A 42,128-nucleotide genomic window follows, 5' to 3' on the forward strand; every position below is an offset into this window, starting at 1 on the left:
CCAAAAATGGCGCCCGCAGCCGCCAGTCCGACGCCCCAGGCAAAGCCGGTCATCAGCGCGGCGCCGGGATAGTAAGCGGGATAAGGCGGCCAGTAATACGGCGGATAGGAAGGATAGCTCCAGGCGCCATACACCACTGTCGGGTTGTAGGCAGGGACGTAGATGACTTCGGGGTTGGCCGGCTCGATCCGCACGATGGTCTGCGTCGGCGCCGGCGCCGTCGACTGCGCCGACTGTACCGGCGGCGCGGGCGCGGGTTCGACGATGACCTTCTGCTGCTCGTTCGACTTGAGATTGCCGGATTGCTGCGCGCGCGCCCGCAGCCGCTGCACGGCGTCGAGCACTTCCTTCTCCTGGCCGATGAAGGCGTCGCCCAGCTTCTGCGTCCAGTCGAGCTTGTCGCTCATGGGCTCAAGCACCTGCGGGAAAGCCACCAGCGACTTGACGCTGACATCCCAGGGCTGGCTCTCGACCGCCTTCAGCGCAGCATCGCCCTTCACCTTGGGATTCGCCTTGACCCAGCGTGCCGCCTGCACGATCTCGAGCGGATACGTGGACGCCATCAGCACCTGGGACAGCACCGAGTCGGGATAGAGCGCGATGGGCGCAACCAGCGCCTCCAGTTCTTCCGGCTTGAACGGTGCCGCCTCGGCTGGCGCGTTCTGCGCATGGACATTGAGCGCCAGCCATGCCAGGCCCGCGCACAGGCAGGCGCCGATCCGGCGCCACAGACGCATTCCCCGCCCCTCCATGGCCGTCTCCCTTGCCCCGTCGCCGGGCGCCTTTACGGGGGCTCGACTTCCGGCCTGCCGTCCGCGCGGTATCCGCGCCAGGCCGGAAAAAGGTTCAGCAATCACAATGCCTTGCCCCGACAAACTATAGATTCCGGCGACGGCTGCAGAGTTGAAAAGTTTGTGCAAGTGAATTAGGAAAAACTATCGTCGCTGTCGGGGGCGGCGACGGCTGCGAGAGGAGGCCCCGCCCTGCGGCGAAATCCGGGCGGGGCCGGGTGAGATTTACTCGGAGAAAGACCTTTGGGGGGACAGGCGCGCCCGGTGGCCCGTGCCACGCTGCCGCAGCGCGGCGTGTCGCGCACCGGTGCGGGACAGAGGCTATTGCTGGACTGACCAGGATGACTGCCTGCGCAAATCCTCCTGTCCCGGCTGGCGCGGCGGCTTGCCCAGGTCGTCATCGTGCCGGGGCGGAAGCTGCTCTTCGCTTTCTCGCGAAGGATTGGCCGGCGGCACCTCGGGTACGTTCGGCCCTTCCTCCGGCCGTGGGATCTGATGTGCCATGATGCCCTCCTTGCCAAGTACGACACCCTTGACGACGCAACCGCCATGCCAAGCCGCGCAGCGGCGTTTTGTGCGCGCCGGAGATCTTTTGCGCCGCCCCGCTGTGCACGCGCACGGCCAACCGCGCAATCTCGGCGCGCAAATCTGGCTGACTTTTGTAATGCGGCACGCGGCCGCGGCTGTAATGGGCTGCGGCGGTGCCGCGTCGCGGCATGGCGCGGAGGCGGTCGCGCCAACCGCCATCGCCGGGCACGAAAGGTGCACCGCCCTCCGGTGGCGCGCGGGGGCAGCCCTGTGCGCCCGGATACTTCAACGCGGAGGCGCACCATGGAACAGACGGAAACGACAAGCACGCCCACCAGCACATCAGGCATGCGCCAGCAGGAGACCCGCATGCCCTCGGCATCGGGTTCGAATATGAGCAGCAGCGCGCCATGGAGCAGCACGTCGGCACGATCGTCGGGATCGCAGGACCTGGCGCGCGAACTCGACCGGCTGATCGAACGCCTGCCCACGCTGTCCGGCGAGAACCTCGAACAGGCCAAGGCTGAGTTCGTCGAACTTGCCGCCAGGTCGGGCAGCGCGGCGACCGAACTCGCGGCGAAGTCCGCGGACGTGGCGCGGCGCGTGAAAGGACGCGTCCAGAGCGAGTGGGAAACCGGCCTCGAGCGCACGGAAACGTTCGTCCACGCCAACCCTGTGCGGGCGCTGGGGATTGCGCTTGGCGTCGGCGTGGTGTTGGGCGCGCGCTTGTTCGGCGGCTCGCGCCGGCACGACAGCCTCTAGACACCCTGCTGCCAATGCGGCACGCCGGGCGGCAGCCAACCAACCGCCCCGGCGTGCGCCGTTGCAAGTCCGTGCCCCCTTGCGCTTACGTGCGTCAACCAACCGACGCGAGGCTTGCCGTCATGGACGAGCACACATCCCTGCCTGTACTCTGCCGATATCAATGCGGGTGACCGGCGTCACCATGCCTCGGGGAGGGAGGGATGAACGGCTTTGACAGCAGCATCATTCACTTCCTGAACCAGTTCTCTTTCCGCTGGCCCATCTTCGACCGCGGGGTGCTGGCCTTTACGCAGTTCTACATGCTGCGGGGCCTGCCCATGGTGGCGCTGTTGTGGTGGATCTGGTTCCGCGACGGCACGGACAAGCAACGCGATCGGGAAATCGTGACCGCGACCGTGGTGTCGGGCTTCTGCGCGCTGCTGCTGGGCCGCATGCTGGCCAACTGGCTGCCGTTTCGCCTGCGGCCCATGGCCAATGCGGAGGTCGGCCTGCAATTTCTGCTGGCCTCGGACGATGGCATGCGCACTTGGAGTTCGTTCCCCAGCGACCACGCGATGCTCTGGTGTGCGGTGGCTGCCGGCGTGATGGTGGCGTCCCGGTGGCTTGGCATGCTGGCGCTGGCGTATGCCGTGCTGCTGATCTCCCTGCCCCGCGTCCTGGTCGGACTGCATTACCCGACCGACGTGATCGCCGGCGCGCTGCTCGGCGTGCTCACCACCCTTGTGCTGACCCGGCCGCCCTTGCGCGCACGGATTGCGGCGCCCTTCCTGTTCGTGTTCGACCGATACCGGGGCTTGTTCCATGTCGGCATGTTCCTGCTCAGCTTCGGGCTGATCACCAATTTCGACGAGATCCGCACCGTTGCCTCGTCGCTGATGAAGGTTACCTGAGCCCGTTACGCGGCACCGCTGTTCCGAACTGCTTGCGGTAGGCCGATGGCGACACCGCCAGCGCCTGGGTGAAGTGCTGGCGCAGCGAAACCGCCGACCCGAACCCGACCAGCTCGGCCACCAGGTCGATGCCCTTGTCGGTCGTCTCCAGCAAGCGGCGCGCGGCGGTCAGCCGGTGGTTCAGCAGCCACTGCGTCACGGTGGTCCCGGTCTTCTCCTTGAAGCGGCGCGTGAAATTGCGCCGGCTCATGCCTGCTTTCTCGGCCAGCGTGTCCAGTGTCAGCGGCTCGGACAAGTGCGCGATGGCCCAGTCCAGCGTCATGCCGAGCCGGTCGGCTCCATCCGCCTGCGGCAGCGGGTGCTCGATGTATTGCGCCTGGCCGCCGTGCCGGTGCGGGGCCACCACCATGCGCCGTGCGACGCGGTTGGCCACCTCGGCGCCATGGTCGCGCCGCACCAGGTGCAGGCAGCAATCCAGCGCGGCCGCGGTGCCGGCCGAGGTCAGGATGGCGCCATCGTCGATATAGAGCGAATCGCGGTCGAGCCGCACCCGCGGGTAGCGCTGCGCGAAGTCGTCGGCCCAGGCCCAGTGCGTGGCGGCGGTGCGGCCGTCGAGCAGGCCGGCCTCGGCCACCACGAAGGTGCCCAGGCACAAGCCGGCAATGCGCGCGCCGCGCGCGCTCGCGCACCGGAGCGCATCGAGCAGCGCTGGCGGGGCGGGCTCGGCCGGATCCCGCCACGCCGGCATGATCACGGTATCGGCCTGCGCCAGCACCGACAGGTCGTGTTCCACCTCGATGCGGAAGCCCGACATGGTGGCAATCAAGCCCGGCTTCTCGCCGCAGATCAGCAGCCGGTAGCGTGGCACGCCCAGGCGGTCGAGGTCGTCGCCAAAGACGATGCAGGGCACGGAAAGGTGGAAGGGACTGATCCCTTCGAAGGCAATCACTGCGACGGTGTGCATCGGCATCTCGCTGGGTCGGGGGCGCTGGGTCGGGGGCGCTGGGTCTGGGCGGATCGGAAGCGGGAACGGCATGGCCACGTCGGGCACCGTTTGGCCCGATTCTATCGGATGTTGTCCATCGGGCCACTTCCGGTGCCGGCGGCAGCACCGGAAACTACGCTCCATGCCGCGCCTGCGGCCAGCCGGCGGCCGCCAGCGGCGCCGCCCACTTCCTTCCCTGTCGACGAGGACCACCATGCACCATCCGACCCTACGCAAGATCGCCGGCGCGCCGGCCCGCAGCGCCATCGAAGCCGCCAGCACCGCCGTGCTGGTCATCGATTTCCAGAACGAGTATTTCAGCGGCAAGCTGCCGATTCCCGACGGCCCGGCCGCCCTTGGCAACGCGCGGCGCCTGGTCGACCACGCCGATGCCGCGGGCATGCCCGTGTTCCACATCCAGCACGTCACCCCGGCGGGCAGCCAGGTCTTCGCCGAACACGGCGCCACCGTGGCTTTCCACGGCGACCTGCAGCCGGCGCCGCACCACACCGTCGTGCAAAAGACCTCGGTCAGCGTCTTCCCGACCACCGACCTGGACCAGCGCCTCAAGGCGGCAGGCATCAAGACCCTGATCATCACCGGCCTGATGACCCACGCCTGCGTCACCGGCGCGGCGCGCGACGCGGTGCCGCTCGGCTACGGCGTGATCGTCGCGGCGGACGCCTGCGCCACGCGCGACCTCGATACCGCCGCCGGCACGGTGTCGCACCAGGACCTGCACCGCGCCGCGCTGGCCGCGCTCGACGACGCCTTCGGCGATATCCTGACCACCGAGCAGGTGCTGAAGCTGCCGCTGGCCTGAGAACGGCGGCCGCCCCCGGCCAGCGTTGCTGGTGAACCGGGTGCCCGGAGGAAATGGCCGGGTATCCGGGCGTGGCTCAGCGGCTGGCCGCGCGCAGCAAGGCATGCGCCGCCGCCACCATGGCTTCGGAGGATTCCAGCGCGCGCGCCGGATCGTCGCGCTTGCGCACGGCGGCGGCGCTGGTCGCGCGCGCCGCGCCGTCGGGGCTGGCCGAGAACTTCACCACGGTCAGCTCGCGCGCGGGGTTGATGTAGAGCTTCTGGCCGAAGCGGCCGCTGGCCTCGATGCTGCCGTCGCCGTCGTTGCGCTGGAACCAGTAGTTGCGGTAGCCGTAGCCCTCGCGCCCCGCGGTGGTATTGCCGCGCGCGAAGCGGGCCTGGTTGCTGGCCGGCTGCAGCGCAATCCGCACCGCCTGCGGCGAAATGCCGAGCGTGGCGTCGCCGCCCGCGGCGCGCCGCACGGTCTCGGCAAAGCGGGCGGCATCGCGCAGCGTCGAGTTCATGCCGCCGCTGGCCATTTCGGTGCCCTCGCGGTCTACCTGGGTGTAGGCGTCGTCCTCGGCAAAGCGCGACCACAACCGCTCGGTGACTAGTTCCGCCCAGCGCTTGCCGGTGATGCGGCGCAGCGCCCACGCCACCGCTTCCGGCGAGCCGTTCTGGTAATACCAGACCCCGCCGTGCGGGCCCTCGCCCGCGCTGCCGGTGGCGTGCACGACCTTGAGGAAGTCATAGATGGTGTCGGGCGCATCGGCCTTGCGCGGCACGATCCCCACCGCGCCGAACAGCCCCAGGTCAGGCGGCAGTGCCTGCGGATAGCCGACCGGCACCTCCATGTCCAGGTTCTGCTGCACGGTGGCTTCGCCGAACGGATTGCCCGCCAGTTCCGGCACGTATTGCGCCAGCCGCGCGTGCGGATCGAGCTTGCCCTCTTCGACCAGCATCGCCGCCAGCAGCCCGGTCACGGACTTGGTCATCGAGGCCCAGATATGCGGCTGGTGCGGGTCGAAGCCGGCAAGGTAGCGCTCGTACACGATGCGGCCCTGGTGCAGCACGATAAAGCCGTCGGTGTGCGTGTCGCGCAGGTAATCCGCCACCCGCACCGCCTGGCCCGCGACGGTAAAGCTCACCGCATCCAGCGCCGGCGCCGACTGGCCCGGCAGCGGCAGCGGCTGGCTCGCATGGCGGATGCCGACGGTGGGCGAGATCTCGCGCGCATGCCGGAACGCCCAGCGCATGTAGGGCGGGCGCAGGCCGGTGCCGCGACTGACCTGCCGCTCCGGCGGCGGCGGAAAGCCCTGCATGACCTCGCTTTCGCTCACCACCGCGGGCTGGCCCGCGGCCTGCGCCAGCGCCGCGCCGGCAGATGCCGCCATCGATGCCACCAGCGGCACCACCACCGTCCACCACGCCCGATTGCGTCGGAACTCCGTCCCGTGCGACTTCGCTTGCGCCTGCATGCTGTCTCCATGGCTGTCGAGGCGGCTGCACGCGCGGTGCGCCGCCTTCCGTGATCGGATGCGGGCCTGCCGGGGCAGGCCCGCGGGCGCCATGTTGCATGGCCTGCGGCCATGGCCACAATCCTCCGTTCGGAATAGCGCCATAACCGCTGGGAATGTCGGCGCAGGCGCAGCCTCAGACGGCCAGTCGCGGTTGCGGCCGCTCCCGCCTGACCACGCCCAGCGAGAACATCGACAGCCCGGCAATCAGTGCCGGCACGCCGATCCACGCGAACAGCGCGGGCATGCCCAGCCCCATCGACAGCATGGTGGCGCCGCCGACCGACCCCACCACCGAGCCCATCCGGCCTACGCCGTTGGCCCAGCTGACACCGGTGGCGCGGCAGTCGGTCGGGTAGAAGCTGGCCGACAGGGCATTGGCGCCCACCTGCGAGCCCGAGATGCAGAAGCCCGCGACAAAGACCGCCACGCCCGCGGCCACCGGCTCGGCGGCAACGCTGCCCACCGCGGCGATACCCAGCGCCGCCAGCGCATAGCTGGTGGCCAGCACATGGTGCGGGTTGAACCGGTCCATCAACCATCCCAGCGCGATCGCGCCGACCGTGCCGCCCACCTGGAACATGGTCGTCACCAGCGCCGCGGTGCGCAGCGAATGGCCGGTGCCGCGCAGCAGCGTCGGCAGCCAGCTCGACAGCAGGTAGATCACCAGCAGGCTCATGAAGAACGTCAGCCAGAACAGCAGCGTGCCGCGCAGCAGCTCGGGGCGGAACAGGTGCCACACCGGCGAGGTCGTGGCGCGCTGTTCGCTGACCGCGAAGGTGGCGCCGCGCAAGTCTTCGTGCGGGGCGATCTTCCGCAGCGTGGCGACGATGCTCTCGCGCGACTTGCCGGTCATCACCAGGTAGCGCACCGATTCCGGCAGCAGCCACACCAGCGCCAGCACCAGCCCCAGCGGCAGCACGCCGCCTGCCACCAGCACCGAGCGCCAGCCAAAGGCGTCGATCAGCCCGGCCGAGGCCAGCCCGCCCAGCGCCGAGCCCAGCGTGAAGCCGCAGAACATGGTCGTGACCAGGAACGAACGCCGCTTCTCCGGACAGAACTCCGAGGTCAGCGTGATGGCGTTGGGCATGGCCCCGCCCAGCCCCAGGCCGGTGACGAAGCGCAGCAGCACCAGCGTCCACAGGTCCGGCGACCACGCCGAGGCCAGGCTGGCCGCGCCGAAGCACAGCACCGACAGCACCAGCACGGCCTTGCGGCCAAAGCGGTCGGCCAGCGGACCGAACAGGAAGGCCCCGGCCATCAGCCCGCCCAGTCCGGCGCCGAACAGCGGCGCAAGCTGCGCCGGCGTCAGCTGCCATTCCGCGCGGATGGCGGGCGCGATAAAGCCGATCGCGGCGGTGTCGAAGCCGTCGACCGCGACGATCAGGAAGCACAGTACGACGATGGTCACCTGGAACGCCGACAGCGGCTGGCGGTCGATGAACGCGGTGACGTTGAGGGGTGGGCTGGCAGGCATGGTGTCTCCTCCTTGTTGCCAGATTCAGGGCGAGGGCGGGCCGGCGGCTGCGTTGGCCGCCCGGCTCGCTATCGGGTTTATCAATGCAAGCGTTTTCAGCGCGGAAAGCAGGCCGCGGTCAGCGCCCTACAGCCAGGGCGTGGGGCTCAGGCACTTGTCGGCGCGCCAGCCGTGCAGCCATTGCAGCGCGTCGTAGAACTGCGCTTGCGTACGGCCGGTCCACAGGCTGTTGCGCACCAGCCGGTCGACGCCCCTGGCGTGGTAGACGCGGCCCATGTCGCGCGCGGCATAGAGCACGCGCGCGGTGCGCGGGATGCGGGCCTGCTCGTACAACCTGAAGGCTGCGGCGTAGTCGCCGTCGGCGGCCTGCACCGCCGCGCCCAGCGTGACCGCGTCTTCCAGCGCCTGGCAGGCGCCCTGCGCCACGTACTGGGTCATCGGATGCGCGGCATCGCCGAGGATGGTGGCGCGGCCGAAGCTCCAGCGCTCGACCGGGTCGCGGTCGGCGGTGGCCCAGCGCTTCCATGAGGTCGGGCGGTCGAGCATCTGGTGCGGCAGCGGGTGGATGCCCTCGAAGTACGACAGCACCTCTGCCTTGCTGCCCTCGCGCACGCCCCAGGTTTCCTGCTCGCGGCTGTGGAAGGTCACCACCAGGTTGTACTGCTGGCCGCCGCGCAGCGGGTAGTGCACCAGGTGGCAGTGCGGGCCGGCCCACACCACGGGTGCGTTGACCCGCAGGTCCCGCGGCATGTCGGCCACGTCGACCACGGCGCGGTAGACCACGTGCCCGGTCACGCGAGCTTCATCGCCGATCAGCGCCTGGCGGATCGCGGACTTTACGCCGTCGCAGCCGATCACCGCATCGCCGCGGTAGTGCTCGCCATGCTGGTCGACCACAGTCACGCCGTGCTGGTCCTGCAGCAACTGCTCCACGCGGGTGCTGGTGCGCATCGTGATCAGCGGATGGTCTTGCACGGCCTCAAGGATGGACAGGTGGATATCGACGCGGTGGATCACGCCATAGGGATTGCCGAAGCGCTCGCGATACGCCTGCCCGACATCGACTTGCGCGATCACGCTGGTGTCGACGGCATCGCGCAGGCTGAGGAAGTCGGTAAAGACCGTGCGGCCGCGCGCGGCCTCGCCCACGCCCAGCGCGTCGAGCGCGGCAAAGGCATTGGCGGCCAGCTGGATGCCGGCGCCGATCTCGCCGATCTGCTCGGCCTGCTCCAGCAGCTCGACGCGGATGCCCTGGCGTGCCAGCGCCAGCGCCGCGGCCAGGCCGCCGATGCCGCCGCCGATGATGAGGACCTTGCCGGTCGTGTTGTGGGTATTACTCATTGCTGTCTCCTGGCCTGCGCCGCTGGCGTCAGGCGATGTAGTCCGGCTGGCGCGCGGGCGCGGCCTGGGCGAAGGCGGGATGGGCGCTGGCGTGGGCAAAGACGGCCATCGCCCGCTCGTAGCGATCCAGCTCGCAACCCATGCGCAGCGCATTGGCCACCTGCGGCACCAGCGCCACATCGGCCAGCGTCGGCGCATTGCCGAAGCACCACTTGCCATGGCCATGGCGCGCCAGCAGCCGTTCGACGCCGGCCATGCCTTCGTCGATCCAGTGGCGGTACCAGGCGTCCTTCTGCTCGGGCGTGACCTTCAGCGTGTCCTGCAGGTAGCGCAGCACGCGCAGGTTGTTGACCGGGTGGATGTCGCAGCCGACCAGCATCGACAGCTCCAGCACGCGCGCGCGCTGCCCGGGGTCGTGCGGCAGCAGGCGCGGCTCGGGATGGCGCGCGTCCAGGTAGTCGATGATCGCGAACGACTGCCCCAGCGTGAAATCGCCATCGACCAGCGCGGGCACGGAGGCGGACGGGTTGATGCCATCGACATACTCGGCGTGGCGATGCTGGCCGGTGCGGATATTGACGCCGAGGTAGTCGTACGGCAAACCCTTGAGGGCCAGCGCGATGCGCACGCGGTACGAGGTGGAGCTGTTGAAGAAACTGTAGAGCTGCATGGTTCGGCCTGCCTGTTTCAGACCACGCGCACGGTCAGTTCGCCCAGGCCGTCGACGCCGGTGACCATGGTGTCGCCGGCCTTGACCGCGCCCACGCCCTCGGGCGTGCCGGTGAAGATCACGTCGCCCGGTTCCAGGCGGAAGAACTGCGACAGGTACGCCACGGTCTCGGCCACCGACCAGATCAGGTGCGACACGTCGCTGCGCTGCCTGGTTTCGCCATTGACCGTCAGCCAGATGCTGGCCTGCTGCGGGTGGCCGATAGCGCTGGCGCGGTGGATCGGGCCGACCGGCGCAGAGGCGTCGAAGGCCTTGCCGATTTCCCACGGGCGGCCCATCTCGCGCATCTTCATCTGCAGGTCGCGGCGCGTCATGTCGAGGCCGACGGCGTAGCCCCACACGTGCTCGAGGGCCTGCGCGACGGGAATATCCGAGCCACGCTTGCCGATCACGGCGACCAGCTCGGCCTCGTAGTGATAGTTCTGCGTTTGCGCGGGGTACGGCAGCTCGAGCGTGGTGCCGGCCTGCACCGGGACGATGGCGTCGGCGGGCTTGCAGAAGAAGAACGGCGGTTCGCGCTCGGGATCGAAGCCCATTTCGCGGGCGTGAGCGGCGTAGTTGCGGCCGACGCAGTAGACGCGACGCACGGCGAACTGGTCATCGCTGCCGGCAACGGGAATGGCGACGGTGGCGGGAGGCGTGAAGACGTAGGACATGGTGAGGCTTCCAGTGATGTGGCAGGTCAGCGCCGGCCCGGCAGTGCCGGATGGCACCGGCGGGCAGCGGCGGGCAGCGGCTCGGTCGGGATTGCCGGCTCAGGTGCGCGCTTCGCGCAGCAGGTTCAGCGCGGACAGCACCGGCCGGTCGGAATAGCTGAACAGCACGGCGTCTTCCAGCGCGCCGAGCTGCACCGGCGCCCACGATGGCGCCACGAACACGTCGCGCGGCTCGAACTGGAACTGCGCATCGCCGATGCGCACCGTGCCGCGCCCTTCCACCACGCTGTACACGGTGGCGTCGGTGCTGCGGTAGGTCTTGCCCTGGAACCCCGCCGGCAGGTACTGCATGAAGGTGGCGATGGTCGGCATCGGCCAGCCGCCGGTGGCCGGGTTGACGTAGCGCAGCTTGACGCCGTCCCACGGATCGAGCTCGCCGTTGCGGTAGAGCTGGTCCAGCGCCTCGCGCGAGCGCGCGTACGGGTAGCTGAACACCGGCGAGGTGGGATCGGTCACGCGGTGCCGTACCGGCACCATGTTGTGGCCGAAGCGGGCAAAGCTGTCGCCCTCGGCGCGGGTCACGGGCTGCTGCGCTTCGGGGTAGTTCTCGGCAAAGCCGGCGTCGAACTGCTGCACCATGGGGATGTCGAGGCCGTCCAGCCACACCACCGGCTCGCCGCCCTCCTCGACCGACGGGTTGCCATGGTCATGCCAGGTCCACGAGGGCGTGATGATGAAATCGCCGGGATGCATGGTGGCACGCTCGCCGTTGACGGCGGTCCAGGCGCCCTTGCCTTCGACGATAAAGCGCAGCGCCGACTGCGTATGGCGGTGGCTGGGCGCGATCTCGCCCGGCAGGATCAGCTGCAGGCCGGCGTACAGCGTCGAGGTGATGCTGGACTTGCCGGGGATGCCGGGGTTCTCCAGCACCAGCACGCGGCGCACCGCTTCCTCGGCGCTGATGACGCCGCCGGCCCGCATCACCAGCGGGCGGATCTGCGCGTACTTCCAGATCGCGGGGACGATCCGCGGCCGCGGCTGCGGCGGCACCAGGGCGTGCAGCGACTCCCACAGCGGGGTCATGTGGCTGCGGCCGATGTCTTCGTAGTAGGCCCGGCGGGCCGGGTCTGGGGTGTGCTCGGACATGCTGTCTCCATAACTTTGTACAAGGCGTTCGGGAGCGCTTGAATGGGTGCCTGCGTCACTGCGCACGGTCTGGTTGTCGTTATACGCTCCGCCCTATAAGATCTGAAATGAAGTTTTCATCTTATCGATACGATTTACCGTATAGGTCACGCCCCATGGATTGGACCCAGAGACTGCGCCTGCGCAACCTGCAGATGCTGCTGAGCCTGGCCGAGACCGGCAACATGAGCCAGTCCGCCGCCATGCTGAACACCACCCAGCCCGGGCTTTCCAAGTGGCTGAAGGACCTCGAGGACGATATCGGCCTGCCGCTGTTCGAGCGCCAGGCGCGCGGCCTGCGGCCCACCCCCTACGGCGAGTCGCTGATCGAGCACGCGCGCCGGATCGAGGCGCAGCTCGATACCGCCCGCGACGACCTGCAGGCCATGCGCGACGGCGGCAGCGGCATCGTGGTGGTGGGCACCTCGGGGGCCTCGGCGGCGGACACCGTGCCGCTGGCCGCGCTGCAGCTGATGCAGCGCATGCCGCGCGCCAGCGTGCGGCTGCTGGAAACCACCATGGACCGGCTCATGACCCAGCTGGCGCGCAGCGAGCTGGATATCGTGGTGGGCCGCTCGGCACCGGAGCTGCAGGATGGGCAGATGCGCACCGAATCGCTCTATATGGAGCCGATCCACTTCGTCGCGCGGCCCCGGCACCCCCTGCTGCAGGGCGGCAAGGTGGCGTGGGACGACCTGTACCGCCACCGCTGGGTGGTATGGCCGCGCGGCACGCCGATCCGCAATGCGCTGGAGGGCGCGCTCGCCAGCGCCGGGCGCGCGCTGCCGGCGGACTGCGTAGAGAGCAATTCCACCGTGCTCAACCTGACCCTGTTCAACAACAGCGACATGGTCGGGCTGGCCTCGCACCGGACCGCGCGCCGGCTGGAAGAGCTGGGCGCGCTGCGCATCGTGCCGTTGCGGCTGGCCGGGTTCGGCTCGGTGTCGATGTACTGGCGCGCGGATGGCGAATCCCGCGCGGCGGTGGCGGCGATGCTGGCATGCCTGAGGCTGGCGGCCGGCGTGGCCCAGGCACCCGCTGCCACCCCGGCCTAGCGCACCGCATAATGTCGTCAACCGCCACTTCCGGTGCCTGACATGCACCTTACCGACACCCGCGTCAGCGGCCTGCTGCGCCATCCGCTGCGCTTTGCCTGGCATACGATGCGGCAGTTCCGCGCCAACCAGGGCCTGCTGTTGGCCGGCGCGGTGGCCTACTACGCGCTGCTGTCGATCGTGCCGCTGCTGATCCTGATGGTGATTGCGCTGTCGCACGTGATCGAGCCCGCGTTGCTGCTGTCGACGCTGGCGCGCTATCTCGAATGGATCGTGCCCGGCCAGTCGCGCGCCCTGGTCACCGAGCTGGCCGGTTTCCTGCGCAACCGTGGCACCATCGGCTGGGTGCTGCTGGGCACCATGCTGTTCTTCAGCTCGCTCGCGTTTACCGTGCTCGAGAACGCCATGTCGGTCATCTTCGAGCACCGCGTAGCGATCCGGCGCCGCCATTTCCTGGTTTCGGCGCTGCTGCCCTACTGCTATATCGCCGTGCTCAGCATCGGCCTGCTGCTGGTCACCGTGGTATCCGGCGCGCTGCTGGCGATCGGCGAACGGCACGTCGAGGTGCTGGGCCGCGACTGGTCGCTGGACCGCCTCTCCACCGGCCTGCTCTACCTGCTCGGCTTTGTCGGCGAGGTGCTGATGCTGACCTCGATCTACCTGGTGATGCCGGTCGGCCGGCTGTCGCTGCGCCACGCGCTCAGCGGCGCGGTGATCGCCGCGGTGCTGTGGGAAATCTCGCGCCACGTGCTGGTGTGGTACTTCACCACGCTGTCGCAGGTGGGCCGCGTCTACGGCTCGCTGACCACGGCGATCGTGGTGCTGCTCAGCCTGGAAATCGCCGCGACGCTGCTGCTGCTCGGTGCGCAGGTGATTGCGGAATTCGAGCGGGGGGCCTGGCACCGGCTGCCGGAGCGCGGTGGCCGGGCGGAGGAATTTCATACCTGAGGGCCGCAGCCGCTGCGGTATGCTCCGCCTGATCCATCGCCGCGCCATCGCCTTTTGCCCGCATGACCGAAGCCACGCCCGACCGCCCCCGCCGCATCACCATCCACGACGTTGCCCGCGCCGCCGGGGTCTCGCTGACCACGGTGTCGCATGCGCTGAACGACCGCGGCGTGCTGGACCCGGCCACGCGCGCGCGCGTCAAGCGCGTTGCCGCGGAGCTGGGCTACCGGCCCAGCGTGCGGGCGCAGCGGCTGCAGTCGGGCCGCGCCAACTGCATCGCGCTGCTGTCATCGATGCCGTTCGCGGTGGCGGGCGGCACGTCGCGGCTGGGCTTCATGATGGAGGTGGCGGCAATCGCCGCCGAGGCGGCGATGGGGCGCGGCCTGGGCGTGGTGCTGGTGCCGCCGCTGGAAGGCGCCGGCGGGCTGCTCGATACGCTCGATATCGACGGTGCCATCGTGATCGAGCCGATTGCCGGCGACCCGCATATCGCGCGGCTGCGCGAGCGGGGCGTCAGCATCGTCTCGATCGGGCGCGAGCCGCTGACCGAGACCCCGGTGCCCTGCGTCGACCTGCAGTCGGCCGAGACCGCGCGGCTGCTGCTGGCGCACCTGCACGGCCACGGGCGCCGCCAGATCGGCCTGATGATCGGCGCGGCGCCGCGGCAGTCGTATGTGGAAACGGAACGCGCCTACCGCGAGTTCACGCAGGCGCTGGGCCTGCCCTGCCATGTCGTCAAGGCGGCCGAGGAACATGGCGAAGCCGCGGGCGCGGACGCCTGCGCGCAACTGCTGGCGCGGATGCCGGGACTGGATGCGCTGTGCGCGCCGGTGGATGCCTTCGCGGTCGGCGCCATGGCGCACCTGCAAGGGCTGGGCAAGCGCGTACCCGAGGATGTGCTGGTGGTGACCCGCTACGACGGCATCCGCGCGCGCAGCGCGCAGCCGCCGCTGACCGCGGTCAACCTGCACCTGGAGCGGGTCGCGTCGCTGGCGGTGGAACTGCTGTTCGCGCACCTGTCGGGCGAGCGCGGCCACACCGTGATTGCCGGCCCCGCGCCCGAACTGGTGGTGCGGGCCTCGTCCACGCCGAAAGACTAGCCGCGCAACAGCACCACCGCGCCGGACACCAGCGCGAACACCAGCACGCCGATGCGCAGCATGCGCTGGTTGATGCGCTTGTGCACCAGGTGGCTGGCGACCATGCCGACGCCGAGCACCGGCAGCAGGGCCGCGGCGTAGAACACCTGCTCCATGCCGAGCCGGCCGCCCAGCGCCAGCACCACCAGCGAGATCACCTCGCCCACCAGGAAGCACAGCGCCACGGTGGCGCGCAGCGTCGCCACCGGTGCGTGCTGGTAGGCCAGCGCCAGCGGCGGGCCGCCGACGCCGGTGGCGGTCTCGGTGACGCCGGTGATCAGGCCGGTGGAGGCAAAGGTCAGCCGCCCCGGCGTGAACGCCGGCGCCAGCAATGACACCACCGCCGCGGCGATGGTGCTGCCGCCGACCAGCGCGTTGAGCCACGCCATCGGCATCGCCACCAGCACCCACAGGCCGCCGAAGGTGCCGGCCACCCGGCCGGCGCTGATCCAGCCGGCCCCGCGCATGTCGATGGCGTGGCGCTCGCGCCAGGCCACGTAGGCGTTGAGCGGCAGCATCGCCAGCAGCAGCGCGCCGGGCAGCATCGCCGGCGCGGCCAGCGCCAGCACCGGCACCACGATCAGCGCAAAGCCCATGCCGGTGGCGCCCTGGATCAGCGCGCCGGTAAACACCGCCACGCCCACGCTGAACAGGGTCAGGTCCATGCTCATGCCGCCTCCGTGCCGGCGTGGCGGGCGCGGTGCACGTCGGCGGCGTCATGCAGCTTGCGGATCGGCGCGCCGGCGACGGTGTGCGCTGCCATGGCATGGATGTCGCGCATCAGCGCGCGCGCGTCCCAGTCGGTGGGCCAGCCCTGCCACAGGCGCAGGCTGCCGTCGACAAAGACCGCGCGGATCTGGTCGCGGTTGGCCAGCCGCACCAGTTCCCAGGTCAGGTCCCACGACGGCGTCAGTTCCGGCACGTCGAGGTCGACCAGCAGGAAGTCGGCGCGCTTGCCGGCGGCGATCTCGCCGGTGAGCGCGCCCAGCCCGGCCACGTCGGCCGCGTCGTGCGTGGCCATGTCGACCCAGCGCCAGCCCGCGCCGCAGGACGAATCGCCCACGCCGATGCCGAAGGCGAAGCGCTGCGCGGCCTCGGCATAGTCGAGCAGGCGGAAGCCGTCGCTGCGGGTGCCGTCGGTGCCCAGGCCCAGGCGCACGCCGAAGGTGGCCATGGTCTCGGCCGGCGCCACCGCGTTGCCCTTCCAGGCGCTGGCGACGGGGTTGTAGGCCACGGCGGCGCCGCTGTCGGCCAGCAGCCGGATTTCCTGCGGCGTCACCAGCGTGGCATGCGCCAGCAAGGCGGCCGGGCCGAGCGCGCCGATCGCGGCGAGATGCTCGATCGGCCGGCGCCCGCACGCGTTGAGCGAGCGCTCCACCGCCACCAGGTGTTCGTTGGCATGGGTCTGGAAAATGCGGCCGGACTCGGCGCACAGCTGGTAGACGTGATGCAGCATCGCGTCCGAAGCCACCTCGGGGATCGAGATCGCCAGCGACGGCGCCACCAGCGCATCGCCGGCGTAGCGGTCCAGGTGGGCGGCAGCGCGGCGCAGGATGGGCGCGGCGTCGAGCGTTTCGGCGCCGGGCTTGTCGTTGCAGATCAGGCCCAGCACGCAGCGCACGCCGGCATCGCTGACCGCGCGCGCGACCGCGTCCAGCCCGGCGTCGCTGCGCGTGCCGGCATCGACCACGGTGGTAAAGCCGCCGCGCAGCGCTTCCAGCGCCGCCAGCTTGGACGACAGGTACAGGTGCTCCGCCTTCAGGCTGCCCTCCAGCGGCACCCACACGCGCCGGAAGATTTCCGACGGCTCGCCGAACACCAGCGACTTGCCGAACGACTGGGTCAGGTGGTGATGCGTGTCGATCATGCCGGGCATCAGCAGCATGCGCGGCAGCGGCAGGGTCTCCAGCTGCGGGAAGCGCGCGGCGACGTCTTCGGCGGGGCCGACCGCGGTGAAGCGGCCGCCTTCCACCACCACCGCGTGGCCGCGTACCGCGCCCTGGCGCAGCAGGGTCCATTCCGGCAACAGGATGCGCGGGCGCTGGAAGCTGTCCGGCGCCAGCGCCGGGTTGAGGTCGCCGGGCCAGGCCGGCGTCGAGGCATAAGCTTGAGTCATGGCAATGCAGTAAGCCGGGTCAGTGCGTGGCGGCGGCATCGTCGCGCGCGATCGCGCCCGTGTCAGCCGTCGCGGTGCGCAGACCCGTATGGAAAAACAGGAAGTTGAGCAGCGCCGCGGTGAGGGCGCCCATCGCCACGCCATTGCCCACCAGGATGCGCAGGTTGGCCGGCAGGCCGCCATAGATGCCCGGCACCAGGATCGGCAGCAGGCCCACGGCCAGCGCCACCGCCACCACGTACATGTTGGCGTGGTCGCGCAGGTCCACCTTGCGCAGCATGTCGATGCCCATGGTGCCGACGATGCAGAACACCACCAGCCCGGTGCCGCCGACCACGGCCTCGGGGATCGCGCTGATCAGCGACGACACCGGCACCAGCAGCCCGAACGCCACCAGGATCGCGCCCGACATCGCCGTGACAAAGCGCGAGCGCACGCCGGTGGCACGCACGATGCCGATGTTCTCGCCGCTGGTGATGATCAGCGAGGTGCCGAACATCCCGCCCAGCAGCGAGGTCAGCGCGTCGGCGCGGATGGTGCGCGGCACGTCGCGCTGCTGGTCCACCGGCCGGCCCACGGCATCGCTGATCGCCAGGGTCTGGCCGGTGGCCTCCACCATCGAGATCACGGCGAACACCATCAGCGGGATCGCGGCCACCACGTCGAAGGTGGGCCAGCCGAATGGGAACGGCGTGGGCAACGCCAGCACCGGCGACATCGACACCTGGCCGAAGTGAAACGCACCGGCCAGCCACGCCACCAGGGCCCCGCCCAGCAGACCCAGCAGGATCGCCAGCTGCGCCAGCATGCCGCTGAGCCAGCGCGACGCCGCCACGGTGCAGGCGATGGTGGCGAAGGCCAGCAGCAGGTTGAGCGGATCGACCGCGCTGCCCGCGCCCGGGTGGCCGGCGACCAGCTTGCCCGATACCTGCGCCAGGTTGATCGCCACCAGCAGCAGCATGGTGCCAACCACCACCGGCGGGAAGTAGCGCAGGCAGCGCCGGAACACCGGCAGCACCAGGAAGTAGAACACGCCGGTCAGGATCACCGCGCCGGCGGCGGTCTGCACGTCGGTCTGCTGCGCGATCAGGATGAACAGCACGATCGGCGCGCCGCCGGGCAGCATGACGAACGGCAGGCGCGCGCCGATGCCGCGCTTGCCCAGCGACTGCAGCAGCGTACCCACGCCGCAGATTACGAAGGTGGCGCTGAGCAGCTGCACCGCCAGCGCGGGCGGGAAGTTCAGCGCCTTGCTCATCAGGAAGACCGACGCGATCGGCGACGCGGCCATGACCAGTACGTGCTGAAGGCCGAAGACAAACAGGCGCTGCCATGGCAGCCGTTCATCCACCGGCGCGGGGGCGGGGTAGGACATTGCTTTGCTCCTCGTTTGGTGTGTCGGGCGTTGTGCCGGTGGCGCTTTGGCCACTGGCTGCGTCTGTGCGCAGTTCGCTGCAGATATTATCGATTTCCGCTAACAAAAACGTTTTTGTAAGTGTAGGGAAACCCAATTTGCGATGCAAGCGGTTTTGTCGGCAAGGCAGCCGTGGTCTTCCCCTATATCGAGTAAATCGATAACGACTAGCAGCAAAACCCGTTTCACAAGTTGATGAGGCGGCGTCAAAGTACCCGCCACAGCGCCTTGCGCGCCACAACACGCCCCCGAAGGAGACGCCCCATGCGAGACAAGAACCGTCCGGCGCAATCTGCCGATCACGACCGGCCGCTATCCAGGCGACGCCGTTTGGTACAGGGTGCCGGCCTGCTGGCGCTGGGCGCGTCGCCGCTGGGCGCACTGGCCGCGCAGGCGGCGCGCGCGTCCGATGGCGTGACGCTGGCCGACGGCCCGCGCCCGCTGGTGCGCTATCCGGGCAAGCGCCCGCTGGTACGCGTCAGCACCCGGCCGCCACACCTGGAGACGCCCTTCTCCGCCTTCAATGAGGGGCCGATCACAGCCAACGACGCCTTCTTCGTGCGCTACCACCTGGCCAACCTGCCGCTGTCGGTGGATCTGGCCACCTATCGGCTGCGCGTTGGCGGCCACGTCGGCAAGCCGCTGCAACTGTCGCTCGATGAACTGAAGCGGTTGGCGGAGCCGGTCGATGTCGTCGCCGTGAACCAGTGCTCGGGCAACAGCCGCGGCTTCTCCGAGCCGCGCGTGTTCGGTGCGCAGCTGGCCAACGGCGCGATGGGCAATGCGCGCTGGACCGGCGTGCCGCTGCGCAAGGTGCTGGAGCACGCGGGCGTCAAGGCCGGGGCCAGGGTGGTGACCTTCAACGGCATGGATACGCCCGTGCTGCCGAGCACGCCGGACTTCCGCAAGTCGCTCGATATCGCCCACGCGATGAACGGCGAGCCGCTGCTGGCGTGGGGCATGAATGGCGAAGACCTGCCGCTGCTCAACGGCTACCCGCTCAAGCTGGTGGTGCCAGGCTACTTCGGCACTTACTGGATCAAGCACCTGCACGAGATCGAGGTGCTGGACCACCCGTTCGAGGGCCACGACGCGTTTTTCATGACCAAGGGCTATCGCGTGCCGGACAACGATTGCCAGTGCGTGGCCCCCGGCACGCCGGCGGCCAGGACGCGGCCGATCTCGACGCTGGCCGTGCGCAGCTTCATCACCAGCGTCGAAAGCGGCGGCAGGCTGCCGGCCGGCCGCGCCGTCGAGCTGAAGGGCATTGCCTTCGACGGCGGCTCGGGCATCCGCACGGTCGAGGTTTCCGTCGACGGCGGGCAGAACTGGCAGGCCGCCAGGCTTGGCGAAGACCTGGGCCGGTTCTCGTTCCGCGCGTGGCACTTGCCGGTCAGGTTCGCGCATAAGGGCCCGGCGGTGCTGATGGTGCGCGCCACCAGCAACAACGGCGAGACCCAGCCGGCAAAGGCCAGCTGGAACCCGGCGGGCTACCGCCGCAATGTCATCGAAGCCACGCCGGTCACCATCGCCTGAGGAACGCGCCATGAAAGCAACCATCGCTCCCGCGCTGCTGGCGCTTGCCCTGCTGGGTGCCGGCCATGCCGGCGCCGCGCCGCAGGACATCAAGCTGCCGGCGGAGAACGTCAAGCTCAGGCCGGCCAGACTCCCCGGCTATGGCATCGCCACGCAGAAATGCGCGATCTGCCATTCGGCCGACTACGTCTCCTACCAGCCGCCCGGGCTGAGCCTGGCGCAGTGGACCGCCGAGATGAAGAAGATGCAGCAGGCCTATGGCGCGCCGATCGACGATGCCGAGGTCGAGCAGCTCGGCGCCTACCTGGCGGTGGCCTATGGCTCTGCCAAGGCGAAGGATCCCGAGATCGTGGCGATCGCGCGGAAGGCGGACAAGCCCGCTGCCGCCGCGCCTGCGCCTTCGGCCGCGGCCGGCGTCGACGTGCAGGGACTGCTGGCGAAGAACGCCTGCCTGAGCTGCCACGGCGCGACGCAGAAGATCGTCGGCCCGGCCTATCACGAGGTGGCGGTCCGCTACAAGGGCGACCCGCAAGCGCAAGCCAGGCTGGAAGCCAGCATCCGCGGCGGCAGCAGCGGCAAGTGGGGCGCGGTGCCGATGCCGCCGTTCGCCGGCCTGAAGCCGGAGGAAGTGAAGGCGCTGGCGGCCTACGTTCGCCAGCAATAGGCGCAACCCCTGCCCTGACTGCAAGGCGCCCCGGCTGGTCCGGGGCGCCTTGCATGTTGGGCTTGCAAGTTCCGGCTGGCCCCTTATACTTAGCCGTATGGCTAACCATTGTGCCGAGTTTGCAGACGTGTCCCAGGCTGTCGATCTTTCCCCGCTGTCCGGCGTGTTCTACGCACTGGCGGACCCGACCCGCCGCGCCATCGTCAGCACGCTCGGGCGCGGGCCGGAAACGGTTTCGGCACTGGCGGCACCGTTCGCGATGGCGCTGCCCTCGTTCATGAAGCACCTGCAGGTGCTGGAGCGCAGCGGCCTGATCCGCTCGCGCAAGACGGGGCGCGTGCGCACCTGCGAACTGGTGCCGCAACCGCTGTCCGACGCACAGCAATGGCTGGCCGATCAGCGCGCCCTGTGGGAGGCCCGTACCGACCGCCTGGCGGCTTTTGTCGAAGCCCTTCACCAAGAGGAACAGTCCCATGACGAATGAAAACGCCGCCGGCCCGGAAAGCCAGGACCTGATCATCTCGCGCCTGCTCAAGGCCCCGCGCGCCAAGGTCTGGCGCGCCTGGAGCGATCCGCAGCTGCTCAAGCAATGGTGGTGCCCCAAGCCCTGGACCACCGAGGTCCGCGCCTTCGACATGCGCCCCGGCGGCGCCTTCCATACCTTCATGCAAGGCCCGGATGGCGGCACCAGCGACAACCCCGGCTGCTTCCTCGAGATCGTGCCGATGGAGAAGATCGTCTCCACCTCGGCGCTGGTCGCCGGCTATCGGCCCGGCACGCCGTGGCTGTCGATGACCGCGGTCATCACCATGGCCGACGAGGGCGACGGCACCCGCTACATCGCGCGCGTGATGCATCCCGACGAGGCCACGCGCAAGCAGCATGAGGAGATGGGGTTTTATGAGGGCTGGGGGACGTGCATTACGCAGCTGGAGGCGTTTGCGCAGCAGTTGAAGTGAGGAGGGTTATGCCGATGCTGTCGGCATCGCTGCGGGTGTGCTCCCCTCTCCCGCTTGCGGGAGAGCGGCGGGGGTGAGGGGTGGCGCTGGCAATAGCGACGGCCGTCGCTTCGTCGATACCTCTCCCCCTCACCCCAACCCTTTCCCGCAAGCGGGAGAGGGAGTACACAAGCGGGAGTTGGAAAGCTCGAGGCCGCGATGTCGCTGCGGGTTTTTCTGGTGCCTGCCTTTCAAAACCGGTGCCGCAACCCCACGCTCACCGACTTCGCATCATCCCCGCTGCCCGGATCGATCACGATGCTGTTGTTGCTGACGCTGCCGCCGGCGCTGTTGTGCACCAGCACCGCGCGCACGTAGGCCGTGGTGCGCTTGCTCAGATCGTGGTCCCAGCCCAGCGTGACTGCCAGCGGGCGCTGGCCGCCGCCGAGGATCTGGCGCTTGAGCGCGGCGGCCTTGAAGGTGTCGCGCGGGGTCACGGCCCAGCTGAAGGTCACGCCGTAGTGGCGGGCCGAGCGGGTCTCGGGCCGGTCGCTGCTGGCCGCGCTGAACAGCAGGCCGATCTCCACCGGCCTGAAGCGGTACGAGCCGCCGACGAAATGGTTCGACGTCAGCGTCGGCTCGACCGGCACATTGGCGCCCGAATACATCCCCTGGTAGCTGTAGAACGCATAGGCGTTGCCAGCCTCCCAGGTCGCGTTCATGCCGAAGTTAAGCCCGGAGCGCGCCGACCCCGGCACCTCGCCCGGCGCCACCGCCGCGCCGAAGCCGAAGCCGCCCCACTTGGGCGAGAAGTACTGCACCGCGTTGTCGAAGCGCGCGCCGTAGGCCACATGTCCGGTGCCTTGCGATGCGGTCGCGCTCAGCAGGTTGAACGGCGACACCGCGCCGTTCAGCAGGAACGGGTCCAGCCGCAGCAGCGCATAGAACGATGGCGTGTACTGCCGCCCCAGCCGCAGCTCGCCCCAGCCGCCTGACAGCCCCAGGTAGGCCTGCCGCCCGAACAGCCGGCTGTTGCCGAAGAACTCGGTGCCGGTGTCGATGTTGAAGCCCGACTCGACCAGGAAGTTGGCCTTGAGCCCGTCGCCGAGGTCTTCGATGCCGCGGATGCCCCAGCGCGACGCGGCCTGCTGGCCTTCGCGCATGCGCACCACGCTGTCCGAGCCCCTGGCGTATTCGATCGACGCATCGACCACGCCGAACAACTGCATGGTGCCGGCCGCGGCATTGCCCGCGGCCAGGGCCACGCCCATCGCCATCCACTGTGCTGCCTTCACGCTCTCTGTCTCCCGTCCTTGTTGTTGTGTGTCTGCCCTACTTCGCCTGCAGCCCCGCCACCTTCACCACTTCGCCCCATGCGGCCAGGTCGGCGCTGAGCAGCTTGCCGAGGTCGGCCGGGCTCGACGGCGCGGCCGGCTGCAGGTTCATCGCGGCGAATTTGGCGCGGTCGGCGGGGGTCTGCAAAATGCGGTTGACCTCGGCATTGAGCCGCTCGACGATCGGCGCGGGCACGCCCCTGGGCCCGAAGATGGCGACCCAGCTGGCCTGCTGGAACGGCACGCCCTGCTGCGACATGGTCGGCACGTCCGGCGCGGTCAGCAGGCGCTCCGGGCCGGACACCGCGATGCCGCGGATGCGGCCGGACTTCAGGTGCGGCACCGACGAGATGGCATCGGTAATGCCGATGGTGACGTGGCCCGCGGCCAGGTCGTTGCTGCACTGGGTGGCGGTCTTGTACGGGATGTGGCGCAGGCGGATGCCGACCCTGGCCTTCAGGTATTCCATCGCCAGGTGGCCGCCGGAGCCGACGCCCCACGAGCAATAGGCCAGCTCCGTCTTGCTGGCCCTGGCATAGGCGATCAGTTCCTGCAGGCTGCGCACCGGCACATCGGCGCTGACCGCCAGCAGGTTGCCGCCGGGCTGGCTGGGCCGCGCGATCGGCGTGAAGTCCCTGACCGGGTCGTACGGCAGCGACGGCGTGGTCCACGGGTTCACCGTCATGGTCGCGGCATAGGTGAACAGCAGCGTGTAGCCGTCGGGCGCGGCGCGCGCCACGGTCTCGCTGGCGATGATGCCGTTGGCGCCGGGGCGGTTGTCGACCACCACCGGCTGCTTCAGCCCCGCGCTCAGGCGCTCGGCAACCAGCCGCGCGGTCTGGTCGGTCACGGTGCCCGCGCCCGACGGCAGCACCATGCGGATCGGCTTGCTGGGGTAGGTGGCCTCGGCGTGCGCGCTGGCGGCGCCCGCCAGGATCAGCGCCGCGGCCAGGGCCGCGCGCGTGGCGCGCGCCCTGAGGGCGCCATTGTGCTGGCTGCTCATGTTGCTGTCTCCGTTGCGGCGCATGGGCCGCGCATGCCGGTACGTTGCCGGCGTGTCGTCAGCGGGCGCGCCGGCTGGCCCGGGCGCCCGCGCTGAACCGGCTCAGGCCTGCGCCTGCGCCGCGTGATCGAGTGCCGCCAGCCGCTCGTAGTGCCAGTCGGCATCGCCGAACAGGTTGGCGTGCGCCGCCAGGCGCTTGTAGCAGTGGCCGACTTCCACCTCGTCGGTCATGCCGACGGCGCCGTGCAGCTGCACCGCGTCCTCGCCCAGCGCGCGCCCGGCCTCCGAGACAAAGGCCTTGGCGTGGGAGACCGCGCGCATGCGCGCCACCGCATCGCCCTGCAGCGCGTCGGCCGCGGCTTCGGTGATCGCGCGCGCCTGCTCGACGCTGACATAGAGATCCACCAGCCGGTGCCGGATCACCTGGCTGGCGGTCAGCGGCCGGCCGAACTGCTCGCGCGTCGCCAGGTGGTCGCGCGTCAGCTCGAACGCGCGCGACATGGCGCCGACGGCTTCGGCACAGGCCATCACGGTGGCGCGGTCGATGGCCGCCTCCACCAGCGGCCAGGCACCGTCGCGCGCGCCGATGCGCGCGCTGTCCGGCACCACGGCGCGACGCAGCGTCACGCTGGCGGTCTGGCGGCCGTCGTAGGTCGGCAGCGCCTCGACGCTGACGCCGCGCGTATCGGCCGGCACCGCGAACAGGGTCAGGCCATGGCGCTCGCGGCGCTGGCCGCCGGTGCGCGCCAGCACCAGCAGCAGGCTGGCGCTGCCGCCGCCCAGCACCAGCGTCTTGCGGCCCTCCAGCGTCCATTGCCCCGGGGCGTGGGCGTGCGCGGTGGTGCTGATATCGAAGGCGTCATAGCGCCCCCGCGTTTCCCACGCGGCCAGCGCCAGCATGGCGCCGCCTTCGGCCATCGCCGCGGCGGCGGCCGCGTGCGCGGGATCGCCGCAGGCGGCCAGCAGCGGCGCGCACAGCGCGGCATTGGCCAGCCACGGCTCGGCGGGCTGCGCGCGGCCCAGTTCCTCGGCCAGCAGCGCCTGGTCGGTGGCGTCGCCGAAGCCGCCGCAGGCTTCGGGCAAACCCAGCGCGAGCCAGCCCATCTCGGCAAAGGCACGCCAGTGCGTGCGCGAGAAGCCATCGGGCCCGGCCAGCGCGGCGCGGCGCTGCTCGAAGCCGTAGCCGCGTTCGACATAGCGCCGCACGCTGTCGCGCAGCATGCGGCGATCGTCCGTTGCATCGCTCATCTGTTGGTGTCCTTATGCGGAGGTTGCAGCCACCGTGGCCGCGCTACAGGCCCAGCACCTGCTTGGCCAGCAGCTCATGCTGGATCTCGCTGGAGCCGCCGGCGATGGTGTAGCCGCGCGTGACGAAGCGGCGCGCCGACGCCGCGGCGGCGTAGGCGGAGCGCCCCGGTTCCGGCGCGGCGGGCTCGAAATGCGCGGCGCGGTCGTAGGCCAGCGTGTCCGGCCCCAGCGCGTCGACCGCCAGGTTCTCGATGTCCTGGATCAGCCGGCTGCCCAGCAGCTTGAGCATGCCGGTCTCCGGCCCCAGCGCCTGGCCCGCGCGCGCCTGCCGGCGAAAGCGCAGCACCGTGGCCGCCAGCGCCTCGAGCCGCACCTCCAGCGCGCGCAGGCGGCGCGCGAACCACGGCCGCTGCAGCAGCGGCTGGCCGCCCTCTTCCAGCTCCGCGCCGATGGCGCGCACCTTGGCCAGCCGGCGTCGGTTCTCGGCCACGCGCGCCAGGTTCAGCCGCTCGTGCTCGAGCAGCGACTTGGCGATGGCCCAGCCGGCGTTCTCGTCGCCGACGCGGTTTGCCACCGGCACCTCCACCTCGTCGAAGAACACCTGGTTGAACAGGTGCCAGCCATGGATGCCGACCAGCGGCCGCACGCTCACGCCGGGGCTGCGCATGTCGATCAGCAGGAAGCTGATGCCCTGCTGGGCGCGCGCCCCGGTATCGGTGCGCACCAGGCAGAAGATCCAGTCGGCGTACTGCGCGTACGAGGTCCAGATCTTGCTGCCGCTGACCACGTAGACCTCGCTGCCGTCGGCCCGGGTCCGGCGCACCGCGCGCGTCTTCAGCGAAGCCAGGTCCGAGCCGGCGTTGGGCTCGGAATAGCCCTGGCACCACCAGTGCTCCTGGTTCAGGATGCGCGGCAGGAAATACTGCTGCTGCGCCGGCGTGCCATAGCGGATCAGGATCGGCCCGATCATCTCGAGGCTGATGCCGCCGCTCTCGGGCGCGTGCGCGAGCACCAGTTCCTCCTGGAACACCGCGCGGCGCTCGGCGCTCCAGTCGCAGCCCTGCCAGGCCGCCGGCCAGTGCGGCACCAGCCAGCCGCGCTCGGCCAGGCGGTGCTGCCAGTCGACCAGCTCCTGCTTGCTGACTTCCAGCCCGAGCCTGACCTTCTCGCGCACGGCATGCGGCAGCGCACGCGCGACAAACGCGCGCACCTCGCCGCGGAAGGCCCGCAGCGAGGCCTCGTCATCGTTGATAAGGGAATTGGTCATGGTGTCTGTCTTCAAGCGTTGCCGGCGCGCGCAACGGATGCCGCGCGCATGCCGCCCTTGATCGCGGCCACGCCCTCGGCCGGGAAACCGCCGATGGTGGCGGCCAGCACGCGCGCGCGGTCCAGCACCTGGGCGTCGTCGACCATCTCGGTGGCGATGCCCAGGCGCAGCAGCTCGGGCGCCGGCACGCGGTCGCCCAGCAGGCACAGGCGCGCGGCCACGGCTTCGGCATGGCGCAGCGCCAGCCACTCGGCATTGCGCGGTGCGGCCATGCCCAGGCGGATCTCGCCGATCTGCAGGAAGGCGCCGGCGCCGCACACCAGCAGGTCGCCGGCCAGCGCCAGCGCCGCGCCGCCGTTGATGGCATGGCGCTCGAGCGCCACCACCCAGGCCTTGCGGCTGTGCCGCAGGCCCCGGTGCACGCGCTCCCACACCGGCGCGAACGCTGCCAGCCCGCCGGCTTCGGCCTGCAGCGCCTGCAGGTCCAGTCCGGAACAGAAGCCGCCGTCGGCGCCGCGCAGCAGCACCGCGCGCACGCTGTCGTCGGCAGCGAGGGTCGCAATCGCGTCGCCGAGCGCGCGCGCCAGCGCCATGTCGATGGCATTGCGGCGCGCGGGGCGGTTCAGCACCAGCTCGGCCCAGCCGGCGTGGCGCTGCAGCAGGACGGGAGGATGCGGCGCGCTCATGCCGCCTCTTGCTCGATGTGTTCCATGCCGACGTGGCCGGCACGCGCCATGGCGTCGACCTCCGCGGCGCCGTAGCCCAGTTCCGCCAGCACCTCGGCGGTATGCTGGCCAAGCCGCGGCACCGCGGGCAGGCCGCCGACGGGCAGGCCGGCCATGGTAAAGGGCAGCCCGGGCAGCTCCAGGCGGCCACCCTCGCCGTCGTCCACCGGCCGCAGGATGCCGCTGGCATGGACGTCGGCGCTGGCCTTGACCTGGTGATAGTCGCGCACCACGCCCACCACCACCTGGTGCCGTTCCAGCAGCGCGCGCGCGGCATCGCCGCTCAGGTGGCACAGGGCGTCGTGCAGGATGGCGAGCAGCGCGGCACGGTGCCGCACCCGCAAGGCGTTGGTGGCAAAGCGCGGATCGTGCGCCAGCGCGGGCTGGCCGATGGCCTGGCATAGCCGCGCCCAGTGTTCGTCCAGATAGGCCGACAGCACGATATGGCCGTCGGCCACCGCGATCACGTCGGCCGCCGGCGCGGCCTTGGGCTGGCTGTTGCCGCTGCGCACCGGCAGCGCGCCGGAGCACTGGTACTCGGCCCACAGCTGGGCCTGCAGCTGCACGCCCACCGACAGCAGCGAGGTCTCGATGGTCGCGCCGGCGCCGGTGCGCTCGCGCCGGAACAGCGCGGCCAGGATGGCGTTGCCGGCTGCCAGCGCGGTGGCCGCGTCGATCAGCGCGAAGCCGGCCTTGAGCGGCTGCCCGCCGGCCTCGCCGGTGACCGACATCATGCCGCTCTCCGCCTGCGCGGCAATGTCCAGCCCGGGACGCGTGCGCGACGGCCCGCGCGTGCCGAAGCCGCTGATCGAGGCATGGATCAGGCCGGGACGCGCGGCGCGCAGCGTGGCGGCGTCCAGCCCCAGCGCTTCCATCACGCCGGCGCGAGTGTTGTGCAGCACCACGTCGCTGGCCAGCGCCAGCCGCCGCGCCGCGTCCAGCCCCCCGGGCGTGCGCAGGTCCAGCGCGATGCCGCGCTTGCCGCGGTTGTAGGCCAGGAACATCGGGCTTTGCGGGCTGGTGCCGTCAAAGCGCCGCGCACTGTCGCCGCGCAGCGCCTCCACCTTGACCACGTCCGCGCCCAGGTCGGCCAGCATCATGGCCGCGCCCGGCGCCGCGATGAACTGCCCGAACTCCGCCACGCGTATGCCTGCCAGCGGCAGGTCTTGCCGGTTTGCCATGCGGTTCCACTCCCGAAGAAGCCGGCGCGGCCGGCGGTTGGCGTCGATGTGGAGCGATCATGCGTCAGCACCGCGCACAACGGCAGATGCCAAAACGGCTGCGGTGCAAACCACGGGTTAGCACCCCGGGTTATCCCGAACCTCGCGGATTGCCGCTATGCTGGGCGCCCTGGCCATCGCCTGAACGGGACCCTCCATGCGCCTGAACCAACTGCAGGACTTCATCGCCGTGGCCGAGCACGGCAGCATCCGCGCCGGCGCACGCGCCCGCGACGTGTCGGCGCCAGCACTCACCAAGAGCATCCGCCAGCTCGAGGAAGAGCTGCACGTGCCGCTGCTGACCCGTACCACCCGCGGCGTGGTGCTGTCGCGCTATGGCGAGGCCTTCCTGCGGCGCGCGCGCCTGATCGCCACCGAGGCGCGCAAGGCCAGCGACGAGATGCGCCAGATGCTGGGCGTGCGCAACGGCGTGGTGCGCGTGGGCGCCACCGGCGGTCCGGCGCACCTGCTGCTGCCGGCGGTGCTGACACGCTTCCGCGCCCAGCATCCGGACGTGCTGGTCTGCATCGACAGCGGCGTCTACCCGATGCACCTGGACGACCTGCGCGCGGGCGTGATGGACATGGCGGTCAGCCCGGTGCCGGACGAGGGCATCGAGCGCGAGTTCACGTGCGAGCCGCTCTACAACAACGATTCAGTGGTGGTGGCGCACCGCGAGCACCCGCTGCGGCATGCGCGCCGCCTGCACGAGCTGGTGGGCTCGGACTGGGTGCTGACCGGCCAGCGCATGCAGGGCCCGGGCGCCGCCATCCTCGATGCCTTTCGCGAGCACAACCTGCCGCTGCCGCGCGTGGCGGTGCGCTGCGACACCATCGGCATGATCCAGTCGCTGCTGCAGGACCGCCACCTGCTGTGCATGCTGCCGCGCCAGCTGGTGCCGGGCCAGCTTGCCGCCGCCGGGCTGGTGCCGCTGCCGATCGAAGACCGCCTGCCCAGCCACCGCGTCAGCCTGATCTATCGCGCCGATTCGCCGATGACGCCGGTCGCCGCCCAATTTGCCACGCAGCTCCGGCGCGAAGTCCACTACCTGACTCACCTGCCCGACAGCCCGCTGCGCCGCCCCACGTAGCGCTCCCGGCTGGCGCGCGTTAGCGCAGCGCGTGGCGCGCGGGAACTGCCAGCAGCGACACGGTGCTAACCAGCGGTTTACACCCGAAATTCCCGAACCGCCGCCGGGCCGCGCCGGCGCTGGCTTTGCGGCAGCCACGCCGCGGCGCGGCGGGATTTTCCCCAATCCCTGCGCGGCGCCTTCTTGCCTGACAGTGGCACCGGATATCAACCGGATAGCAGGGAGGCAAGCATGCAGGACATCGAAGACCGGCCGTCGGCACTGGTCACGGGCACGGGGATCGACAGCGCCGGCGACGGCGTCTGGCTGCTGCACGGGCAGGGCCAGAGCTTCGTTGCCGATATCGGCGACGGCCTGCTGGTGGTCGACAGCGGCCCCGGCGGGCGCGTCACGCGCGGCATGATCGAGGCGCTGCGCACCCGGACCAGCCTGCCGGTGCTGGCGATCTGCTACAGCCACGGCCACCTGGGCTACAACGCCGGCCTGCAGCAATGGCTGGACCACGCCGCCGCGCGCGGCGAGCCCGCGCCGCGCGTGCTGGCCCACGTCAACGTCCTGGCGCGCCAGGCGCGCTACCGCGAGACCGAGCGCATGCAGCAGCGCATGGCCGAGATCCAGTTCCGCCAGCCGGCCGGCGCGCTGGCGGGCAAGCTGGCCCAGGCGGCGCCCACCGAAACCTTTGCCGATGGCGTGACGCTGGGCCACGGCGAGCGCCGTGCCGAAATCCTGTGGGCGCCGTCCGAGACCGACGACGCCGTGGCGGTCTGGCTGCCCGGCCGGCGCCTGCTCTACGGCGGCCCGGCGGTGATCGACTCGATCCCCAACATCGGCACGCCATTCCGCACCATGCGCGACACCGTGCGCTGGGCCGACACGCTCGAACGCCTGGCGGCGCTGCAACCGCGGGCAGTCGTGCGCGAGTTCGGCGCCACCGTGCAGGGCGAAGCCGAATGCCAGCGCGTGCTGGGCGAAACCGCACGCGCCCTGCGCTGGCTGCGCGCCGAGGTGGTGCGGCTGATGAACGCGGGCTGCAACGAGCGCCAGATGCTGGCCGCGCTGCGCCCCCCCGCGGCGCTGTTCGACCAGCCCTGGATGCGGCCCACCTATGGCGACCCCAGCTACATCGCGCGCGACATCTACCGCTCGGAGAACGGCTGGTGGGACCGCAACGCGACCACGCTGCACCCGGCGCCGCCGCAGCAGGCCGCAGCGGAGATCGCCGCCGCCGTGGCCGACCATGGCGCGCTGCTGCGCCACGCGCAGGCGCTGGCCGAGCGCGGCGATACGCAGCTGGCCCTGCACGTGATCGACGTGCTGGCGCTGGCGCCGGATCAAACCCCGAGCGTGCGCGAGGCGCGCCGGCTCAAGGCGGCGTGGCTGCGCCAGCGCGCCACGCAGGTTCGCAGCTATGTGTCGCGCAGCCTGTACGGCGCGGCCGCCGACGCGCTGGAGAGCGAGGCGGCGGACAACTTCGGCCTGCACTAGCAAGCCTTCTGCACCCGGGAGACACCATGGAAGATGCCGTGCGAATCAGCACCCTTGCAGCGGCGGCAGCCACACCACTGACGGACCCACGCCGGCGCACGCTGCTGCGCGGGCTCATCGCACTTGGCATGGGCGCCGCGGCCAGCCCGCTGTACGCCGGCAACGGCTGGTCGGCGCGCCCGATCCGGCTGGTGGTGCCGACCCCGCCGGGCGGCGGCACCGACCTGTTCGCGCGCACGCTGGCGGCAGCGCTGGGCCGGGCACTGGACCAGACCATCGTGGTCGACAACAAGCCGGGCGCGAACGGCATCATCGGCAATGATGCCGTGGCCAAGGCCAGCCCCGACGGCCACACGCTGCTGTTCACCTATGCCGCCGCGGTGGTGATCAACCAGACCTTGCAGCCGAAGCTGCCGTATGACGGGCTGCGCGACCTGCTGCCGGTGGCGCAGGTCGGCGCGGGCGGCAATTTCCTGGTGGTGACGCCGGACTTCCCGGCGCGCACGCTGAAGGCATTCGTCGAGCAGGTGCGCAAGCGACCGGATGCCTATGACTACGGCTCATGGGGCATCGGCTCGGGCGGGCACCTGACCATGGCGGCGCTCGCCATGCAAACCGGCCTCCGGCTGCGCCACGTGCCGTACAAGGGCGTGGCGCCGATCCTGGCCGACCTGCAGGGCGGCGTGATCAAGGCGGCCTTCGTCGATACCTCGTCGTCGCTGCCGCTGATCCGCGCCGGCAAGCTGCGCGCACTGGCGGTCAGCGGCACGCGTCGCGCCCCGGCCACGCCCGAGGTGCCGACCATGACCGAGCAGGGCTATCCGTTCGACACCGACAGCTGGTATGGCCTGTTCGCGCCCGCCGGCACCAGCGCCGCGATCGTGCAGCGGCTCAATGCCGAGGTGAACCGCCTGCTGGCGGACGCGGCCATGCGCGAGCGCTTCCTGCAGCTGAATATGGGCATGGCGCCGCCAAAGACCGCGGAGCAGTTCGCGCAGACGGTGCGCGCGGATGTGGCGGTGTGGGGCAAGGTGATACGGGCAAACAACATCAGCGTCGATTGATGCCGCAGCAAGCGCGAAGGACTGCGCGCTGTAAAGGCGCTGCCTATGGGCCGCGCCCTCGCCATGGCCGTAGGCCTTCGCGGCGTGATGGTCCGACCGCGGCGGGCTGCTGCATGCGCCGTGGCTGGGCAGCGCCCTGGTCGTGCTGGCTTTCGGCCGGGCGCTCGCCGCCGTCGGTGGCCGCCGCTGGCGCGCCGCGCTGCCATGAGGCGGCGGCGCCGCCGGGCAGTCGACTTCTTCCTATATCGATGTCGGAGCCTCACCGACAGCGGCCGCCCGACCCAGCCACTAGTATCGATTCATAAAAACAGCACGCCCCACCAAGACCCGGTGCCGCAAGCGGCATCCGGGCACGGCTGCGCGCTGCATGGACTGACAGCAACAACAGGAGGAGCGCCATGGACCGCCGCCAGTTTCTCAAGTGGGGGAGTTTCCTGACCGTTACCGTTGCCACCGGCGGGCTCAGCGCCTGCGGCGGCGGCGATGACCCGGCGCCGGAACCCGATACGGGCAATCCCGAGAACTTCAATTTCCTGCACGGCGTGGCATCGGGCGATCCGCGCCCCGACAGCGTGATCGTGTGGACGCGCGTGGAAGGCAACAACGGCAAGCGGCCGGTGGTGGTGCGGCTGCAGGTGTCGACGCAGCAGGATTTCGCGCCGCCCACGCTGCTGGTCAACCAGCCGCTGATGGCCCTGCCGGACTGGGACTACACCATCCGCAACAAGGTCACGGGACTGAGCCCGGGTACGCGCTACTTCTACCGCTTCCTGCTGGGCAACCGCCCCAGCACCACGGGCCGCACGCGCACCGCCGCCGCGCCGGGCACCCCGCTGGCACAGCTGCGCTTCGCCTTTGTCAGCTGCCAGGACTGGAATGCCAATCACTGGGCCGGCATGGAAGAGCTGGTGCAGCAGGATCTGGACTTCATCGTCCATGTCGGCGACTACATCTACGAAGCCGTGCCGGGCGGCTCGCGCGCGGGCAACGTCGAGGACCGCCACACCGTGCTGCAGCTGCCCAACGGCACCGCCCTGCCGGATGGCAGCGTCTACGCCACCACGCTGGACGACTACCGCTACCTGTACCGCAACTACCGCAGCGACGCGCGCCTGCAGGCGCTGCATGCCGCGTTCCCGATGATCGCGATCTGGGACGACCACGAGTTCTCGGACAACTGCTGGCAGGATCGCCAGACCTACAACATCACCGACGACCAGACCCCGCGCACCGCGCGCCGGCGCGCCGCCAACCAGGCCTGGTTCGAGTTCATGCCGGCCGACGTGACCCTGGACCCGGACAACCCGTCGTTCCAGAACATACAGATCTACCGCGCCTTCACCTTCGGCAATCTGGCCACGCTGCTGATGACCGACGAGCGCCTGTACCGCGCCGACCACATCATTCCCGAGGCCTCGGTCGGCCGCTCGATCGGCAGCCTGTACTTCGTGCCGACGGCAACGCTGGCCGCGGCCGAGGCGCAGAAGATCGCGGCCGCCGGCAATACGCTGACACCGGTGTCGATGCTGGGCGACACCCAGCGCGCCTGGTGGCAGGACCGCATCGGCGCCGACGCCACCACCTGGAAGCTGTGGGGCAACCAGCTGTCGCTGCTGCGCATGCAGGTCGACGTGCCGCTGGCGGTGGCGCGGCTGATCGCGCGCGCGCTGGTGCTGGCCAGCAACGCGCTGGCCTCGCTCGAGACCGCAATCGCCAACGCGCTGGCCGATGACCTGCGCGCGGCGCGCATCACCGGCACCTATGCCAACCTGGCCTATACCGCGCTGCGCAACGTGCTCGCGCAGGCCGGCATCGACAGCGCCGCGTTCGACGCCAGCATCAAGCCCCTGATCGAAGCGCGGCTGCCGGCGGTGACGCTGCTCGAGCGCTTTATCCTCAATGCCGACCAGTGGGACGGCTTCAACGCCGAGCGCAAGAACCTGATGGCGTTCCTCAAGACCAACGGCATCCGCAACGTGGTGGCGCTGAGCGGCGATATCCATGCTTTCTTCGGCGGCCAGGTGATGGACGACTACGATGCCGCGGCGCCGGCGCCAGTGATGGTGGACCTGGTCACGGCCGGGCTGTCGAGCAACACGCTGCTCAGTTCCTTCCGCACCGTGGTCGACACCGACCCGGCCTTTGCCGCGCTGCGCGAACTGGTCTACAGCAACGTCGGCGGCACCCTCGTCAATACCTTCGATGCCACGCTGCGCGCCTTCAACCCATGGCTGCGGCACGCCGACACCAATGCCGAGGGCTATGCGCTGGTCACGCTGACGCCGCAGAAGCTGAGCTGCACCTTCCACACCATGAAGCCGCTTGCCGGCGGCACGGCGCCGGCGCTGCCGGCCACCGCCAGCACGCGCTTGCTGGAAGTGGCGGCGGGCACGGCCGATGTGACCGTAACCTAGTGACCGTGACCTAGTATCCGGCTTGCCGGTCCACCAGGTTCAGCAGCGCGCGCCCGTCGCGCGCGCGCCGCAGGTTGTCCAGGCATTGCCGCGCCACCAGCGGGTACGACGGGTCGGCCGCGATATGCGGCGTGGCCTCGATGCGCGGATGGTTCCAGACCGGGTCGTCCGCTGCCGGCGGTTCCTTGGCGAACACGTCCAGGGCGGCGCCGGCCAGGTGGCCGTCGTCGATCAGCGCTACCAGGTCCGGCTCGACCACATGTTCGCCGCGGCCGACATTGATCAGGTAGGCGCCCCGGGGCAGGCGCGACAAGCTGCGCCGGTCGAGCAGCCCCTCGGTGCGCGGCGTCAGCGGCAGCGTGCAGACCAGGATGTCGGTCTGCGCCAGCATGGCGTCCAGGCCGTCATCGCCGGTGAAATCCGTCACGCCCGGCAAGTGCTTGGCGGCGCGGCTCCAGCCGCTGACCGGGTAGCCGATGGCGACGAACATGCGCGCCACCTCGCTGCCGATTTCTCCCAGCCCCAGCACGCCCACGCGGCACTGCGCGGCATCGCGCCCCGCGTGGCGCTTCCATTCGCCGCGGCGCTGCTGCTCGGCGTAGAGTCCCAGCGCGCGGGTATGGCGCAGCGCCATCGCCAGCACGAAGCGGGCGATGCCGGCCTGCTGGCCGGGATCGACGATGCGCGTCACCGGGATGTGCACGGGCAGGTCGGGCGCGGCCAGCAGCTTGTCGACGCCGGCGGTGGCGGCACACACCAGTCGCAGGTTGGGATAGGCCGGCGCCACGCCGGGCTTCAGGCCCCACGCGATGATGGCCTCGACCTGTTCCGCGACGGCGGCCTCGCGGCCGTTCCACACGGTGATGTCGGGCGCTGCCTCGCGCAGCAGCGCGGTAATGGGAACCGCCATGAACGACGGCAGGTGGACGAGGATGGCCATGGTCAGTTGCGGTAATCTGGGTTGATGCGGTCGAGGCGGCGCAGCAGGCCGGGCCAGGCCAGGTTGGAGCCCTTGCCCTTGGTGGCCTGGCGCGCCTGCTGGCCCATGTTGGCGCTGGCGGCCTGCGGCACCCGCGTCAGCGGCGTGCCGCCGCTCTGCGCCAGGATCTGGATGCGGCACGCCGATTCCAGCGTGTACATGGTCAGGAATGCATCTGCCACCGTGCGCCCGCAGGTGAGCAGCCCGTGGTTGCGCATGATCATCTGCTTGCAGCGGCCCAGGTCGGCCACCAGCCGCGTCTTCTCGTCCTCGCGCAGCGCCACGCCCTCGTAGTCGTGATAGGCCAGCCCGCTCAGCGCGAACATTGCCTGCTGCGAGATCGGCAACAGCCCGTCCTGCTGCGCGGCGACGGCGACGCCGTGCGCGGTATGCGTGTGCATCACGCAGCCGACTTCGGGGCGTGCCTCGTGCACGGCGCTGTGGATGATGAAGCCGGCCGGGTTGACGTCATACGGCGTTTCCAGCACGGGCTCGCCGTGGTGGTCCACCTTGACCAGGCTCGACGCCGTGATCTCGTCGAACATCATGCCGTAGGGATTGATCAGGAACTGGTCCGGCGCATCCGGCACGCGCGCCGAGATATGCGTGAAGATCAGGTCGTCCCAGCCGAAGTGCGCCACCAGCCGGTACGCGGCCGCCAGGTCCACGCGCATCTGCCATTCGGCGTCGGAGACGCGGTCTTTTACGCGGTCTTGCGAGGTTTCGACGAGCTGGACTTGCGCCATGTGCGGCCTCCCGGGGGCGTGTGAGTGAGTCATTGAACCGCTGCATTGTCCCGGCACCCCGGACCAAAGTCTGTTAAGTGTTAGACAATCTCGGCTCCGGCAAGGAGGGTGATGTGGGACGTCAGATGAAGGCCAAGGTGGAGCATGCGTCGAAAGCGGACGAACCCGTGCGCGCGCTGCCGCGCAGCGTGCTCGCCAGCGGCTGGCTGCGCAACGCGCCGCCGCGCGTGCTGGAAGCCGTGGCGCAGGCCGCACGCCGCCAGCGCTTCGGCGACGGCGCGATGATCTTCGCGCGCGGCGATCCGCCCACGTACTTCTGCATGGTGGTGTCCGGGCGCGTGCGCATGAGCCGGGTGAGCAGCGGCGGGCGCGAGTCGGTGTACTCGGTGATCGGGCGCGGGCGCTGGTTCGGCGAGATCTCGCTGCTCGACGGCAAGCCGCGCACGCATGACGCCTTCGCCGTCGGCAACACCGAGCTGCTGGTGCTGGACCAGCGCGAGTTCCACCGCATCCTGGCCACGCACCCGGAAGGCATGCAGCTGATCGTGCAGCAGATCTGCGCGCGCCTGCGGGTGGCCTTCGACCATGCGCAAAGCGCGGCGCAGGCCCCGGTCGACGCGCGCATGGCGGCGCGCCTGCTGGAGCTGGCCGACCGCACCGACCACGTCGTGCGCATCAGCGCGGAAGAGCTGGGCGACATGGTCAGCCGCTCGCGCCAGACCGTCGCCAAGACGCTGCAGGCATGGCAGGACGCCGGTCTGATCCGCCGCGCCTACCGCCAGATCGAACTGCTGGACCCGGCCGCGCTGAAGCGCCTTGCCAGGCGATGAGATGGCGCACGGCCAGCCCCCGCGTGCGCAAATAACCTGCCTTGGCCGCGATGGCAAGACCGGTTAACGACCGTTGCAAAAACAAACAGAATGTCAGGTGCCCCGGCGCTACAGTGGTCATTCCCTGCCTGTAGGCGTCTCTAGGAGGTACACGAATGAAGCAACATCTGGCGAAATCCCTGGTCATGGCCGGCGCAATGATCGCGTCCTATCCGCTGTTCGCGCAGCAGGCCCAGCCGCTGCAGCCAAGCCAGCCGATGCCGATGACCCAGCCGATGCAGCCGATGCCGTCCACCCCGCCGACGCAATCCGCGCAGGCACTGCCCGCGGCTCCGTCCGCCCCGTCGGCCCAGATGGCGCCGGTGGGCCAGCCTGCCCCGGCCGCCGCCGGCAGCTATGCGCAAGCCCCCGTGCCGCCGGCCCAGCCCGGCATGGCGCCGGTGCCCGCCGATCCGTCGCTGGCAGGCGGCACGATGTCGGCAGCGGACCCAGCCAGCATGAGCCTGGCCCCCGATGCGCTCGGCACGCGCCTGGGCCAGCGCAGCACCTTCCTCGACGGCGCCTGAGCACCGTCCGGCGTGGGCCCGCAGCGCGCGAAAGCCCGTCGCTATTGCCAGCGCCGGCCCTCACCCCCGCCCCTCTCCCGCAAGCGGGAGAGGGGAGACAACCCACAGCGTTATCAACAGCCTCAAGCTCTCCAACCCCCGCTTGTGTACGCCCTCTCCCGCTCGCGGAAGAGGTTTGGGGTGAGGGCAGGAGCGCATCACGAAGTGACGGCCATCGCTATTGCCATCGCCCGTCCACACCCCGCCTCACCCTTCCCCTGCCGCCGCGCCCTGCTGCTGCAGCCATTCCAGGAAGGTGCGCAGGTGCAGCGGCTTGTCGGCATCACGCGGCACCAGCGCATGGTAGGTGTTGCCCGGAGCGCGGATCGCGCCGAACGGGGTGGCGATGCGCCCGCCGGCGCGGTCCGCCTCCAGCGTGGGAAAGGTGCCGATGGCAAAGCCCAGGCTGTCCGCCACCGCCTGCAGCGTGACAAAGAAATGGTCGAAGCGCAGCGTGCGCACCGGCAGCAGGGACGCATGCCCTGCCTGCTGCAGCCATGACTCCCAGCTCCCCGGCCGCGTTTCCGTATAGAGGAACACCCCCTCTACCAGGTCTTCCACCCCTTGCAACGGCACTTGCTGCAGCAGCGCCGGGCTGGCGATCACGGTCTGGTACTCGGCAAACACCGGCGCCGACTCGTACTGCTCGCCGCGCTCCAGCGTGCGCCGTATCGCCACGTCGAAGGTGCCGTTGAAGCCGGCTTCGTTGCTGAAGGCGGTCGAAACCCGCACGTCGACCTCTGGCTGCAGGCGCCGGAAATCATCCAGCCGCGGAATCAGCCAGCGCATGGCAAAGGTGGCAGGCGCGTTCACGCGCACCACCTTGCGCGTGGCGATGCGGCCATAGCGCTCGGACGCGGCGCCGATCTGGTCGAACGCCGTGCTGATCTCGCGCGCGAACGCCTGCGCGTGCACGGTCGGCACCATGCGCTGGCCCTGGCGGATAAACAGCGGCTGCCCCAGCCACTGCTCCAGGATCTCGATCTGCCGGCTGACCGCGCCATGGGTCAGGTGCAATTCGCGCGCCGCGGCCGAATAGCTGCCGGCGCGGGCGGCTACCTCGAAGATGCGCAGGGCGTTGAGCGGGGGCAGCTTGTGCGGCATTGTGAGATTTCCTGACAGGACCTGGAAAATAAACTCGATTGTGAGAGTTTATCGCCTAACTTAGCATCGGTCTCAGGCAAATCCTTTCCCCAATTCCGCCCAAAGAGACCCCATGAGCACCCAGATCCAGGCCAACGGCCATACCTACCAGTTGCCCGCCCGTCCCACCGTCATTGTCTGCATCGACGGCTGCGAGCAGGAGTACATCAACCTCGCGGTGCAGGCCGGCGCCGCGCCGTTCTTCGCCAGCCTGGCGAAACGCGGCACCGTCCTGACCGGCGATTGCGTGGTGCCGTCGTTCACCAACCCCAACAACCTGTCGATCGTGACCGGCGTGCCGCCGTCGGTGCATGGCATCTGCGGCAACTTCTTCTACGACACCGAAGCCGGTGCCGAGGTGCTGATGAACGATGCGCGCTACCTGCGCGCGCCTACCGTGCTGGCCGCTGCGGCACGAGCCGGGGCCAAGGTCGCCGTGGTCACCGCCAAGGACAAGCTGCGCGCGCTGCTGGGCCACGGCCTCCAGGGCATCTGCTTTTCCGCCGAGAAAGCCGACCAGGCCACGCTGGAGGAAAACGGCATCGACGACGTCCTGCGCAAGGTCGGCATGCCGCTGCCGTCGGTCTACAGCGCTGACCTGTCCGAATTCGTGTTTGCCGCCGGCGTGGCGTTGCTCGAAACCGAGCGGCCGGACCTGATGTACCTGTCCACCACCGACTACATCCAGCACAAGCACGCCCCGGGCACGGACGGCGCCAATGCCTTCTACGCGATGATGGACCGCTACCTGCAGCGCCTCGACGCGCTGGGGGCGGTCATCGGCGTGACCGCCGACCATGGCATGAACGCCAAGACCGATTCGCTCGGCAAGGCCAACATCCTGTTCCTGCAGCAGGTGCTGGATGAGCGCTTCGGCACCGATGCCACCCGCGTGCTGCTGCCGATCACCGACCCCTATGTCGCCCACCACGGCGCACTGGGTTCCTACGCCACCGTGTACCTGCCCGCCGGCACCGACCAGCGCGCCGTGCATGAGGCCATCGCCGCACTGCCCGGCATCGAACTGGTGCTGGACAAGCGCGCCGCCAGCGAACGCTTCGAGCTGCCGCCCGACCGCATCGGCGACCTGGTGGTGGTCAGCGAGCGCCTGACCGTGCTCGGCACCACGCCGGCGCGCCACGACCTGAGCGGCCTCGATGCGCCGCTGCGCTCGCACGGCGGCTTGTCCGAGCAGAAGGTGCCGCTGCTGTTCAACCGCAAGGTCAGCGTGCCGGCCGGCCAGCGCCTGCGCAACTTCGACATCCTGCGACTGGCGCTGAACCACGCCGACTGAAGCGGGTGCGTGCCGGCAAGGCCGGCATGCTTCATCAGCAAGGGGTGATGGCCGCCAAGACGGTCACCACCAGGGGGCGGCGCCATGCAAATCCTGCTTTCCCTGATGTCCGGGGTTGCACTGCTGATCTGGGGCGCGCATGTGACGCGCCACGGCATGCTGGAGGTATTGGGGCCGCGCTTGCGGCTGGTGCTGGCCGCGGGCACGGCCAGCCCGGCGCGCGGCTTCCTGGCGGGGCTGGGCGTGACCGCGCTGATCCAGAGCAGCAGCGCCACGGCCTTGATGACCAGCACCTTTGTGGCGGGAGGCCTGGTGTCGTTGCCGGCGGCACTGCCGATCGTGCTGGGTGCCGACGTCGGCACCAGCCTGATGGCGCGCTTGCTGTCGGTCGACATCTCCTGGCTCTCGCCGCTGCTGCTGGTCATCGGCATTGCCCTGCGTCTGTCCGGCAAGGACAGCCTGCGCGGACAGGCTGGCGACGTCATGGTGGGGCTGGGGCTGATCACGCTGGCCTTGCAACTGATCCGCCTCTACGCCGCACCGCTGCTGCAGGCTCAGATCGTGCACGCGATCTTCATTTCCCTTGGCAACGACGCCCTGCTGGCACTGGTGATCGGCGCCCTGCTGGCCCTGCTCGCATACTCCAGCCTGGCTGCGGTACTGCTGACCGCAACGCTGGCCATGGGCGGCGTCATCGGCCCGGCAACCGCCTTGCCGCTGGTGCTTGGCGCCAACCTGGGCAGCGGCCTGATTGCCTGCCTCGCCAATTCCGGCGCTGCACCGGCCGCACGGCGGGTATCACTCGCCAACCTGATGTTCCGGGTGGTGGGGATACTGGCATTCCTGCCGTTGCTGGACGCCATGCCCTGGCTGTTGGACCGCCTGGGCAGCAGCGCCGCGACCATGGCCATCGACTTTCACATGGCCTTCAACCTGGCCCTGGCGGCAACGCTGATCTGGTTTGTCAAGCCGGTGGCGTCGCTATGCAACCGATGGCTGCCCGATGCGCACGACCACGCAGCGCCCGGCGGCGCACGCTACCTGAGCCAGGGCGACCTGCGGCACCCGTGCGTCGCGTTGGGCAATGCCACGCGCGAAGTCATGCGCATCGGCGACGTGATCGAGGAAATGCTCGGTGGCATGAAGCTCTCGGTGGCGGGCAACGACCGCGCCATGAACGCCCGCTGCCGCGCGCTGGACGACCGTATCGACGACCTCTATTCGTCCGTCAAGATGTACCTGACCGGCGTCGACACCGACAGCCTCGACGACGACGATACCGCGCGCTGGGACGAAATCATGCTGGTCAATATCAACCTGGAATATGCCGGCGATATCGTCGAGCGTATCCTGGCCGACCTGGACCAGCGCAAGCTGAGCCGCAACTACCGGTTTTCGGACGAGGGCAGCGCGGAACTGCTTGCGTTGTGCGACATGCTGGTGGCCAACCTGCGTACCCGGCTGTCGCTGTTCGTCGCTGGCGACCGTACCGCTCCGGCCGTGCTGCACGAATGTGCCGCCGGATTCCAGGCCCGTGCCGAGCGCTTCACCGCGCGCCACATTGCGCGTGTGGCGCAGCGTCGCACGGCAAGCGTGGAGACCAGTGGCTTGCACCTGGATATCCTGCGCGAGCTTTCGCAGATGAACTCGCTACTGTGCGCTGCGCCCGCAGGCATGCCCGGCGCCCAGCGCAGTGCCCTCGCCGAGGACCCTCCGTTCCTGCCTGCCGAACACCCCGGCGCGCTGCATGCACCGGAACGCCTGCTTAATCCGTGACGCCGCGAGCAGCGAGACGGCTGACAGTGCCAGACTCGGGCTGCGCGCGCCGCCTCTTCAGCGTGCCTGGCCAAGCTGCGCCAGGATGGCCGGATTCTCCAGCGTCGAGGTGTCCTGCGTAATCTCTTCGCCCTTGGCCAGCGACCGCAGCAGGCGGCGCATGATCTTGCCCGAGCGCGTCTTGGGCAGGTTGTCGCCAAAGCGGATGTCCTTGGGCTTGGCGATCGGGCCGATCTCCTTGCCGACCCAGTTGCGCAGCTCGGTGGCAAGCTTGACGGCTTCGTCGCCGCTCGGGCGCGCGCGCTTGAGCACGACGAAGGCGCAGATCGCTTCGCCGGTCATGTCGTCCGGGCGGCCCACCACCGCGGCCTCCGCCACCAGCGGATTGGCCACCAGCGCCGACTCGATCTCCATCGTGCCCATGCGGTG

General features: G+C 70.0%; 40 protein-coding genes (1 of these 40 cut by a window edge). 18 read left to right on the forward strand and 22 right to left on the reverse strand.

Translation table 11 applies throughout. From position 1 onward, the window contains the following. On the reverse strand, window positions 1-737 hold the 5' portion of the coding sequence (locus tag A3AG_RS0107605) for a DUF3300 domain-containing protein (protein ID WP_018004848.1). The gene continues 709 nt to the left of window position 1, outside the view; only the first 737 of its 1,446 coding nucleotides appear in the window; its start codon is at window positions 735-737; its stop codon lies beyond the left edge, outside the window. A gap of 375 nt (window positions 738-1,112) precedes the next feature. Next, window positions 1,113-1,295, reverse strand: coding sequence for a hypothetical protein (locus A3AG_RS33935; protein WP_145987524.1), 183 nt, complete (start codon window positions 1,293-1,295; stop codon window positions 1,113-1,115). Window positions 1,296-1,622: 327 nt separating this feature from the next. Between A3AG_RS33935 and A3AG_RS0107610 the strand changes: the two genes are divergently transcribed. Together A3AG_RS0107610 and A3AG_RS0107615 are read left to right on the forward strand one after the other, a co-directional pair. Beyond that, window positions 1,623-2,081, forward strand: a complete 459-nt coding sequence (locus A3AG_RS0107610) for a glycine zipper domain-containing protein (RefSeq protein ID WP_035848131.1) — start codon at window positions 1,623-1,625, stop codon at window positions 2,079-2,081. Window positions 2,082-2,284: 203 nt separating this feature from the next. Continuing rightward, entirely contained in the window at window positions 2,285-2,974 is a 690-nt protein-coding gene (locus tag A3AG_RS0107615; RefSeq protein WP_018004850.1) for a phosphatase PAP2 family protein, read from the forward strand. Here the strand turns inward: A3AG_RS0107615 and A3AG_RS0107620 are convergent. Next, window positions 2,967-3,938, reverse strand: a complete 972-nt coding sequence (locus A3AG_RS0107620; RefSeq protein ID WP_018004851.1) for a GlxA family transcriptional regulator — start codon at window positions 3,936-3,938, stop codon at window positions 2,967-2,969. The genes A3AG_RS0107615 and A3AG_RS0107620 overlap by 8 nt on opposite strands. Window positions 3,939-4,173: 235 nt before the next feature. Here A3AG_RS0107620 and A3AG_RS0107625 point away from each other — a divergent pair, with 235 nt between their 5' ends. Further along, the gene (locus tag A3AG_RS0107625; RefSeq protein WP_018004852.1) at window positions 4,174-4,782 is read left to right on the forward strand and encodes a cysteine hydrolase family protein; all 609 of its coding nucleotides are present in this window, start codon (window positions 4,174-4,176) and stop codon (window positions 4,780-4,782) included. A gap of 76 nt (window positions 4,783-4,858) precedes the next feature. On the opposite strand, the gene A3AG_RS0107630 is transcribed toward A3AG_RS0107625, so the two are convergent. The 6 genes from A3AG_RS0107630 to gtdA all read right to left on the reverse strand — a co-directional run bounded on the left by A3AG_RS0107630 (window position 4,859) and on the right by gtdA (window position 11,627). Beyond that, window positions 4,859-6,238 carry a serine hydrolase domain-containing protein gene (locus tag A3AG_RS0107630; RefSeq protein WP_018004853.1) on the reverse strand — a complete coding sequence of 460 codons (1,380 nt, stop codon included), beginning with the start codon at window positions 6,236-6,238 and terminating at the stop codon, window positions 4,859-4,861. Between the two features lie 175 nt (window positions 6,239-6,413). Beyond that, window positions 6,414-7,754 carry an MFS transporter gene (locus A3AG_RS0107635; protein WP_018004854.1) on the reverse strand — a complete coding sequence of 447 codons (1,341 nt, stop codon included), beginning with the start codon at window positions 7,752-7,754 and terminating at the stop codon, window positions 6,414-6,416. A gap of 126 nt (window positions 7,755-7,880) precedes the next feature. Beyond that, a complete protein-coding gene (locus tag A3AG_RS0107640) occupies window positions 7,881-9,095 on the reverse strand; it encodes a 3-hydroxybenzoate 6-monooxygenase (protein WP_018004855.1) in 1,215 nt (404 codons plus the stop codon). A gap of 28 nt (window positions 9,096-9,123) precedes the next feature. Beyond that, the gene (gene maiA / locus A3AG_RS0107645) at window positions 9,124-9,765 is read right to left on the reverse strand and encodes a maleylacetoacetate isomerase (RefSeq protein WP_018004856.1); all 642 of its coding nucleotides are present in this window, start codon (window positions 9,763-9,765) and stop codon (window positions 9,124-9,126) included. A gap of 17 nt (window positions 9,766-9,782) precedes the next feature. Then, window positions 9,783-10,481 (reverse strand): fumarylacetoacetate hydrolase family protein, encoded by a 699-nt coding sequence (locus A3AG_RS0107650; protein WP_018004857.1) that lies wholly within the window; start codon window positions 10,479-10,481, stop codon window positions 9,783-9,785. A gap of 99 nt (window positions 10,482-10,580) precedes the next feature. Next, window positions 10,581-11,627, reverse strand: a complete 1,047-nt coding sequence (gene gtdA, locus A3AG_RS0107655) for a gentisate 1,2-dioxygenase (protein WP_018004858.1) — start codon at window positions 11,625-11,627, stop codon at window positions 10,581-10,583. A 155-nt stretch (window positions 11,628-11,782) separates the two neighbouring features. On the opposite strand from gtdA, the gene A3AG_RS0107660 reads away from it, so the two are divergent. From A3AG_RS0107660 to A3AG_RS0107670, 3 genes are all read left to right on the forward strand, one after another. Beyond that, a complete protein-coding gene (locus tag A3AG_RS0107660) occupies window positions 11,783-12,721 on the forward strand; it encodes a LysR family transcriptional regulator (RefSeq protein WP_018004859.1) in 939 nt (312 codons plus the stop codon). A gap of 42 nt (window positions 12,722-12,763) precedes the next feature. Then, on the forward strand, window positions 12,764-13,669 hold the full coding sequence (locus A3AG_RS0107665; RefSeq protein ID WP_018004860.1) for a YihY/virulence factor BrkB family protein: 906 nt from the start codon (window positions 12,764-12,766) through the stop codon (window positions 13,667-13,669). A gap of 62 nt (window positions 13,670-13,731) precedes the next feature. Next, on the forward strand, window positions 13,732-14,769 hold the full coding sequence (locus tag A3AG_RS0107670) for a LacI family DNA-binding transcriptional regulator (protein WP_018004861.1): 1,038 nt from the start codon (window positions 13,732-13,734) through the stop codon (window positions 14,767-14,769). On the opposite strand, the gene A3AG_RS0107675 is transcribed toward A3AG_RS0107670, so the two are convergent. Genes A3AG_RS0107675 through A3AG_RS0107685 form a run of 3 tightly spaced genes read right to left on the reverse strand, consistent with a single transcriptional unit; the run spans window position 14,766 to window position 18,299 of the window. Then, window positions 14,766-15,473, reverse strand: a complete 708-nt coding sequence (locus tag A3AG_RS0107675; protein WP_081610702.1) for a sulfite exporter TauE/SafE family protein — start codon at window positions 15,471-15,473, stop codon at window positions 14,766-14,768. The genes A3AG_RS0107670 and A3AG_RS0107675 overlap by 4 nt on opposite strands. A 2-nt stretch (window positions 15,474-15,475) precedes the next feature. After that, window positions 15,476-16,924: an amidohydrolase family protein gene (locus A3AG_RS0107680; protein ID WP_018004863.1), complete on the reverse strand. Its 1,449-nt coding sequence runs from the start codon at window positions 16,922-16,924 to the stop codon at window positions 15,476-15,478. 19 nt (window positions 16,925-16,943) lie between these two features. Beyond that, window positions 16,944-18,299 carry a uracil-xanthine permease family protein gene (locus tag A3AG_RS0107685; RefSeq protein WP_018004864.1) on the reverse strand — a complete coding sequence of 452 codons (1,356 nt, stop codon included), beginning with the start codon at window positions 18,297-18,299 and terminating at the stop codon, window positions 16,944-16,946. A 303-nt stretch (window positions 18,300-18,602) separates the two neighbouring features. On the opposite strand from A3AG_RS0107685, the gene sorA reads away from it, so the two are divergent. The 4 genes from sorA to A3AG_RS0107705 all read left to right on the forward strand — a co-directional run bounded on the left by sorA (window position 18,603) and on the right by A3AG_RS0107705 (window position 21,497). After that, complete coding sequence (sorA, locus tag A3AG_RS0107690; protein WP_018004865.1) at window positions 18,603-19,874, forward strand: SorA family sulfite dehydrogenase catalytic subunit; 1,272 nt, start codon at window positions 18,603-18,605, stop codon at window positions 19,872-19,874. Window positions 19,875-19,884: 10 nt separating this feature from the next. After that, on the forward strand, window positions 19,885-20,538 hold the full coding sequence (gene sorB, locus A3AG_RS0107695; RefSeq protein WP_018004866.1) for a SorB family sulfite dehydrogenase c-type cytochrome subunit: 654 nt from the start codon (window positions 19,885-19,887) through the stop codon (window positions 20,536-20,538). Window positions 20,539-20,635: 97 nt separating this feature from the next. Beyond that, entirely contained in the window at window positions 20,636-21,022 is a 387-nt protein-coding gene (locus tag A3AG_RS0107700) for an ArsR/SmtB family transcription factor (protein WP_018004867.1), read from the forward strand. Further along, a complete protein-coding gene (locus A3AG_RS0107705) occupies window positions 21,012-21,497 on the forward strand; it encodes an SRPBCC family protein (RefSeq protein WP_018004868.1) in 486 nt (161 codons plus the stop codon). The genes A3AG_RS0107700 and A3AG_RS0107705 overlap by 11 nt, the downstream gene beginning before the upstream one ends. Before the next feature lie 230 nt (window positions 21,498-21,727). Here the strand turns inward: A3AG_RS0107705 and A3AG_RS0107710 are convergent, their stop codons facing one another. From A3AG_RS0107710 to A3AG_RS0107735, 6 genes are all read right to left on the reverse strand, one after another. Then, window positions 21,728-22,753: a porin gene (locus tag A3AG_RS0107710; RefSeq protein ID WP_018004869.1), complete on the reverse strand. Its 1,026-nt coding sequence runs from the start codon at window positions 22,751-22,753 to the stop codon at window positions 21,728-21,730. Between the two features lie 55 nt (window positions 22,754-22,808). Further along, window positions 22,809-23,813 (reverse strand): Bug family tripartite tricarboxylate transporter substrate binding protein, encoded by a 1,005-nt coding sequence (locus A3AG_RS0107715; protein WP_018004870.1) that lies wholly within the window; start codon window positions 23,811-23,813, stop codon window positions 22,809-22,811. Window positions 23,814-23,915: 102 nt separating this feature from the next. Beyond that, window positions 23,916-25,061: an acyl-CoA dehydrogenase family protein gene (locus tag A3AG_RS0107720; RefSeq protein ID WP_018004871.1), complete on the reverse strand. Its 1,146-nt coding sequence runs from the start codon at window positions 25,059-25,061 to the stop codon at window positions 23,916-23,918. 43 nt (window positions 25,062-25,104) lie between these two features. Continuing rightward, window positions 25,105-26,328, reverse strand: coding sequence for an acyl-CoA dehydrogenase family protein (locus tag A3AG_RS0107725; RefSeq protein WP_018004872.1), 1,224 nt, complete (start codon window positions 26,326-26,328; stop codon window positions 25,105-25,107). 11 nt (window positions 26,329-26,339) lie between these two features. Next, window positions 26,340-27,014 carry an enoyl-CoA hydratase/isomerase family protein gene (locus A3AG_RS0107730; RefSeq protein ID WP_018004873.1) on the reverse strand — a complete coding sequence of 225 codons (675 nt, stop codon included), beginning with the start codon at window positions 27,012-27,014 and terminating at the stop codon, window positions 26,340-26,342. After that, a complete protein-coding gene (locus tag A3AG_RS0107735) occupies window positions 27,011-28,234 on the reverse strand; it encodes a CaiB/BaiF CoA transferase family protein (RefSeq protein ID WP_018004874.1) in 1,224 nt (407 codons plus the stop codon). Before A3AG_RS0107735 ends, A3AG_RS0107730 begins: the two co-directional genes overlap by 4 nt. A 196-nt stretch (window positions 28,235-28,430) precedes the next feature. Here A3AG_RS0107735 and A3AG_RS0107740 point away from each other — a divergent pair, with 196 nt between their 5' ends. The 4 genes from A3AG_RS0107740 to A3AG_RS0107755 all read left to right on the forward strand — a co-directional run bounded on the left by A3AG_RS0107740 (window position 28,431) and on the right by A3AG_RS0107755 (window position 34,326). Continuing rightward, window positions 28,431-29,363 (forward strand): LysR family transcriptional regulator, encoded by a 933-nt coding sequence (locus A3AG_RS0107740; RefSeq protein ID WP_018004875.1) that lies wholly within the window; start codon window positions 28,431-28,433, stop codon window positions 29,361-29,363. A gap of 231 nt (window positions 29,364-29,594) precedes the next feature. Continuing rightward, window positions 29,595-30,848: an alkyl sulfatase dimerization domain-containing protein gene (locus A3AG_RS0107745; RefSeq protein ID WP_018004876.1), complete on the forward strand. Its 1,254-nt coding sequence runs from the start codon at window positions 29,595-29,597 to the stop codon at window positions 30,846-30,848. 26 nt (window positions 30,849-30,874) lie between these two features. Then, window positions 30,875-31,912 (forward strand): Bug family tripartite tricarboxylate transporter substrate binding protein, encoded by a 1,038-nt coding sequence (locus A3AG_RS0107750; protein WP_018004877.1) that lies wholly within the window; start codon window positions 30,875-30,877, stop codon window positions 31,910-31,912. Window positions 31,913-32,310: 398 nt separating this feature from the next. Beyond that, window positions 32,311-34,326, forward strand: a complete 2,016-nt coding sequence (locus A3AG_RS0107755; protein WP_018004878.1) for an alkaline phosphatase D family protein — start codon at window positions 32,311-32,313, stop codon at window positions 34,324-34,326. A gap of 10 nt (window positions 34,327-34,336) precedes the next feature. On the opposite strand, the gene A3AG_RS0107760 is transcribed toward A3AG_RS0107755, so the two are convergent. Then, window positions 34,337-35,266, reverse strand: a complete 930-nt coding sequence (locus tag A3AG_RS0107760; protein ID WP_018004879.1) for a 2-hydroxyacid dehydrogenase — start codon at window positions 35,264-35,266, stop codon at window positions 34,337-34,339. Between the two features lie 2 nt (window positions 35,267-35,268). After that, the gene (locus tag A3AG_RS0107765) at window positions 35,269-36,051 is read right to left on the reverse strand and encodes a class II aldolase/adducin family protein (protein WP_018004880.1); all 783 of its coding nucleotides are present in this window, start codon (window positions 36,049-36,051) and stop codon (window positions 35,269-35,271) included. Window positions 36,052-36,164: 113 nt separating this feature from the next. Here A3AG_RS0107765 and A3AG_RS0107770 point away from each other — a divergent pair, with 113 nt between their 5' ends. Then, a complete protein-coding gene (locus tag A3AG_RS0107770) occupies window positions 36,165-36,881 on the forward strand; it encodes a Crp/Fnr family transcriptional regulator (RefSeq protein WP_240619810.1) in 717 nt (238 codons plus the stop codon). Between the two features lie 155 nt (window positions 36,882-37,036). After that, a complete protein-coding gene (locus tag A3AG_RS0107775; RefSeq protein ID WP_018004881.1) occupies window positions 37,037-37,447 on the forward strand; it encodes a hypothetical protein in 411 nt (136 codons plus the stop codon). A gap of 246 nt (window positions 37,448-37,693) precedes the next feature. On the opposite strand, the gene A3AG_RS0107780 is transcribed toward A3AG_RS0107775, so the two are convergent. Beyond that, window positions 37,694-38,590: a LysR substrate-binding domain-containing protein gene (locus A3AG_RS0107780; protein WP_018004882.1), complete on the reverse strand. Its 897-nt coding sequence runs from the start codon at window positions 38,588-38,590 to the stop codon at window positions 37,694-37,696. 112 nt (window positions 38,591-38,702) lie between these two features. Here A3AG_RS0107780 and phnA point away from each other — a divergent pair, with 112 nt between their 5' ends. After that, window positions 38,703-39,923 carry a phosphonoacetate hydrolase gene (gene phnA, locus A3AG_RS0107785; protein ID WP_018004883.1) on the forward strand — a complete coding sequence of 407 codons (1,221 nt, stop codon included), beginning with the start codon at window positions 38,703-38,705 and terminating at the stop codon, window positions 39,921-39,923. An 84-nt stretch (window positions 39,924-40,007) separates the two neighbouring features. After that, window positions 40,008-41,699, forward strand: a complete 1,692-nt coding sequence (locus A3AG_RS0107790) for a Na/Pi cotransporter family protein (protein ID WP_018004884.1) — start codon at window positions 40,008-40,010, stop codon at window positions 41,697-41,699. Between the two features lie 57 nt (window positions 41,700-41,756). On the opposite strand, the gene A3AG_RS0107795 is transcribed toward A3AG_RS0107790, so the two are convergent. After that, the coding region (locus A3AG_RS0107795; protein ID WP_026164028.1) for an AMP-binding enzyme at window positions 41,757-42,128 on the reverse strand (372 nt) is incomplete at its 5' end.

It is taken from the genome of Cupriavidus neocaledonicus, from assembly GCF_000372525.1.
Classification (GTDB): Bacteria; Pseudomonadota; Gammaproteobacteria; order Burkholderiales; family Burkholderiaceae; genus Cupriavidus; species Cupriavidus neocaledonicus.

What these genes read in the sequence shown, in the direction of transcription:
- A3AG_RS33935 (WP_145987524.1), bottom strand. Translation starts at nt 1,295, where the DNA reads ATGGCACATCAGATCCCACGGCCGGAGGAAGGGCCGAACGTACCCGAG.
- A3AG_RS0107610 (WP_035848131.1), top strand. Translation starts at nt 1,623, where the DNA reads ATGGAACAGACGGAAACGACAAGCACGCCCACCAGCACATCAGGCATG.
- A3AG_RS0107615 (WP_018004850.1), top strand. Translation starts at nt 2,285, where the DNA reads ATGAACGGCTTTGACAGCAGCATCATTCACTTCCTGAACCAGTTCTCT.
- A3AG_RS0107620 (WP_018004851.1), bottom strand. Translation starts at nt 3,938, where the DNA reads ATGCACACCGTCGCAGTGATTGCCTTCGAAGGGATCAGTCCCTTCCAC.
- A3AG_RS0107625 (WP_018004852.1), top strand. Translation starts at nt 4,174, where the DNA reads ATGCACCATCCGACCCTACGCAAGATCGCCGGCGCGCCGGCCCGCAGC.
- A3AG_RS0107630 (WP_018004853.1), bottom strand. Translation starts at nt 6,238, where the DNA reads ATGCAGGCGCAAGCGAAGTCGCACGGGACGGAGTTCCGACGCAATCGG.
- A3AG_RS0107635 (WP_018004854.1), bottom strand. Translation starts at nt 7,754, where the DNA reads ATGCCTGCCAGCCCACCCCTCAACGTCACCGCGTTCATCGACCGCCAG.
- A3AG_RS0107640 (WP_018004855.1), bottom strand. Translation starts at nt 9,095, where the DNA reads ATGAGTAATACCCACAACACGACCGGCAAGGTCCTCATCATCGGCGGC.
- maiA (WP_018004856.1), bottom strand. Translation starts at nt 9,765, where the DNA reads ATGCAGCTCTACAGTTTCTTCAACAGCTCCACCTCGTACCGCGTGCGC.
- A3AG_RS0107650 (WP_018004857.1), bottom strand. Translation starts at nt 10,481, where the DNA reads ATGTCCTACGTCTTCACGCCTCCCGCCACCGTCGCCATTCCCGTTGCC.
- gtdA (WP_018004858.1), bottom strand. Translation starts at nt 11,627, where the DNA reads ATGTCCGAGCACACCCCAGACCCGGCCCGCCGGGCCTACTACGAAGAC.
- A3AG_RS0107660 (WP_018004859.1), top strand. Translation starts at nt 11,783, where the DNA reads ATGGATTGGACCCAGAGACTGCGCCTGCGCAACCTGCAGATGCTGCTG.
- A3AG_RS0107665 (WP_018004860.1), top strand. Translation starts at nt 12,764, where the DNA reads ATGCACCTTACCGACACCCGCGTCAGCGGCCTGCTGCGCCATCCGCTG.
- A3AG_RS0107670 (WP_018004861.1), top strand. Translation starts at nt 13,732, where the DNA reads ATGACCGAAGCCACGCCCGACCGCCCCCGCCGCATCACCATCCACGAC.
- A3AG_RS0107675 (WP_081610702.1), bottom strand. Translation starts at nt 15,473, where the DNA reads ATGGACCTGACCCTGTTCAGCGTGGGCGTGGCGGTGTTTACCGGCGCG.
- A3AG_RS0107680 (WP_018004863.1), bottom strand. Translation starts at nt 16,924, where the DNA reads ATGACTCAAGCTTATGCCTCGACGCCGGCCTGGCCCGGCGACCTCAAC.
- A3AG_RS0107685 (WP_018004864.1), bottom strand. Translation starts at nt 18,299, where the DNA reads ATGTCCTACCCCGCCCCCGCGCCGGTGGATGAACGGCTGCCATGGCAG.
- sorA (WP_018004865.1), top strand. Translation starts at nt 18,603, where the DNA reads ATGCGAGACAAGAACCGTCCGGCGCAATCTGCCGATCACGACCGGCCG.
- sorB (WP_018004866.1), top strand. Translation starts at nt 19,885, where the DNA reads ATGAAAGCAACCATCGCTCCCGCGCTGCTGGCGCTTGCCCTGCTGGGT.
- A3AG_RS0107700 (WP_018004867.1), top strand. Translation starts at nt 20,636, where the DNA reads ATGGCTAACCATTGTGCCGAGTTTGCAGACGTGTCCCAGGCTGTCGAT.
- A3AG_RS0107705 (WP_018004868.1), top strand. Translation starts at nt 21,012, where the DNA reads ATGACGAATGAAAACGCCGCCGGCCCGGAAAGCCAGGACCTGATCATC.
- A3AG_RS0107710 (WP_018004869.1), bottom strand. Translation starts at nt 22,753, where the DNA reads ATGGCGATGGGCGTGGCCCTGGCCGCGGGCAATGCCGCGGCCGGCACC.
- A3AG_RS0107715 (WP_018004870.1), bottom strand. Translation starts at nt 23,813, where the DNA reads ATGAGCAGCCAGCACAATGGCGCCCTCAGGGCGCGCGCCACGCGCGCG.
- A3AG_RS0107720 (WP_018004871.1), bottom strand. Translation starts at nt 25,061, where the DNA reads ATGAGCGATGCAACGGACGATCGCCGCATGCTGCGCGACAGCGTGCGG.
- A3AG_RS0107725 (WP_018004872.1), bottom strand. Translation starts at nt 26,328, where the DNA reads ATGACCAATTCCCTTATCAACGATGACGAGGCCTCGCTGCGGGCCTTC.
- A3AG_RS0107730 (WP_018004873.1), bottom strand. Translation starts at nt 27,014, where the DNA reads ATGAGCGCGCCGCATCCTCCCGTCCTGCTGCAGCGCCACGCCGGCTGG.
- A3AG_RS0107735 (WP_018004874.1), bottom strand. Translation starts at nt 28,234, where the DNA reads ATGGCAAACCGGCAAGACCTGCCGCTGGCAGGCATACGCGTGGCGGAG.
- A3AG_RS0107740 (WP_018004875.1), top strand. Translation starts at nt 28,431, where the DNA reads ATGCGCCTGAACCAACTGCAGGACTTCATCGCCGTGGCCGAGCACGGC.
- A3AG_RS0107745 (WP_018004876.1), top strand. Translation starts at nt 29,595, where the DNA reads ATGCAGGACATCGAAGACCGGCCGTCGGCACTGGTCACGGGCACGGGG.
- A3AG_RS0107750 (WP_018004877.1), top strand. Translation starts at nt 30,875, where the DNA reads ATGGAAGATGCCGTGCGAATCAGCACCCTTGCAGCGGCGGCAGCCACA.
- A3AG_RS0107755 (WP_018004878.1), top strand. Translation starts at nt 32,311, where the DNA reads ATGGACCGCCGCCAGTTTCTCAAGTGGGGGAGTTTCCTGACCGTTACC.
- A3AG_RS0107760 (WP_018004879.1), bottom strand. Translation starts at nt 35,266, where the DNA reads ATGGCCATCCTCGTCCACCTGCCGTCGTTCATGGCGGTTCCCATTACC.
- A3AG_RS0107765 (WP_018004880.1), bottom strand. Translation starts at nt 36,051, where the DNA reads ATGGCGCAAGTCCAGCTCGTCGAAACCTCGCAAGACCGCGTAAAAGAC.
- A3AG_RS0107775 (WP_018004881.1), top strand. Translation starts at nt 37,037, where the DNA reads ATGAAGCAACATCTGGCGAAATCCCTGGTCATGGCCGGCGCAATGATC.
- A3AG_RS0107780 (WP_018004882.1), bottom strand. Translation starts at nt 38,590, where the DNA reads ATGCCGCACAAGCTGCCCCCGCTCAACGCCCTGCGCATCTTCGAGGTA.
- phnA (WP_018004883.1), top strand. Translation starts at nt 38,703, where the DNA reads ATGAGCACCCAGATCCAGGCCAACGGCCATACCTACCAGTTGCCCGCC.
- A3AG_RS0107790 (WP_018004884.1), top strand. Translation starts at nt 40,008, where the DNA reads ATGCAAATCCTGCTTTCCCTGATGTCCGGGGTTGCACTGCTGATCTGG.